Genomic DNA, 57,671 nt, shown 5'->3' on the forward strand with positions numbered 1-57,671 from the left:
GCGGGGTCGTGTTTTATGGAACCCTTGAGGGGTATATCAAGGCCGTGGACGCCGAAACGGGGAAAGAACTGTACCGCTTCAAAACCCCTTCAGGTATCGTCGGCAATATCATGACCTATGAATGGAATGGGCGCCAATATGTGGCGGTCCTGTCCGGAGTCGGAGGCTGGGCCGGAATCGGCCTCGCTGCGGGGTTGACGCAACCCCATGATGGCGCCGGAGCCGTTGGCGGGTATGCTGCCCTCAGCCAATACACCGCCCTTGGCGGACAAGTGACCGTCTTCGCCTTACCGAATTAGAGCATGTCGCGCGACATGTGATTCCACGGTACACGACAGTGTCTCGTGTTTTTTGGGCGATTGCCCAAACCCATTTGGGGGCAAATGCCCCCAAGCCCCCTTTTTTCTTTTACAAATAAAGCCACGGGATCTGGGGCCTTTCGGCCAATAAACCTCCGGGGTCTGGGGCCTTTCGGCCCCAGTGGGGGACGGGGCAAAGCCCCGTAACGGGAACGCCCTACAGCTCGCGTTCTTCCAACTCGCCCAACAAGGTCACCAATTGGTCCACCGTCTGTTGCAAGGTCGGGTTGACGGCCTCAGGCGGATTGAGGGTAACGCGAACCAGGTTTTCCGTCTCGTTGGGATCAGCCTTCAGGTCATACATCTCCCACTGATCCGCCGCCGCACCCGAGGGGTCGAAGTAACGGGTCAACTTGTACTGATGGGTCCGCACACAGCGCAGGTGGCAAGGCTGGACCACCGCACCCGGCGCCAGGGGCACACCCTGCTTCCGAACCGCCTCAACCGTCGCGGCGAAGGCTGCGTATTCCACGTCCGAATGCAGGTTGTGGGGATCCCGGGTCGTCGGCAGGGGAGCGCAGATCTCGTCATCGGTGATGAACAGCACGCCTTGCCGCTCTCCCCCATCGGGGTGGAAGACTGTGTCTGGCGCCCATTGCCCCCGGATCAAGGGCGCCAAGTCGATCCCCGGCAGGGGCGGTACGGGGCGATGGCGCGCCAGCGTTTGGGAGATTTTACTCCGTTCCTCCGGCCCAACACCGGCCAGACCGAGCACCGTCGGCAAGATATCGATGTGACTGGTGAGCGCATCAATCTGCCGGGGCACATCCGTCTCGGCCGATGGCGTCCCCGTCTCGTCCGCCATCAGGGGACGGGCATTGACCACCACGGGGACATGCAGGGATTCCTGATAGGCCGTATGCCACTTCTCAATCATCATCCCATGGGCGCCACCGTATTCCCCGTGGTCGGCCAGGAAAATCACGATGGTGTTTTCATCCAGCCCGGTCTCCTCAAGGGTCGTCAAGACAGCGTTCACATGGCGGTCGAGCACGGAATGGAGCCATCCATAGAGTTGAACGAACTGACGAACTCCCTGCTCTTTGTTCTCATCCTCCTGAAGCTGGAAGGGAATACAGTTCTCCAGTGCCAGCTTGATGGCCAATTCTGTGATGGCCTCGGGATCAGCCTCCGGCATTAATTTTTGCGCCATGCTCAATCCCTGCTTGGCCGCCAACCCCAGGGCTACCTTATAGGAGTAGTCGAACTGACAATCCGGCTTGCTGCTCAGGTCCTCATTCCAAGTGGGGGGCACATCCCCGCAGTTCTGGGGAAAGCCATCGGGGTTGAGGGGAATGGCCAGCGTTCCCCCCGTGGGAGAGGGGGTGCGCTGGCCCTCGTTGGGCACAGTCAGAGGTCCCATAATGGGCTGAGTCCCGATCCCGCTCCCCTCAGCGCCGGTACTGTCGCTGCCCGGAAGCGGCAGGGCCTGGGCAATCACCCCCGGATAGGTGGCAATGTCATGGGGATTGGTGAACGACGCCACGGCGAACCAGGGTTTTTCCTCGGCGGGATCGGGCGCGGGGGCCGTGGGATCCTCTTCCGACACCACAGCAGCGGCCCGGTTATAGTCCAGCCCCAAGGATTTCCGGCGCAGAAAAGCACAAGCAGAATCCGTGAAGCCCACGTCCCGGTAAATTCCCAGATTATTGGGCGAAGCCCCATGGGGTTCAGGATAGGAGGACTCCCAATCATCGAAACCGTATCGCTCCAAGGAGTGCTCCGGCGGATTGCTCACATGCCATTTGCCGAAGTAATGGGTGGTGTAGCCCGCTTCGCGCATCCAGGACCCCAGGGTGGGAATGCCATCGGCCGGAAGCCAGGGGAAGTTCCAGCTATCCCCGCTCTTGAACAGACCGTCGGTTTGGGTCACCCCGGTTCGAGTGCCATACTGCCCGGTGTAGATCGCCGCACGGCTGGGAATACAGGCGCTGGTCGCGATGGTGTGATTGCGCAGCACCGCAGCATTTTTGCGCAATTTCAAAAAACCAGGAAAGAACTGGGCATAGAAATTGGAGGCGGGATCAACATCTGTATCATCCCCCTGAAAGCCCAGGATCATCTTCAAGGGATCATCCAGCCCCCCCTGCGCCCCATAAGAAAACCGGGGAAACCGGTATTGGTCGCAGGTAATCAATAAAATATTTGGCCGCTTAGCCCCAGTTATCTCGTCCACCATTCCGCGCCTCACTCCCTACATCGTCTTACCTTCTCTCCTACAATCAAAGAGAATGCGATGAATAACTGCACCATCCATTAAGAGTGCACGATTCAGAACACCAGTCAAACTAGACATTACTTGGAAACACAATCAAATTTTTCTAGACACACTTCACAACCTTGAATGTCTGAAACACCCATTTTGAGAGGACAGAGTCCACGGGATGTCCCTATGACCCGAAGCCGAAGCCAAAGCCAAAGCCGGGAAAAAAACCGGTCCTTTGGCTCGCGGCCAGAGACGAAACCGAAGCCCAGTCCATCCAGCGCCCATCAATCCAAGAGAACCCTTAGAGAGAGAAATTAACTTTTAAGCCAACCTAATTTGATTTATCTCTTATTTAGTGCTTTTTTGACATTTATCAGTCTTTAGTTTTCACCTCAACCCAAAGGGAGGTTTCTCGTGAAAATCGGTCCTTGGTTAGGAAGTCTGATCGTACCTTTGGCCCTTTTAGGAGCCTGCGGAAAGGGAGGCCCACTGACCTCTTTCCAAACCGCAACCGACCAATGTCTCGCCCTGGGCAAAGGAAGCCTCTGTGGCACCCATGACGAGTCGGCTGGCGTCTACGCCTACAAGGGAATTCGCTACGCCACAGCAGACACTTGGCAAGCGCCCACCCTCGTCACCGAATATGCGAACCAAACCCCAGCGACGGACGACGGCGACATTTGTCCCCAGTTCAAAAAGGCAGACCTTGGCCTTAAAAAAACAAAAGCAGAACAGATTTTGGTGGGCAACCCCGATTGCCTGTTCCTGAACGTTTGGACCCAAAGCCCTCCCACTCCAGCCCCCGCCCCCACCAAACCGGTCATGGTTTTCATCCATGGCGGTGCTTTCGTATTCGGTTCGGGGTCGGATCCCACCTACGACGGCACCCATTTCGCGGCGGATCAGGATGTGGTTCTCGTCACCTTGAATTATCGCTTGGGCGCCCTGGGCTTCCCGCCATCTCCCAATGCTGATCAGCGGAACTTGGGCCTGAAGGATCAGGTCGCGGCCCTGCAGTGGGTCCAGCAGAACATCTCGGCCTTTGGGGGCGATCCCAGCCGTGTGACCATCTTTGGAGAAAGTGCAGGAGCCATGTCCGTCGGCTTTCATGTCTATTCCATGACCGCCAGCGACACCCTCTTCCAGGCTGCGATCATGGAAAGCAATCCGCTGGGATACATCTACCCCGACGAAACGAATTTACCGGACATGACTAAGCAATTCGCGGGCTGTCTGGACGGGAACTGCAAATCCACCTCCTCCTCTTGGCCGACCGTAGCGCCGGAGTGGTCAACCATCATGGAGGCGCAAGAAAGCTACTCAGGCTCCATTTCATCCCTAAACCGTCTGGCGGGTTTGGGTTTGTCCGGCGCCTTGCCCTTCACCCCTGCGGTGGATAAGGATTATGTAACCGACCAGCCCTTGACCGGCTTCACCTCCGGCTCCGGGAAAAAACCCATGCTGTTCGGTTTCAACCGTGATGAAGGCGTCCTTTTCGCAGGTTTATTCAGCACGCCCACCAATGTTCTCGGGTTTCTGGGCACTGCGTCTTACACGAAATTTGGCCTGAATTGTTCCGGTTTTCATAAGACGGTAGCCTATCCGGAGCGCAATGGATACTGGTGCCTGATGGGGAACTTGTTCGAGAACGCCAATGAAATTGACGGTTTCACGGACAAGAACGAGCAGCCCCCCTTCAGCCCGGCTACCGTCCAGACCTTCACCAACCTGGACGGATCCTATTCCGCCATGGCCAATGCCATCACCGCCTCGAGCTTCCTCTGCCCGAATATGAATGGCGCCTCGGCGACGGCGACAGTCCCCGCCTGGGCCTATGTGCTTGAGCAGAACATCCCGATGGCAACGCAACCCAATACCCCGGCATGCGACCCGGCGCAAGGTGCCACCGCCCCCTGTCACGAGGCCGAATTGCCCTTCGTCTTCAACAATTTCGATGGGCCCGTCTCGACCGAGGTGGAGACTTTGGCTAAAACCATGAACACCGCTTGGGCCAATTTCGCCAAAACCCCCTCGGCCCCCCCGTTATCCGGTAGCGGCTCACCGACTTGGCCCGCCTGGAGCACCACGCAATCCGAAGCCATGATGGCCTTTGGCCCGAACGGTGCTGTTACCGCAGGTGCATCTGACCCCTTATACAAAGAATCCTATTGCTCGCAATGGGCCAAAACCCCGCCGGTCTTAAAGGCCTCCCGGGCATTTTCTTTCGGGCAATAGCCCTGGGCCCCCGAGAAAAACAATGGGCCGGTTCGTAACAAACGAACCGGCCCAAAACAGGCACGACGGGGGGACGGACCAAAGGGTCCTATGTCGGCTTCCCATACAGCTGCTTCGCCCGCTTCTCGAAGGAGGAGACCATCAGCCGCACCGCCTCCCCGAACAGGGCTCCCATGATCTTCTGCAGGAAAACCGACTTGAACTCGAAATCCACATAAAAGTCGACAATCACCCCACCCTTGCCATCGGGCTCGAAGACCCAATGGTTGTTCAGATACTTAAAGGGCCCCTCCGCATAGGTGACGTTGATGCGTTCCTTGGGTTGGAACTCCACTCGGGAGGTAAATCGCTCCCGCACCATTTTGAATCCGATCACCAGATCCGACCACACGACATTGTCTTCCCGTTTTTTATTTCGGGCGGCAAGACACCAGGGCAGGAACTCGGGATAGCGTTCAATATCGGCCACCAAGTCGTACATCTGCTCGGGGGTATAGGGGAGCGCGCGCTTCTCGGCGTGTGTGGGCATGGCTCCGCTTACTCAGCTGCGGCATGGGCGGCGCGGCGCGCCTCCCGCAGGACTTCGAAATCCCGATCCGCATGGTGGGAGGAGCGGGTCAGCGGCGTCGAAGCCACCATCAGGAAGCCCTTGGATTTGGCAATCCGGGCATAGTCCTCGAACTCCTCCGGCGTTACGAAACGGTCCACGGCGACATGCTTCAAGGTTGGCTGCAAATACTGGCCAATGGTCATGAAATCCACGCCCGCACTGCGCATGTCATCCATGACCTGCAGAACCTCGTCCTTGGTCTCGCCCAGGCCGACCATAATGCCAGACTTGGTAAACAGGGTCGGATCAAGCTCCTTGACCCGCGCCAAAAGCTGCAAGGAGTGGAAATAACGCGCACCGGGCCGGATGGAGGTATAAAGCCGCGGCACGGTCTCCAGATTATGGTTGAACACGTCGGGACGGGCCTCAACCACGCGGGCCAGCGCGCTGTCGGGTCGGCCCCTAAAATCCGGAGTCAGCACTTCGACAGAGCATTCGGGGCGACGGGCACGCACCTTGGTGATGCACTGGTAGAACTGCTCGGCGCCTCCATCGGCCAGATCATCCCGGTCAACCGAGGTGATCACCACATGCTTCAGTTCCATCTGTTCGACGGACAGGGCCAAGTTATCGGGCTCGGCCGCGTCAACGGCTCCGGGCTTGCCCGTGCGCACGTTACAGAAGGCACAGGCCCGGGTGCAGATATCGCCCAGGATCATGAAGGTCGCGTGGCGGCGTTTCCAGCACTCTCCGATGTTCGGGCAAGCGGCCTCTTCGCAGACGGTGAACAGGTTCTTGGACCGCATGAGCTTGCGGACCTCGGCGGCCTCGCTAGAGACCGGGGCCTTCACACGGATCCAATCGGGTTTACGCGGAGACGGATTGTCCGGCTTCCGCGCCTTCTCGGGATGGCGGATGATCGGCCTATCACTCATCGATGTATCGCTCATGGTGCCCTTAATACTTCGACGGGATCCGGAAGGAAACCCCGGATCCCGCCTGTCTCTGGGATGCTACATTAGAAATGGATCGCCCGACCGTAAGCGTCAAGGACCGACTCGTGCATCATCTCCGACAGGGTCGGATGGGGGAAGACCACATGCATCAGGTCTTCCTCGGTGGTTTCCAGGGTCTTGGCAACCGTATAGCCCTGGATCAGCTCGGTCACTTCCGCGCCAATCATATGGGCCCCCAGAAGCTCGCCGGTCTTCTCGTCGAACACGGTCTTGATCATGCCCTCGGGCTCGCCCAAGGCAATCGCCTTGCCATTGCCGATGAAGGGGAAGCGCCCCACCTTCACCTTGTACCCCTGCTCCTTGGCCTTGGCTTCCGTCAAACCGACGCTGGCCACCTGGGGATTGCAGTAGGTGCAGCCCGGGATACGGCTCGTGTCAATCGCATGAACCGCCTTGCCTGCAATGAACTCGGCCACCATAACGCCCTCGTGGCTGGCCTTATGGGCAAGCCAGGGGGCACCGGTCAGATCGCCGATGGCAAAGACCCCGGGTTCACCGGTGCGACACATCTCGTCGGTGACGATATGGGTCCGGTCGACCTTCACCTTGGTCCCTTCGAGACCCAGGTTTTCCACATTGCCAACGATACCGACGGCCATGATCACCCGCTCGACGGTAACCTCTTCCGTCTTGCCCCCCTTCTCCAGGGTCACGGTCACACTATCGGCGTTCTTCTTGAGCCCCTTGACGTTGGTCCCGGCCTTGATCTTCAAGCCCTGCTTCTCGAAGGACTTATGGGCCATGGCACTGATTTCGGCGTCTTCCACCGGAAGGACACGGTCCATAACCTCGACCACGGTGACGTCGGTCCCGCATTCGTTGAAGAAGCTGGCGAACTCGATACCAATGGCGCCGGAGCCCACGACCAACAGGCTCTTGGGCACTGCCTGGGGAACCAGAGCGTGTTTATAATGCCAGATCAGCTTCCCATCCGGCTCCATGCCCGGCAGCACCCGGGGACGGGCGCCGGTGGCCAGGATGATGTTCTTGGCCGTAACATCCGTCGTTTTGCCATCCTTGGTCACAGCCAGCTTGCCGGAGCCATTCAGTTTGGCCTCTCCATCGATAAGAGTGACCTTATTCTTCTTTAGCAGGTGCCCCACACCGCCGGACAACTGCTTGGCCACACCCCGGGAGCGCTGGACAACGGCGTCCAGGTCCACTTCCGCCCCGGAGACCTTCAGGCCATAGGACTTGGCGTGTTTGATCGTGCGAAACACTTCGGCGCTGCGCAACAGGGCCTTGGTGGGAATGCAGCCCCAGTTAAGGCAGATGCCGCCCACATGCTCACGCTCGACGACGGCGACCTTCAGGCCCAACTGAGCGGCGCGGATGGCGGCGACATAGCCGCCCGGACCGGCGCCGACGACGACGACTTCAAAGGAATTATCGGCCATGGATTCGTTTCCCCGATTTTGACTGGCGCGTTTGTTTGAATGACGAAAGCAGCACGACCGGACCCGGCGCGAGGGCCGGGTCCGGTGCGGCGCCTTACAGCATCATCGCCATGGGATCCTGGATCAGCTTCTTGAAGGCAGCCATGAACTGGGCACCCACGGCACCGTCCACCACCCGGTGGTCGACGGACAGGGTACAGCTCATGACGGTCGCCACGGCCAGCGCACCATCCTTCACCACCGGACGCTGCTCCCCGGCCCCCACTGCCAGGATACAGCCCTGGGGCGGATTGATGATCGCCGCGAAATCGCGGATGCCAAACATACCGAGGTTGGAGATGGTGAAACCCCCGCCCTGGAACTCCTCGGGCTTCAGCTTGCCGTCGCGGGCCTTCTTGGCCAGCTCCTTCATCTCGTTAGAAATCGTCGCCAGGCCCTTCTGGTCGGCCTTGCGGATGATCGGAGTGATCAACCCGCCTTCGGTGGCCACCGCCACGGAAACATCCACGTCATCCCACAGAATGATTGCCTCGTCGGTCCAGGCGGCGTTGGCCGCAGGAACCTGCTTCAGGGCAAGCGCCACGGCCTTGATGACCAGATCGTTGACCGACAGCTTGTAGGACTGCCCCAAACCCTCGGCCCGGGCATTCAGGTCCTTACGCAGGGCCAGCAGGGCATCCAGCTCCACATCCACGGTCAAGTAGAAATGAGGGACGGTCTGCTTGGATTCCGTCAGACGCTTGGCGATGACCTTGCGCATGGTGGAGTTGGGCACGGCGGTATGGGGCGCGTCCGGCAGGGCCACGGGCTTGGCCGGAGCAGGCGCGGCGGCCGGAGCGGCTGCGGCGGCCGGAGCAGAAGTCGCCGCCGGAGCAGCCTTGCCGGTTCCGGCCTTCAGAGCCGCTTCGATGTCATGCTTGACGATCCGCCCCTTGGGGCCGGTGCCTGTGACGGCCTTCAGGTCCAGGCCTTCCTGCCCTGCCATGCGGCGGGCCAGGGGGCTGGCGAAGATCCGCTCGCCCGCCGACTTGGCGGGAGCGGCAGCGGGCGCCGGAGCCCCAGCCGACGGAGCAGGGGAAGACTCGGCCGCAGGCGCCGAAGCGGCCTCGGCCTTGGGGGCCGCAGCCCCACCGCCTGCCTGGAATCCGTCCAAGGCAGAAGCGTCTTCCCCTTCCTCCAGAACGATACCGATCAACTGATTGACCTTCACGCCAGCGGTCCCATCGGGGACGATAATCTTGCCGAGGACCCCCTCGTCAACGGCCTCGAACTCCATGGTGGCCTTGTCGGTTTCGATTTCGCAGATGACATCCCCGGCGGCGATGGCATCGCCCTCGGCCTTGAGCCATTTGGCGAGGGTGCCCTCCTCCATGGTCGGGGAGAGGGCAGGCATAAGAATTTCAACGGGCATTGGATGCGTTCCCTTTTCCCCGGATTATTTGTAGCAGACGCCTTTGGCGGCTTCGACGACCCCTTCCGGCGTGGGCAGGGCCAGCTTTTCCAGGTTGGCGGCATAGGGCATGGGAACATCCACGCCACAGACCCGAACCACTGGCGCGTCCAGCCAGTCGAAGGCCTGCTCCATGATGGTCATGCCGATTTCCGACCCGATACCCGCGAAGGGCCAGCCCTCCTCGACCGACACACAGCGGTTGGTCTTCTGGACAGAGCGAATGATCGTCGCCGTATCCAGGGGACGGATGGTGCGCAGGTTGATGACCTCGGCCTCGATCCCCTGTTCGGCCAGGGCAGCCGCAGCCTCCAGGGCGACGGCGACCATGCGGGAGAAGGCGACGATGGTCACGTCCGATCCGGCCCGCTCGATCTTGGCCTTGCCGATGGGCAGGATGAAGTCCGGATCATCGGGCACATCGAAGGTCTGCCCATAGAGCATCTCGTTTTCGAGGAAGACCACCGGGTTGGGATCTCGGATGGAGGCCTTCAACAGGCCTTTGGCATCCGCCGCAGACCAGGGGGAGACCACCTTCAGGCCCGGGCAATGGGCGTACCAGGACGCGTAGCACTGGCTATGCTGGGCGGCGACGCGCGAGGCCGCACCGTTGGCTCCCCGGAAGACGATGGGGCAGCCCATCTGACCGCCGGACATGTACAGTGTCTTGGCCGCAGAATTGAGAATATGGTCGATGGCCTGCATGGCGAAGTTGAAGGTCATGAACTCCACGATGGGGCGCAGACCGGAGAACGCGGCGCCGGTGGCCAGACCGGTAAAGCCCATCTCGGTGATCGGAGTATCAATCACCCGCTTCTCTCCGAACTCGTCGAGCAGCCCCTGGGAAACCTTGTAAGCCCCCTGATATTGGGCCACTTCCTCGCCCAGCAAGAAGACGTCGCCGTTGGCGCGCATTTCCTCGGCCATGGCATCGCGCAGAGCTTCGCGAACCGACAGCTTGGTGAAGGAGTCGTACTGCTTCTCCTCCTGCTGGCCCGCTTCGGCATCAGTCCCGGCTTGCAGGGGGCTATCCGAGGCGGCAGCGGCCCGGGCCGGTTCGGCTGGCTTGGCCGGTGCCGTGGCGGTGACGTCCTGGGAGGGGCCAGCCGCCGCATCCATACCGTCCATGGCGGAGGCGTCTTCCCCCTCCTCCAGCAGGACACCAATCAGGCTGTTCACGGCCACGTTCTCGGTGCCTTCGGGGACCACGATCTTGCCGAGGGTCCCTTCGTCGACGGCCTCGAATTCCATGGTGGCCTTATCGGTTTCAATCTCGCAAATCACATCGCCAGCGGCGATGGTGTCGCCCTCGGCCTTCAGCCAACGGGCCAGCTTTCCCTCGGTCATGGTGGGGGAAAGGGCAGGCATCAAAATCTGTACGGGCATGAGTCTTTTGCTCCGGAAAAGTCGAAGTGCGCTTACGCGTCGAGAAGGACGTCGGTGTACAGCTCGGCCGGTTCCGGCTCGGGGCTGTTCTGGGCGTACTCCGCCGCTTCGGTGACGGTGGCCTTGATCTCCTTGTCGATCTCCTTCAAGGCGGCCTCGTCCAGGATCCCGTCGGCGATCAGCTTTTGGCGCAGATGGTCGATGGGATCGCTTTCCGAACGCATCTTGCTCACTTCTTCCTTCGACCGGTATTTGGCCGGGTCGGACATGGAGTGACCGCGGTAGCGATAGGTTTTCAGTTCCAGAACCGCAGGACCCTCGCCGCAGCGGGCCTTGTCCACGGCTTCCTCGGCGTCGGTTTTGACGGCGATAACATCCATGCCGTTGATCGCCAATCCCGCGATACCAAAGGATTCACCACGCTTGTACAACTCCTTGGTGGCACTGGCGCGCTCCACCGAGGTTCCCATACCGTACTTGTTGTTCTCGATCACATAAACGACGGGCAGCTTCCACAGCGAGGCCATGTTGAAGCTCTCGTAGACCTGACCCTGGTTGATCGCACCATCCCCCAGGTAGACGAAGCAAACGCCATCGTCCTCGCGGTACTTATGGGCAAATCCCAGTCCTGTTCCCAACGGAACCTGGGCACCGACAATGCCGTGACCGCCGTAAAAACCCTTTTCCTTGCTGAACATATGCATGGACCCACCCTTACCCCGGGAGTATCCATCCCGGCGACCGGTCAATTCGGCCATCACGCCCTTGGGGTCCATGCCCGTGGCGAGCATATGCCCGTGGTCCCGGTAGCTGGTGATCACGCTATCGCCCGGTTTGGCCAGGGCCTGTAGCCCCACAACCACCGCTTCCTGCCCGATGTAGAGGTGACAGAACCCCCCAATCAGGCCCATGCCATACAACTGACCCGCCTTCTCCTCGAAGCGGCGAATCAAAAGCATGTCGCGGTAATAGGCTTTCAGGTCATCGGCGGTCGGCGCTGCGGCGCTTTTCGCCTTACGTCGAGTGGCTGCCATGTTTCCTCCCAATAGGTCTCTCGCGGAACCCCGTTGATCGGGGATGAAGATGATGCGCGATGAAGAGCGGTCATCGGCCCGAGCCCGCCCTTCATCCATGTAAACCTTATCGCGCCACTCGCCAGGGGAGGAAGCAATTCTTTCGGTAAGTATTTGTATTGCAATGCACAATTCTGTATTAACTAATACAAGGTTAATTGTATGATTTCACGGGGATTTCGCGCCTATTGACGGCAAATCGAACAGGGTCGCTCCGCATGCGCGCAAAAGACTTTTGCATTTGGCCCGGGTAATTCGGCCACCGGCTTTCCGCATTACGGATAAATCGAAAGGGGGTGGGGTGGGTAACACTCCACGAGCCTGCACGGCCCCAGGTACCCCCGCCTATTTCCCGTCCATTTGAGGTAGCAGAATCACCAGCTCGTCGGGCCGGATGCGGTTGAGCATCTTGCGGGCGCGTTCATCGAGCAGATCCGGATCCAGGCTGTCCGGAGACAGGCGATCGACCCGGGCCTGCAGCTCCTCTTGCTCCGCCTTGCGCAGGGCGAGAATATGCTTGGCCTCGGCGATTTCCGCATTGAGCTGCGCGAGGGAGAGGACCCCACGGGACCCCTGCACGGCATGGTACCCAAAATACCCCGCCGCCAGCAACCCGATGAGGGAGCCGAGGAAGCCGCGCATCCGTGTTTTATGGAAACCGTGAGACATCATTTGTCCATGGGATCATGCTGGAAAGGGCCGGTCAACAGGAGAGACAAACCCGGATTCTGTTTTTATTTACAATGCGATGCAAAGATGACTTTAGGTAGTTTGTCATGAAATACTTAAGGATAGATAAAGCTTTTTGGTTCCCGACAAGGGACTATCCCGGAACAAGGAAAAGGCTGCACCGCCCTCCCCTTCCCCACACCTTTCGCCGGTCGAAAAAAAGGACATAATCCCGCGCCCGGACGGCTCGACGGAAAACCCGACGCGATCTGGTGGCGACGGGCGGGAGGATCTGTCACAGTCCCGCCGACAAAGCAAGCTGGTGAGGGAAGGAGGCTCCCATGATTTTTGGCTATTGGGAGGAGAACGGTCGATTAAAGCGGGCTCCGGCGCCCCTGCACGAAACCGACCGCATCATCTGGTACGACCTGATCGCCCCCACGGCGCGGGAGGAAGCCCAGCTCGAATCCATCCTGAACATCGACGTCCCCACCCGCGAGGAAATGGAGGAAATCGAGATTTCCAGCCGCCTTTACCAGGAAGACGACGCGATCTTCATGACCGCGACCTTGCTGTCGGCGACGGATACGGACAATCCCCAGTCCTCTCCGGTGACCTTTGTCCTGACCAACGGCAAGCTCCTCACCATCCGGTACAGCGAGCCCAAGGCCTTTGAAGCTTTTCCCATGCGGGCGGAGAAAACGAACCTCGCTTGTTTCGGGGGCGAAAAAGTTCTACTGGCTCTTTTGGAAGCGATCGTGGACCGACTGGCCGACGTGATCGAGCGGGATGCCCGGGAGATCGACCGCCTGTCCCAGGAGATCTTCGCCCAGGACACCCCGCCGTCGAGCAAAGCCAAGGGGCCGACAGCCCGAAGCAAGGATTACCAAAAGATCCTCAAGACCATCGGCCGCAAGGGCGACCTGACCAGCGACATCCGCGAAAGCATGGTCAGCCTGCTGCGGCTGTTCGTCTACCTGGCCCAGGTCACGACGGAACGGAAGAGCACCAAGGACAGCCGGGCACGGGTCAAGACCTTGCAACGGGACGCCCAATCCCTGATCGACCACGCGACCTTTTTGTCGTCGAAGATCACCTTCCTGTTGGATGCGACCCTCGGCATGATCAACATCGAGCAGAACGCAATCATCAAGATCTTCTCGGTGGTCGCGGTGATTTTCCTGCCCCCCACCCTGGTGGCGAGCATCTACGGCATGAACTTCCAATTCATGCCGGAATTGGGCTGGCACATGGGCTATCCTCTGGCCTTGCTGATCATGTTGATCTCTGCAATCCTGCCCTATCGGTTGTTTAAGCGGTGGGGGTGGCTTTAGGGAGCGTTTGGCTTCGCCAGCGGGCTGCCGCCCGCAGCCGCTCGGGGGAGAACCCCCGAATCCCCCCTTTCTTCTTTGCGCATCTCCTCCCGTCGTCATCCGCGCGAGCCCGGTTTTCCTTCGTCGTCATCTCCGCAAACGCGGGAATCCAGAGGTAATGTCACTGTCGGTAGTAAAGTGCGCTTTGGTCGCGCCAACCGCCTCACTTCTCCGCATCGACCGCCCATTCAGGCAAGCGTTTGATGTCCTCCGGCTCCACCCCCATGACGCCAGGGCAATCCTCGGTGCGTCCCTCCCGAGCGTCGAGCAAACGACGCGAGAGGGCCGTCAAGTGGGCGGTGTCGAGGTGGGAGAGAGGGAGGTAGACGTAGGACATGGGTACGAACAAAGGGGCCGAAAACCGGTGCTTGATCAGCCCCTGGGCCACGTAGGGGGCGCTACTTTTGTCGCAGAAAAGGTCGGCCAGCAGAGTTGCCAATCCGTCTTGGAACCGGATATCGGAAACCATGGACAGGGTATGGAGCCACTCAGGGGAGGAGACGAAATCCGGGTCCGCCAGACGGCTCCCGAGCTCTTGGTAAAACGCCGATAGCCGGTCCCGTATCGCGGCATCCGAAACACCCTCCAGACTCCTTTGTTCCCAGTCAGCGATGTCCTCTTGGCTAGGATGGGTCCAAGAAACCTTAACCACACGGCCACAGGGTGACCTGTCCAACTGCGGTTGTCCAGTTACTCCCCATGCGGCGGATCCGTCCAATATGACGCAAGACAGTCTTGTGAGTACGAGAGACGCGCCCTGCAGGCTTGCACTGTTGAGTGATGCGCCCTGCAGCCTTGCACTGTTAAGTGACGCGCCCTGCAGGCTTGCACCGTTAAGTGACGCGCCCTGCATTTTTGCACCGATAAGAGACGCACCCTGCAGACTTGCGCGGTGAAGAGACGCACCCTGCAGACTTGCATCGTTGAGAGACGCGCCCTGCATTTTTGCACCGATAAGAGACGCGCCCTGCAGACTTGCATCGTTGAGAGACGCGCCCTGCAGGTCTGTTAAGCTGAAATACGCGCCCTGAAGGCTTGAGTCGTTGAGAGACGCGCCCTGCAGACTTGCACCGATGAGAGACGCGCTCTGGAGTCTTGCGTCGTTGAGAGATGCGCCCTGTAGGCTTGCATATGTGAGAAACGCGCCCCGCAGGTTCGCGCCGTCCAAGTTGACTTCCCGGAGATCGGACGACTCCAAATGCGCTCCTCTGAAATCCCGCCCCGGCAGGGACAGGGGCCTGTCGGGCGTGGCCAAGGCCTCTTCCGACGGGCTGTTCTCCCGACGCCCCCGGATTTTGTCCAGGCGGTCCAGGTCGATCAGGTCCCGGCGATCGGCGAGATGGAGCACACGCCAGAAGGGGAGAAACCGCGCGATCTCATTTGGACTCCCATCTTCACCCACCCCTCTTCCACCAAAGAGAGCTATTTTGACTGATGCGAAATCGCTGTCCTGGTCCCGAACCCAATCGTCGACTTGGGGTCCACCGTCCATGCCCTCTCCCGGAAAGGTCGCCAGGAAAAGGGAGAAGGCTGCGATAGGAACCCAATAAAGGGACAGGGATTTAAGAAAAGTCCATTTCGTCGGCCATTGATCCGACCGAATCGCGGGCCAGAACAGGCAAAGCAGGAGCACATCCAGCAGCAGCAGGACCCGATGGACCCAGGTGATGGGAGCGCTGTGGTAGGCCAGGAATTGCAACTGGAAGACCAGAAGCAGAACGACCGGCGCGAGCAGCAGGGTGATGACCGTGACCAGCCAGAGGAAGACGCCGCCCCAGCCCTTGTTTTCCTCCGGCCCGGCGCCGATCAGCAGCACAAGGGCATAGGTCGTCAAACCCAGGCGCTCCCGCCGACTGGCCACCGCATCCAGTGCCGCCTGACCCATCGCCCAATTGAAGGCATGGACCCGATGTCCCAGAGAACGGAGTTGTTGCAGCAGGTAGAAATGGTTGATCAGAAAGAACAGAGGCGCAACGACGAAAAAGGCCTGAAGCGGCAGGTCCACGTTCATCACCGGCAAGGAGATCGGGGTTTCCAGGAACAGGTCCCTGTGGGTGACGCCGATCACCGCCAGCGTCAGATAGGCCGTCAGGGCCAAGTACCCCAGCCAGAGGCCCCGCACCCGCGAGGCAGCCTCGTTGACCGCGATCCGATAGGGCTCTACGGAAAACGCAAGGGGACGGACCACGGGGGGGCGAGGTGTGCTCGTCATGGTGCGGGGGTCATGGTGTGGAGATCGGAGCTGGACGATCAGTGGTCGGGCGGGGCAGACTTCCCCTCCACTCTGCATCAGAGGCACATGCAACGCAATACGGGTGGACGCGAGTAGCGCCCCTCACGTCATCGATGGGGTGAGATGGGGTGCCAAGCTTTTGGCTTTCGGCCGATCTTCCCTCGTCGCGGCCTGGGGTAGGGTGAAAAAGAACTGACTTCCTTCTCCCGGCGTACTTTTCACCCAAACGCGCCCGCCGTAATGCTCCACGATCTTCTTGCAGACGGACAGACCCACACCCGTCCCGCCGCCATATTCATCCCGGCCATGGAGCCTTTGGAAGAGCCGGAAAATGCGCCCGGCGCCGTATTGCTCCAGGTCCATGCCGATACCATTGTCGCTGATGCAGAACTCCCAGCGATCGCCCTGCAATGCACAGGTGATGTTGATTTCCGGAGACCGGTCGGGCGCGCGATACTTCAGGGCATTGGTGATCAAATTCAGAAACAGGCGTTCAACCTCGCCCCGGCAGGCATAAACCCGGGGCATGCCATGACAGCGGGTGACACGCGCACCCTCCTCCTCAAGCTGCCGCCTTAATTGGCCCAAAACGGTGTCAACCACCTTTGCCACCGAGAGGTCAATGCGAGGGTTGGCACTGCGGCCAATCCGAGAATACTCGACAAGATCGCGGATCAGCCTGTCCATGCGGGTGGCCCCCTTGTGGACGAACTCCAGATAGTCCTTCTGGTCAGGGGTCAGGTCCTCGCCCAGGCTGCGCTTGAGCAAGGTGGAAAAGCTCGTCACCGTCCGCAACGGTTCACGCAGATCGTGGGAAGCCACATAGGCGAAGGATTCCAAATCCTCGTTGGACTGCCGCAACTCCTCGTTCGTCTCTCTGAGGGTGTCCTCGATCTGCTTGCGTTCCGTGATATCGCGGGACAAGCCGAGCACGCCAATGATCCGTCCCTCTTCATCGAGCATCGGTGTCTTGACGGTTTCAACCAAAACCCGACGTCCCGTGTCGGCAAAGGTCAGCCATTCCTCGTTTATCTGGGGCCTACCCGCCGCCATGGCCTGCCTGTCGTGGCGCCGGAAGAATTCCGCTGTATCCGGATCAATGAAGGCAAAATCATCCTTCCCCAGAAGCTCCGCCTCCCTTTTGTTATAGAGCCGCTCGAACACCGGATTGCAGGCCAGATACCGGCCAGCCGCATCCTTGAGAAACACCAAATCGGGTATGCTGGCGAAAATCTGCCGCTTCAGCCGCTCGCTGGCCCTCAGGGCGGCTTCGATCTGCTTCAGGTCCGTCACATCCTGAATGGTGCCAAACATTTCAAGGGGATTGCCCGTCTCGTCACGGTGCAAATGCCCCTTGCCGTGAACCCATTTCACCTTGCCTGTCATCTGATCGATGATCCGATAGAGCTTATCGAACCTCTCCCCTCCCGCCAGAACACGGTCTTTCAAATAGGCCTGCATCTCCCCTTGATCATCGGGATGAACCAGCGAGAGCCATCCCGCGACCGAATGATCAAAGTTTGGCCCAATTCCAAACATTGTCTCCAGCACATCAGATCCGCACCAGCTATCCTGGACGATATCGTAAACATAATGGCCAACCTTGGCGATTTCCTGGGCTTCCCGATGCTGCACCAGGAGCGTCTCCAACTGCCTGGACTTCTCCGCCAATTGCTGTTCGTTGGTAACCCGCTCCCCAATATCCATAATGAAGGCAAAGACGGTCCCACCATCAATTGGAGAGTATTTAACAGCGACTTCCACAGGCCAAACCGTCCCATCAGCGCGTCGATGTCGGGAGCGAAACAGAATAGCCCCTTCCGCCTTGGCCCTGTCGACAATGGTTTGAGCCTCGTGTTGGTCCTGATTCACTTCCAGGAGAGCCGCCGACATGCCGATCAACGCCTCTCGGGCATATCCAGACATAGTGGCATAGGTCGTGTTCGCGTCGACAATACGGGAATTCAGGTTCACCGCCAAAAAGCCCAGACCTGGGACATCCATAGCGTCCCGGTAGCGGGCCAAGTCTTCCAGACTCCGCCGCTCCCGTTGCTTCCGGTCGGAGACATCCCGGACCATCCCGCAGATCAGATCTCCCCCTTCCTGCAGGAAAAGAGCAAAGGAGATTTCCACCGGATAGGTCACGCCATCGCTGCGAAGCTGCGTGGTTTCCAGCAAGACCTCGCCATCCCGCCGCACCGTATCAAGCAGAACAGCCCAACGCTCTGGCCCCATTTCCGGGACAAAATCAGCCAGGTGAAGACCAACAAGTCCCTCGTACCGATAGCCGAGCGCCTGAAGTGCTGCTGGATTGACATCCACCACCCGGGCGGTCACGTCAAGCCAATAGACTTCCATGGAGGTCTTGCTTAGGGCGAAGAGCGCCATATCCGAGGACAGCATGGAACACCCTTATCTTCTCGAAGGAGCGATCACCAGCTTAGCCCCAAAACGTCGCAAAAAAAAGAATTGACCCTCAAAATATATTGCTCTCAGGCAAAACGCATCCGTTTCAATTCAGGAAAATCCCTTGATTGACAATAGCATATGATTTTGGAAACCATCATCAAAAATGCGATTACTTGAATTTCTCTAATGAACACAATGGATAATTTCGCCCAAGGGATCACTTGCTTATTTTTTGAGCAGATGCTTATCACCCTTGTGCATATTTCTCTTTAAAGGCCGTCAAATCCGCGCCGACACGGCGTCCCCTCGGCAGAACATTTCGCAAAAATGGTGCACACAAGGGCACTGCGAGGACTTGGCATGGATTTTGATTGATAACCGAGCAGAAAACTAGGGTTCCGACTGAAGAAAGACCTTCGGTGTCTGGTCCGAGAGTTTTCATCCGATGCCCCCACCCACAAAACGCATCGGACACACGGAGGGATAAAAGCCCGGGAGGCCAAATACGCGATCGGTCGCGTCGGCTCTCCTGTCGTCCGCCCGGTTGCCGCCCGTCAACCAGCATGGAAGTGGACGACAGCATGATCATCAAGACCAGCCTGAACGCCATTCTGTTCGCCGGAGCGCTCGCGGGAGCCTGCGCCGTCCCCGCCCTGGCGGAGGAAAAATCCAGTTTCAAGGTGGCTTGGTCCATCTACGCGGGCTGGATGCCCTGGGGTTATATGTCCGACAGCGGCATCATGGACAAATGGGCCAAAAAATACGGCATCGACGTCCAGATCATCCAGGTTAATGACTACATCGAGTCCATCAACCAATACGCTGCGGATGCCGTCGACGGCGTCTCAGCCACCAATATGGACACCCTATCCATCCCTGCGGGCGGCGGCCTGGACACCACAGCGCTCATTGTCGGCGATTTCTCCAACGGCAATGACGCCATTCTTGTAAAAGGTGACGGGGATCTGGCCTCGCTGAAAGGCAAGCCCGTCAATCTGGTGGAGCTCTCCGTCTCCCATTATCTGTTGGCACGCGCCCTAGACAGTGTCGGTCTCACCGAGCGGGATTTGACGGTCATCAACACCTCCGACGCCGACATGGTCGCGGCCTTCTCCACGCCGGACGTTGAAGCGGTCGTGACCTGGAACCCGCTGGTCTCCACCATCATGGAAACGCCCGGTGTCAGCAAGATCTATGACAGCTCGAAAATCCCCGGCGAGATCATCGATCTCATGGTCGTCAACACCGAGACCCTGGCCGACAACCCGGCCTTCGGCAAGGCTTTGACAGGCGCTTGGTATGAAACCATGGCCCTGATGTCCTCGGACACGCCCGAGGGCGTCGCTGCCCGCACGGCCATGGCCCAAGCCTCCGGTACCGACTTGGCCGGATACGAGGCCCAACTGGACGCCACAGCCATGTTTTACGATCCAGCCAAGGCTGTGGCTTTCACCGAAAGCCCAGAATTGAAGACCACCATGGGCTATGTGGCCACCTTCCTGTTCGATCACGGCATCCTGGGCGAAGGCGCACCCAATGCGGACTACATCGGCGTGGCCTATCCGGACGGTTCGACAACAGGCGATCCGAACAACGTAAAGTTCCGCTACGACACCACCTACATGGGCATGGCCGCCGAGGGGAAGCTTTAGCCGCTCCCCGCCTGTCCGCCCCCCTCTCCAGACGTCCCCGACCTCCCGCCCATCAGGAGTGCCGTTGCCATGCGTTTGATCAACCGTAAGCCCTCCCGATCCTTGGCCGTTGTTCTGGCCCTTCTGCCTTTCCTCGCCCTGCTGCTGGCCTATATGGCCGGGTCGGCGGCGCGACTGGCGGACAATCCCGCAGACAAGCTGTTGCCAGCCCTCACCAAGGTCGCAGAGTCTGCGGTTCGGCTGGCGACGGAAGAGGACAAGCGCTCCGGAGCCGTGCTCCTTTGGGCGGACACGGGGGCCAGTCTGGCCCGCCTGGGGATGGGGATGGGTCTCTCCATCGCCCTGGGCTTGGTGGTGGGCATGCTCACAGGGCTTCTGCCCCATGCCCGGGCGGGTCTGGCTCCCTTCGTTGCCATCCTCTCCCTCATCCCCCCCCTGGCGATCCTGCCCATCCTGCTGATCGTCTTTGGCCTGGGAGAACTGTCCAAGGTCGCCCTGATTGTCGTGGGCATCACGCCTTTCCTGATCCGCGACATGTCCCAAAGAGCCATGGAGGTCCCGCCCGAACAATTGGTGAAGGCCCAGACCCTGGGAGCCTCCTCCTGGGTTCTGGCGGTTCGGGTGGTCCTGCCCCAGGTCCTGCCGCGCCTGATCCAGGCCACTCGGCTAGCCCTGGGACCGGCTTGGCTGTTCCTCATCGCCGCCGAAGCCATCGCGGCCACCGAGGGCTTGGGGTACCGGATCTTCCTGGTTCGGCGCTACCTCGCCATGGATGTGATCCTGCCTTACGTTATCTGGATCACCCTCCTCGCCTTCTGCCTCGACTGGGGCTTGCGGACATTGTCGCGCAAGGCCTTCCCCTGGTCGCTCACCGAGCCGGGGGGAGATGCACCATGAGCGTCAGCAAAAGTTACGTCACCGTGCGAAACGTCTTCCAGGCCTACCAGGGCCGCCCCATCCTGGAACGGGTCAATCTGGACGTGGCGGAAGGAGCCTTCGTCTCCATTGTCGGAGCTTCGGGCTGTGGCAAATCCACCTTCTTGCGCCTTCTTCTCGCCCAGGAACGCCCGACCCATGGAGAGATCCGTGTCGCCGGGGCACCGCCTGCGGTGGAGCCTGGACGGGATCGGGGCGTGGTCTTCCAACGGTACAGCGTCTTCCCCCATATGACCGTTCGAAACAACCTGATTGCCGCCGAAGAGTTCTCCGGCGTCACCTTGGGGGAGCGCCTTCTGGGTCGCTTGCGGGGGGCTCCGCGACGGGCCGCAGCCGAACGGGCCGACGCCGTTCTCCACCGTATTGGCCTGGGACACATGGCCGAAGCCTATCCCGCAGCTCTCTCCGGCGGCATGCAGCAACGTTTGGCCATCGCCCAAGCCTTGATGGCCAAGCCCCGGATCCTCCTGCTCGACGAACCTTTCGGTGCCCTGGATCCGGGCACACGGCTGTCCATGCACGACTTTGTCAGCGACCTACGCGCCGAAACCAACCTGACCATCTTCATGGTCACCCATGACCTTGCAGAGGGCTTCAAATTGGGAGACCGGGTCCTGGTCTTCGACAAACCCCGGTGGGACCCCCACGACCCCCAAGCCTATGGGGCCACCATCACCTATGACTTCGACGCCCGAAATGGCGGGGTTCCCTACCAAGCCCTTGGTTTGACGGACCACACGACCGCCCCTCCCGAACTGTTGCATCAATAAGCCCAACAGCCTCCTGGGGCGGTGGTCCGCGTGATCCGCGCCCCTCCCCAGGCCCTGAACGAGGAGACCATCCATGCTACCATCCCTGTCCCTTGGACATCGTGCCAAGTCCACCCCCCAGACCGCACAAGTGCGTCTTCTGCGCGAAAAGCGGTTCCACCATCCCGACCTGTCCCACCTACAGGGCTGGAAGTCCATGCGCGCCGAGGCCGACCTGCCTGGCACCGCCTGGGAGAAGGAGCGTCAATGGGCGCTCCGCATGGGCCTGACCGGCGCCGACAGCATCGAGGATAAGACCATCCCCACCTTTGCCCGCGGGGAGTTGCCCCATTACGCGGGCATCAACACCTTTCTGAAGGCCCCCTACGCCGAAGACGCGACCGAGGTCGGCCAATACGATGCTACGATCCTGGGCGCCCCCTTCGACGGCGGCACGACCTACCGTCCCGGCACGCGTTTTGGACCGCAGGGCGTGCGCAAGATCAGCGCGCTCTACACGCCCTATAACTACGAAATGAGCGTCGACCTGCGCGAACAGATGACCCTGTGTGACGCGGGAGACATCTTTACCATCCCGGCGAACCTGGAAAAGACCTTCGACCAGATCAGCCGAGCCTGCTCCCATGTGTTCTCCTCCGGCTCCATGCCGGTGATCATCGGCGGCGACCATTCCATCGGCTTCCCCACGGTGCGCGGCATCGCCGAATGCACATCGAAGCGCATCGGCATCGTCCATTTCGACCGTCATGCCGATATCCAGGAGAAAGACCTGGACGAGCGCATGCACACCACCCCCTGGTTCCACGCCACCAACCTGCCCAATGTGAGCCCGACAAACCTGGTGCAGATCGGTATCGGCGGCTGGCAGGTCCCGCGCGAGGCCGTCGCGGTGGCACGGGAGCGGAACACCAACATCATCACCCTGTCCGACGTGGAACGGATGGGCATCGACAAGACCGCTGAACTGGCGCTCGAACTGGCATGGAAGGACGTGGACATGGTCTACCTGTCCTTCGACATCGATTGCATCGATTGCGGCTTCGTCCCCGGTACCGGCTGGCCAGAACCCGGCGGCTTCCTGCCCCGCGAAGTCCTTTCTCTGGTGTCCAAGATCGCCGCAGAAGGGTTGTGCGGCATGGAACTGGTGGAAGTCTCCCCGCCCTACGACACCTCCGACATCACCGCCCTGATGGGAACACGGGTCATTGTTGACGTGCTGGGGACCATGGTGGCCAACGGGGTGATGGGCAAACACAAGGGCCATATCGACAAGCCCGTGACGATTCCCCATGGGGACTTCTCCGGCAAGCGATGGGGGAACCAATGAGTCGGATCCAAATGTCTGTCCACAGGCACGATGGCGACCACGACCACGACCACGGACCTGTCCATGTCCATGTCCATGGACAGGATCACGGGCACTCCCATGATCATGGGCACCCCCATCACGGGCCGGGGGCCGGACATAACCGGAACGCAGCGCCGCCAATGCACCTGCATTCTCACATGGAGCCGGAAGACGAGGCGGAGGAGCTGCGGCTCCTCACCTCCCAGTTCATTGACGGCTTTCGCAGTGCCAAAGACAAGGCGGCCTATCTGCGCCTCGCCGGTGTTCCCCTAGAGATCGCAGACGACGCAGGAGGCCCTCCGCTCAAGCTGGTGGATCTGTCCCTGAAAACGGAATGGCAAGTGGGCACGGCAAGCCCTTCGTTTGGCAGCCGTGAGCTCTCCTACCTCCCCTTTCCCGGTGCCATGATCCAGGAGAGAGAGAACTTCCACTTCATCTACGTCTCCCTCGACCGCCGGGTGGATCGTGACCTCCGACTCTTCATACGAGAGCGAATGGCAGAAGGTTAGACTGCTCCGAGATCAAGCTCGGCCATTTTTGGCCCAACTTGATCTCCAAGGCACCCTAAAATCTATATATACTCAGTGTCCTTGAAAATCCGGAAACCCTGCTTCGCAGGTGCTGGGCTCTGCCCAGACCCGCAAAGGCTCACCGACCCTTTGATCCCATTGGTAAAAAAGCGAATGGGGGTCCGGGGCCTCAGGCCCCGGTGGGGGGCGGGGCAAAGCCCCGCATTTTTCGGTTTTTCAAGGAGACAGAGTATAACGAGACTGGAACGGGCTTTCAGCCCGAGGGTGAACGACCAACGAACCAGAGAAAGCCAGAAGATGACCGAACTGCCCCAAACGATTTCGACGAACCAACTCGTTATCCGGACCATCGCGATGCCAGCAGACACCAACCCAGCGGGCGATATTTTCGGAGGCTGGCTGATGGCCCAGATGGATTTGGCTGCGGGCAACATGGCTGCCCAGGTGGCACGGGGCCGGTCGGCGACCGTCGCGGCGGAAGCAATGTCTTTCCTCCGCCCGGTCAAGGTCGGAGACGAGGTCTCGATGTACGCCAGCCTGCTCTCGACGGGCAGAACCTCCATGCGGATCTACGTCGAGGCTTGGCGCCGGGACCGCTATGCGGTGGACCGCGAGAAAGTGACCCACGCCACCTTTACCTTCGTGGCCATCGACGAAGAGGGAAATTCACGCGCCCTGCCCTCAAAAGAGAAGACCTAATACCAAAGTGCGGTGAGTTTGACTCACCGCACTTTGGAAGCGGCCCCCTTGAAAGAGGCCAAGTGGCCGCCGCGCCTTCTGGCGCGGTAAAGCCTGCGTGGCACTTGGGGCGTAGCGGCGCCACAGGCGCCACCGCCAGAAAAGTGGCGTGGGTCCAACCCGCGATGCTTGGTATAAAGGGCTGTGGGGAAGCCCCGCCTCCCCACCGGAGATCCGGGGGAGCTCAGGTGTGATCGACGATCGACACCCGTTCCCGTCACCCCGGCATTATGCGGCGATGGTCCGGATCCGATCCCGTTCATCGGCCAACAAATCGAGCAGGCCGGATGCCCCTTCCTCTTCAAGCACCTTATGGATGGCCGCACGGCCATGGCTTTGAAAGACCGCGTCGATGTCACTGGCGGCCCGCCAGAAGGCCTTGTGCTTGGCCACACTGATCCGACGGTCGATCACCGCCTCGATCACGCAGGGGCCATCGCCTCCGGATGCGTCCTCGAGAGCCTCCTCGAAGCCGTCCAAATCGGTGGGACTCCAGTGACGCCACCCAGCGGCCCGCGCCGCCAAACCAATGTCCATTGTCGAAGGTGCAAGAAAGTCCTCATATTCGGGGATACCCGCCGTCGGGAGGTAATCAAAGATTGCTCCTCCGCCATTGTTGAGCACCACCAGAGTGACGTTCATCCCTTGGGCCAATTGCAGACTGCCTATGTCATGGGCAAAAGCCGTGTCGCCGATCATCGCCAAGGTCGGCTTGCCCGGTTGGGCCGCAGCGATCCCCAGAAGGGTCGCGATCGATCCATCGATACCGTTCGTCCCGCGGTTCGCGAGCAAGCGGAACGATTTGGACACCGTGCCCGAGAAGCTGTCGAAATCCCGGATGCTCATGGAATTGCCCGAAAACAAGATGCTATCCGGCGTCACCGCTTCAACCAAATGCCGAACGATGGGTGCTTCCCACAGGCTGTCCTCGCTGGAGGCCCCGACCAACTGGTCAATGTATCCCTCAGCGGCCACGAAGGCCGCCAGCCAATCTGCAGGGGCCGCTTTGACTTGGCCCCTTGCTGTAATTCCCCGACAGAAGGATGCCGGATCGGAGCGCAGAAGGCGTGTCACGCGCAACAGGGGGTCCGCCCAGCGGACACTCGGATCAACCACGATATAATCTGTGGCCCGGGTCTCCTCCAACCAGCTCAAGACCGGTTTCGCCGTAGGAGGACCGCCAAAACTGATAACCCAATCCGGTTGGAACGCACCGGCGAATTCCCTCGACCGCAGGAATGAATCGGCCCGAGAAAAGACATGCACATCCTCAGGCACACCAAATCGCAGGTTGCTCAGTGGGTCTGTAATAATCGGGCAGCCGGTCGCCCGAGCCAAATCATGGACAGCCCCGGGGAAGTCCGCATTGTCGATTTCTGTCGCACCACAGACGATCACGCCACGCCGTCCAGAGATCGTCCCGGCAACATCCAAGATGTCCTCAAGCGCCGGACGGATCAGCGACCGGGTGGTGGCCGGGGGCACGGTGACGACTGGTTTGGTGCGGGTCTTGGGCACCAGGGGATCCCGAAAGGGCATGTTGAGATGAACCGGCCCCGGCGACGGCCACAGGCTCTGTTCATAGATCCGCGAGGCCAGCGGCGGCAGGGATCCGATACTTCCGTCGGGCAAAGGAAGATGGTGGGATGCCCGGGTGTGGGGACCGAACACACGGACCTGATCGATGGCTTGGGCCGAACACCGGTCCTGATTCTCCGGCGCGCGATCCGCAGTCAGCAGGATCAACGGCGTCATACCGGCCGAAGCCTCCATGACCGCCGGATACCAATGGCCAACAGCCGACCCGGAAGTGCAAATGAGAATCACAGGCTTTCGAGTTGCCCGGGCCAGTCCCAGTGCATGAAACGCAGCGGAACGTTCATCAATGACGACTCGTGTTGTCAGATCCGCGTTTGCCCGGCAAGCCAAGGCCAAGGGAGCCATTTGGGCGCCCGGAGACATGACCGCATGCGCCACCCCATTTGCAACCAGAGAGTCGATCAGAACGGCGGCCCAGCGGAAGTTCAATTCCGCGTCGGCTTGGACAAGACCGCGAAAGGTTGTGTTATCCACTTCAGCGCGGATGGAGGGGAAAGAGGAACAATCGACGTCATGAACCGGCGTCAAACCAAAAGCATCCTTTCCCGAGGACTTGATGTCGCCCACAGCATTAACTCCAGTTTTTAGTAAAGAGCTGACTTTTTGAGCGATTCGGATAAGGCAGAGCACCCTGTTAAGATCCAATTCGCCATATGACTGTTTTCCGCAGTCCACTGCGTAAAATCAATAGGATTTAAACCAAAGAATAATATATCGGAAAAAATACCGTATTCCGCGTATGGTCGCCTGACAGATTGTTTCGGATTCGTTCTTTGTTCCGCCTTCACAGGCTATCTCAACGTGGAAGATGGAGTCGCGAGTTTTGATGTGAATTTGTGCTGGAGTCGCAACAAAATGGCACAGCTCAAGAATTTTTTCCTCCCCTTGCACCGGTATCCAGCCGATCACCCAGGAAACAACTAACCACTTTTAGACTCCTAGAGTTCCCGCGCAAATTTCGACCCCGCGCCCCAACCCTCCCAATATCGGATCCATCCCAGAGTACCACACAGCACCAATGGCAACCTCAAGCGGCGGAAATCTGCAATTGTGGTAAGAATATTATGGGAGTACCAAGTCGGTTGTACACTCACATCGTCCATACGTGGGAGGCGAAATTGAAGCGCTTTTTTTATATGCTCACTGCTGTTGCCATGGCTTTTGCCACAACGCAGGCAAATGCAACCGAAACACTTAAGATAGGCCACGTACTACCAAAAGGCTCGCAATTCAGCGAAGCCATCAAGGTCATGAACGAAGAATTGGCCAAGCGGACCAATGGGGCCTACCAACTGGAAGAATACCCCGCCAGTGCCCTGGGATCGGGAGCCGCCGTTCTTGACGCAGTGCGCCTTGGAACCGTTGATATGGTCATGTCCTCCTCTGGTGGGGCCCTGTCGACCTTCAATCCCAAGGTTGGCATCCTCGATCTGATGATGTTGTTCCGGGGACCGGCCCATGCCGACGCCGTCCTTGACGGTCCCATCGGTCAGAACTTGCTGGAAACCTTCAAGGATCAAGACACCGTCGGCCTCGCGTGGGGGGAAAACGGGTTCCGTCAGCTCACAAACTCCGTTCACCCGGTCAAAGAGCCGGCCGACCTCAAAGGTCTCAAAATCCGCCTGACCGCGAGCGAGATCTACAAGGCCGCCTTCTCGACCCTGGGCGCTGAGACATTTTCCCTTCCGTTCTCCCAGCTTTACCCTGCCCTGCAGAGCGGCAAGGCCGATGGCCAGGAAAACCCCGTCACCACCATCGTCGGATCGAACCTCCAAGAGGTTCAAAAGTACATTACCCTGTCCAACCACACCTATGCCCCGGCAGTCATTCTGATTAACAAAGATCTGTTTGATGAATTTCCCGCCGAAGTACAGGAAGCCTTCGTGACCTCTGCCAAAATCGGCGGCCAAGCCTCAAGGGACTTTGTGCGGAAGCGCGATATCGAGGGGCTAGAGGTTCTGAAAAAATCTGGGATCGAGATCGTTTCGCCGGAAGAATTCGACCGCACAGCATTCGAAGAGGCCCTGAAGCCTTTCTATGACACCTATGCCAAGCAGTTCGGCATGGAGAACATCGAAGCGATTCGGAACGTCAAGTAAGGCCACCCAAACGTTTTCGCAAACAGAGAAGGTGCGAAGCCCGCGTTTCCTGCGAGCTTCGCACCTTCGCCACCGAGTGCTGGTCCAAGTCGCCTGGTAGAAAGTACGTACCATGAACGATACCGCTCTTTTTCGAGGCAATTTTTCACGCCTCAAGGTTCGCCAAAAAATCTCCCTCGGTTTCGTGGTTGTTCTTCTTCTGATCGCCGTGCTAGGCGTCCAATTCGTCCGATCCGTCGGTACCATTGACGAGCACCTGAATCGGGTCATGTCAACGGGACGGGAGGCCATGGAAACGGCACGGCTTGCACAGCGAAGCGAGCGCCTTGACCGCATTGTCCTGAATTACATCGTACTTAAGACCGAAAATTCCCTGGCAGATGCCCAAAAGGAGTTGAGCGACTTCGAAGCGTCCCTGAGCAAGCTCGGCCAACTGTCCGCCGAGGACCAGGCCGGAGCCGACGTGGAGAAGCAACTCGCCATCATTCGACAGGCCGCAGAAACCTACCGGTCGGCATTCGAGCAAATTGTAACCGCTGTCAACACCAGACTAGACGGCCAAAAACAAACCGACCTTGCCGGAACGCAACTCAATACCACGATCATGGCTGTCGTCAGTCTCGCCTTATCCAAGGAAGAGGGCCCAGTCCAGGACGACGCCTTGCGTTTGCTTCAGGCCCTGCAGGCCAGCCGTATGGCAACCGCTCGGTATCTCACCACATCAGATCCCAACGAGGCCACAACGGCGACCAATGAACTGAGCCGTGCCAGGGACATCATCGCCAAACTCACCCCCGCTGCCACCAATCGCCGCGTGAAAAAATTCATCGCTTCAATGGCACCTGGAATGGAGAGTTTTTCCAAGGGACTGAAGGCCGTCACCGAGGGCAACCAAACACTCCAAGGGGCCCAATCCGCCAGTCGGCGGGCCCTCGACGCCCTCATGGCGGCCGTGGAGACCGTCGTCCACACCTTCGGCAGTGCGCAGAAGGGCGCCCAATCCGAGGCCCGGACCGTGGTTGATGATGGTCAAACCCAAGCGATCGTCACACCCGCTTTGGGTATCGCCTTAGGGATCATTTTCGCTTTTTTAATTGGTCGATCCATCGCCCGTCCCGTCCGCGCTCTCACCCAAGCCATGGTGACCTTGGCCGAAGGAGACACAGGGCAAGCCATTCCAGCCACTGAGCGCCGCGATGAAATCGGCGACATGGCCCGTGCGGTTCAAGTCTTCAAGGACAATGCCATCGAAGTGGAACGCTTGCGGACCGCGCATGAGCAAGCGCGGGAGCGGGCCGAAGCAGACAAGCGCAAGGCCATGAACGATCTGGCCCAAAACTTCGAAAACACCGTCATGGATGTGGTGCATAGCGTGGTCCGGGAAGCTGAGGCTGTCCAAGGCAACGCCCAAACTGTTGACAACATTTCCATAAAGACCCGCGAGCACGCCACCCAAGGAGCCGCAGCAACCGAGGAGGCCAGCGTCAACGTCAACTTGGTGGCCGCAGCCGTCGAACAGTTAACCGGCTCAGTCGCCAGCATCAGTTCCCAGGTCGCGGAGTCCACCACAATCGCCGGTTCAGCGGTTGCCGAAGCGCAACAAACGGATCACTTGGTCATTAGTCTGACCGAAGCTGCCACACGCATCGGGGATGTCGTTCACCTCATTCACAACATTGCGTCCCAAACCAACCTGCTTGCTCTCAACGCCACCATTGAGGCCGCCCGCGCCGGGGATGCGGGCAAGGGATTCGCCATTGTCGCCAACGAGGTGAAGACCTTGGCCAATCAGACATCATCGGCGACCGAAGAGATCGGCGTTCAAGTGGAAGCCATCCAATCCGCGACCCAAAACGCGGTCGGCGCAATCCGGCATATCGCGGACACCATCCGCCGCATGAACGATATCGCCGGGGAAATTTCCTCCGCCATGGAAGAACAGTTCGAAGCAACCCGGGAGATTGGCCAAAGCCTGCAACAGGCGGCTGTCGGAACCTCCGACGTGGCCCGTACCATCACCGATGTCATGCATCAGGTGACGGAGTCAGGAAGTGCCGCAGACAGCTTGTTGGGCAGTGCCGCGACTCTCTCCCAACAAACCAGCATTCTTCGACACGAAGTGAATGCCTTTACCGGGCGCATTCGATCTGCCTGACCCCTTTCCTGGGCCACAACCCGGGTATTCACGCCCATCACAGAAAAAAGGATGGAAATAATGCCTTCATTCACAGCCAGATTGCGTCCGAGGCTCGTCCTCGCGGGGGCCGTCATGCTGCTTTCCGCCTGTGCCGCAACCGAGCCCCCAGAAACGGAACCTGCGAGCATAAGCAGTGTCATCCTGCTCAAAACATCGACGCATGGAGATGGAGTCCCGCTTGTCTATCCCACGGGAACGCCCTTGATCACCTCTCGGATCACGACCTTCCCGCCCCACTCCAAAACCTCTGTCCATCGCCATCTGGTTCCCTTGTACGCGTATATTCTAGAGGGGGAATTGACCATTCAGCCGGAAGGGGAACCACCCCGTATTTTCAAGAAAGGGGATGCTTTCATGGAGACAACGGGGTGGCATTACGGGGAGAACAAGACGGATAAGCCGCTTAAACTCCTCGCCGTTTATGCGGGTGAAGTGGGTGTTCCCCTGGCCGTCCGCAAGGACGCTCCCTCCCCCGACGGCGAATCCACCCCAAAGACAGGAGCTTACTAGAGTAAGCCGAGATCAAGTTGGGTCGCTTTGCGACCAAACTTGATCTCGAAGATACTCTAAAACCTATAGAACGAGAGTGAAACTTGGCCAGCTTGTGCCAAGCTGGCCAAGACTTATAGTACACGACAGGGAAAGGCCGTCACGGGGCTTTGCCTGTCGTGTACCGCTGGGGCCGAAAGGCCGCAAACTATGATCTTTGGCCAAAAGGCCCCAGACCCCGTGCTCTTATTGATAAAAGAGAAATGGGGGTTTGGGGGCATTGGCCCCCAAATGGGCTTGGGCTATCGCCCAAAAAAGACGAGACACTGGCGTGTACCCTGGGCGACCATACAGGCAGTGAAAACTTGGGCACTCCGCCTCTTTGAGATCCCGACTTAGAGAGCCTTCGAGATCAAGTTGGGCCAAAAAATGGCCCAACTTGATCTCGGAGCACTCTAGCAACCTTGAGCTTTCTTCATCGGCATAGCCGAGGCGGTCGGCAAATGGATGCCACATTCGGTCTTGCCCTTACCGGCCCAACGTCCCGAGCGAAAGTCCGATGAATTGGCGGCCCGATCGGTGCAAGGCATGCAGCCAACGGACAAAAAACCGTCTTCCCACAGGGGGTGTCTCGGCAGATCATGGACGGCATGGTAGGCCTCAACCTCCTCCGCGCCCCAGCGGGCGAGTGGAGTCACCTTGACCATATAGCCGTCAGCTTCGGCGATGGGCAGGGCCTCCCGGCCTTCCCCGTGATGGCCCTTACGACCATTAATCCAGCAGTCGAACTCCTCAAGCGCTTTGCGCAAGGGCAGCACCTTGCGGAGGTAACAACAGCGGTCCGGGTCATGGGAGAACAGCATCATGTCCGGATCTTCCCGGGCAATCTCCTTCTCCGGACCCAGAGTACGCACATCCGTCAACCCCAGGCGCTCCACCATCTTGTCCCGGTGGCGCAGGGTTTCGCCGAACAGGCGCCCGGTGTCCATGAACAGCACAGGAGTAGAGGCATCAATGTTGGCCACCATGTGCAACAGCACCGCTGCTTCGGTTCCGAAGGAGGAGACCAGAGCCGTGCGGCCTTTATACGCCCGGGTCAACACATCCTCCAGGATCGCTTCAGCCGTACTGGAGACATGGCGCCCAACCAGATAATCAATCGCCTGGGAAACGTCGACTTCCGCCGTCATGCCACAATCTCCTTCTCAATGCCGGTGGAACAGCGCTCGGCTTCCGTCTTGGCGACGATGGAGCGGCGCTCGGCCCAAATAGCGGGACGACCATCCCCGGCGTGCTGATACACATGCCGGAAGCGAGACAAGGCCGCATTCACAGCCTCTTCCGTCAAGGTGTCCTTCGGATCAATTGCGTCGAAACCGCAACGGACCATCAGCGGCACTTGGTCGATTTTAACATCTCCCAAGGCGCGCAATTCTCCGCCAAAACCGTGGCGCTCCCGCAGTAAACGGGCGCTGGAATAGGCCCGGCCATCGGTAAAAGCAGGAAAGGCCAGGCCGATAACCGGCAACCGCGCCATATCCTCGGCGAGGGTGGGGCCCCAGTCCTCGGGGCTCTCATCACTCGCCAGCCAGACCCCCACGGACAATCCCGCATCAATCAAACCCAACCGCTCCTCAAGCCAACGGGATAGGGGGACAAGCACCGTCACCCCGTTGTCGGGATAGGGGGTTGGAAAGGCATCTTCCGCACCGAGAACGGGAAAGACTTCGGCCTCTCGGACCGGAAAATCAAGCCGAAGTGGGGCCATGGAGCGCCTCCTTGAACGGGGTAATGCCAACGCGGCGGAAGGTGTCAATGAACGTTTCGGACCCCTCGCGGAGCTCCATATAGGCCTCGACCACGGTTTCCACCGCGTCGACGATGCCTTCGGCAGAAAAGCCCCGCCCGGTCTGCTGTGCCACCGCAGCGCGTTCGTCTGCGGCGCCACCCAAAACCAACTGGTAGGCCTCGTCCCCGGCCTTCTCAAGACCCAGAATGCCAATATTGCCCGCGTGGTGGTGCCCGCAGGCATTGATGCAGCCGCTGATGTTCAAGGTGACCGGACCAATATCTTGAATCCGTGTCATGTCCTTGAACCGGGCGCTGATCTCCTGAGCGATGGGAATGGACCGGGCCGTCGCAAGCGCGCAGTAGTCCAGGCCCGGGCAGGCAATGATGTCGCCCATATGACCCACGTTCGGCGTCTCCAGCCCGACGGCCTGAAGGGCCAACCACAAGGCATGGAGCTGGTCCTGGCGCACATGGGGTAACAGCAGGTTCTGTTCGTGGGTCACCCGCAGAATGCCTTGGGAATACCGGTCCACCAAGTCCGCAACGGCCTCCATTTCGTCTGTGGTGGCATCTCCGGGGATGCCACCAACGGGCTTCAGAGAAATGGTGACACCCGCATAGCCTTCCACCTTATGGGCATGGACGTTGGCGTTCAGCCAGGCGTCAAAGGCCGGATCCTGGGCGCGCAGGTCGGCGACCTCCTGCGCTGTCCCGGTGGAAACCGGAGCATAGTCCAAGGGCGCGAAGTAATCGGTGATCCGCGCAACTTCCTCGGCGGGAACGTCCACGGTGGTCCGCTCCATGGCTTCCCACTCGGCATCGACCTTGGCCCGGAAAGCCTCCACGCCGAGCGCGTCCATGAGAATCTTGATGCGGGCCTTGTACTTGTTGTCCCGGCGTCCCTGCATGTTGTAGGTCCGCAGGATGGCCTCCAGGTAGGACAATAGATGTTCCTTGCGCAGGTCATCGCGTAACAGGCGTCCAACACGTGGGGTACGGCCCATGCCGCCGCCCACATAGACCTTGAAACCGATCTCACCAGAGCCATCCGGCAGAGGGGCCAGTTCCAAGCCAACATCATGGAACTGAACCGCTGCCCGATCCTTGGTAGCACCCGTGATCGCTATCTTAAACTTGCGCGGCAGGAAGGTGAATTCCGGGTGGAAGGTGGACCACTGGCGGATCAGTTCCGCCCAGGGGCGGGGGTCTTCATATTCATCCGCTGCGACACCGGCCAGCGGGTCGCAGGTGGTGTTACGGATGCAGTTTCCACTGGTCTGAATGGCATGCAGACCCACTTCGGCCAATTCCTCCAACACCTTGGGCATGTCGGACAGGGCGATCCAGTTATACTGGATGTTCTGGCGGGTGGTGAAATGCCCATAGCCCTTGTCATAATCCTTGGCGATGCGGGCCATGCGCCGGAGCTGGTTGGCAGACAGCTCGCCATAAGGCACCGCAACCCGCAGCATATAAGCGTGAAGTTGCAAATAGACGCCGTTCATCAGCCGCAGGGGCTTGAACGAGTCTTCGTCGATCTCGCCGGACAGGCGGCGGGCCACCTGGTCCGAGAACTCCCGCGTGCGGTCAGCAACAATGGCGGCGTCGAATTCGTCGTAGCGATACATGGTTCAGTGTGCCTTCGCAGAAGGAGACGTCTTGTAGAGAACCGTTGGCCCTTCGGCTCGAATGCGGTCGCGGATATGGGCGGGCGCACCATCGCTCACTTCGTGGCTGTACACCCCGACCACACCGGAAACTTCATCGGCCTTGGCCAGGACCAGTTCGTCCTCAAGGGACTCGCCGGAAAGCACCAGGGCATCCGAGAAAGCTTCGCTCCAGGTGCATTCGCCACACCGATAGACCACAACCCCATCGGTCAGACGGTTGGCGGAAATGACATGAAGCGCGGGGACAGTCTTTTTGCTCATGGTTGGTTACCCTTGACGCACATAGAAAGGATCGGCGCCCGGTTGGGATCGCCCAGAGGAAAGGTCTGCGGCCCCAAAGGGCACGGGAAAGGACATGTCAGTCCAGGAAGGTTGGGCCGCGCGCGCCGGGCGGTGGGCCGGTATCCGCCCGGCGGCGCGCGCCACCTCGCCCACTAGAAGCAGGCCAGGGGCTTTGGGGTCCCGGTCGCGCAGGTCGGCAACCAGGGACGGCAAGTCAATAAGGGAACCCTGGGCAACGCGTTGGTTCGCGCCTCCCACGTCCATGGCCACAGCCACGGGAGTCTCCGGGGAGAGCCCACCGGAGATCAGGCCAGAAGCGGCCTCCCGCGCCCGGCCCAGGGCCATGTACAAGGCAAGCGTTCCGCCGGTCCGCGCGAGGGCGGACCAGTCGTGCCGCCCCTGATCTCCGGATCGGTCCCCCCGAAGATGGGCCGTGGCCAAGGTTACGGACTGGGCGTGGTCCCGATCAGTCAGCGGGATTCCCATGGTCGCGGCGGCGGCTGAAGCTGCCGTGATGCCCGGGACAATGGCCCAGGGCGTACCCGCTGCGTCCAAGGCTGCGATTTCTTCGGACAAGCGACCAAAGATAGCAGGGTCCCCCCCCTTCAGGCGGACGACCACCCGGCCTCCCTTGGCCTCCCGGACCATCAGGGCACAGATAGCATCCTGATCCATGGAGGGTCGGCCTGCCCGCTTGCCGACGGAAATCCGATTTGCGTCCCGGCGGGCCAGATCCAGCACCCCCTCGCCCACCAAATCGTCATGGATGATCACATCGGCTTCCTGAAGGAGGCGTTGGGCCTTGAGTGTCAGCAGCTCGGGATCACCGGGACCGGCCCCCACAAGATGCACGACGCCCGGATCATTGGCCTCCTCGGCCAGTCCCCGAGTCCCATTTAGAAGACGAAGCGCCAAAGAGCGAGCCCTCGGCGTATCCCCGGCAAGAACCGCGCGGGCCGGTTCTCCATCCATAAACCGCTCCCAGAAGCGGCGGCGGGTGCCCCCATCGGGCAGAGCGCGGGCCACGGCCTCGCGGAAGCCTTCGGCCAAGGTCGCCAAGGCGCCCAGACGACTGGGGAGCAAGCGGTCGATGGCCGCACGTACCCGACGCGCCAGGACCGGCGAGGCCCCCCCTGTTCCGATGGCAACCACCACCGCCCCCCGATCGACAATGGCCGGAGTCAAAAAGTCGCAAAGCTCCGGCCTGTCGACCACATTGACCAGCACACCCCGGCGCCGAGCCTCGGCCGCTACGGCCACATCCAATTCGGTCGAACCGGTGGCCACATAAGCCAAACGAGCCCCCTCCAAATCGACAGGCCGATAGGCGTGGCCCGGCAAGATCGGCTGGTTAAGAGAGGGATCCGCCTCCCATGTCACACCTTCCCCGTCCGGGGCCAGAATGGTCACCCGGGCACCGGCCTTCAGGGCAAGACGGGCCTTGGCCAAGGCCGCAGATGTCGCACCAACGACCACGACCCGGGATTCCGTCAAGGGTAGAAAGATGGGAAAACTGTCCACGCTCGATCCTCCTGGGGAGCACGCGGCGACAAGCACACGTTCGCTCCGGTTATCCTGATTTTTACAGTTCTGGAGTGGATGTCAAGATTTTTATAACACTATTTGTATGTGTTGTTTTTTTAAATAACAGTATATTTATGTTATTTCTCTACTAGGGGTATACACCTACTTGAAGTTTAGCGCGATGACACTGATAAATCACACTTCACCCATCAAGGGAAAAAGGCCTCACCATACAAGGCCTGGGTTTCCTTGACTCATCGGGAAATCCGGAGAGACCCCCTCCCTGGATAGAGCAAAGTCTGGATACTGGCCATGCCTCGCTGGAAACAAAACGACCTGAACTCCGACACACTTTTCCAAAGAAAGCGAAACACGGTAATCCGAGAAGCTGCCAAGACATTCAGTTCGAAAGGATACCACGGAACGTCCTTGGACGAAGTGGCCCGCGTGCTGGGCGTCACCAAGGCTGCGCTCTATTATTACATTCCCAGCAAGCGCGACATTCTTTACGAATGCCTGGTCATCGCCGAAAATATTGGGACAACAGCCCTGGAAAAGGCCCAATCAGAGAGCCCCTCAGGCCTGGGACGCATAACCACCTTCGTCCAAAGCTATGCGAACCAAGCCATGGAAGAAATGGGGGTCTGCCTGCTGATCACAGATCTGGCCGATCTAGAGGAGGACTGCCGCCTCAACATCTCCGCACGACGCGCCGCCCTGCTGCGAGGGCTCATGGATTTCATCGAAGAAGGGCGCAAACAGGGGAATATCAGCCCAAAGTTGACGCGGATATTTCAGCGCACTTCATCCTCAATGCCCTGAACACCCTGCCCCGCTGGGGCAAGACCGTTGCGGAGCAGCGTTCCCTGGATCACATCATTGAGGATATTACGATCCTCATTTCCTCTGGCATGTCCCCATCCGTGAACACCCAGTAATGGCGGTAGGCAAAAAAAGGGGCCGTGGTTGCCCACGGCCCAAGTTTAGGGAGGAAACGTCCAAGAAAGACAGCATAACTGCACGAAGTGCATGGACCGTCATGCTGCGATGCACAATATCGCTGAATCGAAGCCCCTTGTAAAGAGGTTTTTTCGCGCCGCACCATATTTGCGCCCCAGCCGCCCCTCTCACGCCCCAACTGCCAGAGGTCTCGCAGGCCCATCTGTTTAAAGCTCAACCCGAAATAACTCTCATTTTTTCAATAATTTATACCAAGCAGCGCGGGTTGAAACCCAGGCCGCTTTTCTTGCGTTCAAACGCCAGGCGGGCTTTTACGCGCCATAAGGCGCGGCGGCCACTTGGCCGCTTCCAAGGTGCGCTGAGGCAAACTCACCGCACCTGGGTATTAGTCATTATTCCCGCGCATGCAGGAATCCAGGGTAGGCACAGGCAACGGAGGCAAAACCCGCAACGCCAGAGCGCTTGAGCACCGACACCAAAATCAACCCTGGATGCCCGTTTTCACGGACATGACGGAAACCATTGAATTCACGGCATGAATTTTGGGTTGATCTCGAAGGCACTCAAAAAAAACAAGATAAAACACAGCCCCCTCCCCAAAAGGCATCGACTAGGCGATATAGCGAATAGATGAAGCCCGCCGTATGATTCGTGACATTTCTGCGGCAACCCTATCATTTTTTATCCACAAAGCTGGCAATCACTGGCAAAATGTCTAGAGGCTGAAAGGAACCATCCTAAAAGGTGGCATTATATGGACGCGTCCAAAATGATCTGGGAAAATGGTAACTTCATCCAATACTGAGAATATGATCGAAAGAAATTTGCGGAAAGGCGGATGAACGGCGTGAACGTGAATGGCACGAACAAGGAAAACGCATATCTGTGCGGCGATATGCGGCTGATAGGTAAAGAATGTCACTGATCAAATGGTCCGATAAAATGAGCGTTGGAAACGCTGCGCTGGACAAAGACCATCAAACGCTCCTTAAAATTCTCAATCAATTCCATGCTGTGGTTCGAGGCCGAATCGGGCGCGAGGTCATTCCCGGACTTTTCGAGGAATTAGCCCATTACACCGAATACCATTTCGGCATGGAAGAACGTCTCATGCGCATGTGTGCCTATGAAGGCCTCGAGCAGCATAAAGTCTTGCACGATGGCCTGAAACGGCGTGTCCAAAACTTCAAGGACCGCCACTCCAAGGATCCTGACAGTTTTCCCGTTTTGGAAATGTTCGACTTTCTATCCGATTGGATGATGCGTCACATTCTCCGCGAAGACATGAAGATCGCAGAAGCCATACAGAATGCCAAAAACAGGTCCCAAAAAAGCTCCAACTCATGATCAATGGGGCGGCAGCTTCACCAAAGTGCACCAAAACTGCTCGATACCCCGAACCACATCAATGAATTGGTCAAAATCAACCGGCTTGACGATATAGCAATTCGCATGCAGATCGTAGCTTTTCGTAATATCTGCCTCGGCCTGAGAGGTGGTCAGGACAATCACAGGAATACGCTTTAAATCCGCATCCTCTTTTAACTCGGCCAATACCTCCCTGCCATCCTTCCGGGGCAAGTTGAGGTCCAAAAGAATCAGGTCCGGCTGCGGAACCGACGTATACAGAGGCTCACGCCGCAAAAAGGCCATCGCCTCAATCCCATCTTGCACCACATGCAGATTAATGGGCAGCCCCCCCTCCTTGAAGGCTTCGGACGCGAGACGAGCATCACCCGGGTTGTCCTCGACCAACAATATATCCATGACCCACAAATTCCTTTCGTTTCCCCGACCATCGAAAGCCCGATACGTCGTCCAGTAGGGATGCAGGGTATCGGCCCTTGGAATTATAAGGGCTCTGCGCCGAGATCCGCGAAGACAAAACGATTTTTGCCCGCTCGTTTTGCCTTGTACATGGCCTCGTCGGCCGCATGCAACAAATGCTCTGGGCCCATGCCGTCCTTAGGACAAGTCGCAACACCGACGCTTGCGGAAAGCAAGAGCGTCCCACACTCCATTTCATAGGGCTGAGACAGGGCATCCACCACCTTAATCGCCACCGCCTCAGCGTCATGGGGCTGATTAACCTCACTCAACACCACGGTAAATTCATCCCCGCCAAGACGGGCCACTTCGTCAGAGACGCGCACCGCCCGCCGCAACCGCAAGGCAACTTCCTTCAGGACCAGATCACCGACATCATGGCCTTGATTGTCGTTCACATCCTTGAACCCATCCAAATCGACAAACAACAAACTCAACTGCCGACCATACCGGCGATTGCGCTCGATTCCGGAAGCCAAAAGCTTCAGGAACAGGGGGCGATTGGGCAAACCCGTCAGGGAATCGGTGGTGGCCTGCCGGATCAATTCATCCTCTGCCCGACGCCGGAAGGTGACATCGGAAAAGATCACCACATAGCCAACAGCTTGCCCCAACCCATCTCGCACCACGTTGATCCGAATCCATTCAGGACGAATTTGTCCATCGCGACGCCGGTTCCAAATCTCCCCCTCCCAGCTCCCCTCTTCCTTCAAGCGGGCCCACAGCGCATCATAGAAGTCTTGATCATGGACATTGGGCAGCAGGAAATGGGCAGACTTTCCCTCCACTTCCCCAGCGGCACACCCCATGACTTCCAGATAGGCAGGGTTGACCCGGGAGACCACACCTCGGGTATCCATGACCAACATACCCGTATCCGTATTGTTGAAAGCGGCCTCAGATAACAGCAATTGGCGGCGGGTTCTCTGACGTTCAATAGCGTGAAGAATGGAGCGGCGAATCAACTCCCCGTCCCCCTTTCCCTTCACGAGATAATCCTGGGCACCCCGCTGAACGGCCTGAACCGCCACGGAAAAATCATCCAGACCTGACATCACCACCACCGGCGTCTCATCTACAGCGGCAATGAGACGCTCCAGGGTGGACAATCCCTGGCTATCAGGAAGGAAAAGATCAAGCAGGACCACACCAAAGGCCCGTTCCCCCAAGGCCTCCATGGCACCCGCGAGGTCCGACCGCACGACGACCCGGAAATGCACATCTGTTTGCTCAGAAAGATTAATCTCAATCAACCGACTGTCGCCAGGATTGTCCTCCACCACAAGAACGTCTATCGGCCGTTCAAACAGCATTTCCCGACTATGCCCTTCCCCAATTCAGAGGAACCGCCCCTTTCGGCCACAGCCCTCCTCGCCCCTCTCCCAATAGGACCACACCATAGTCCGCTTCCAACGGAGGGTCCACAATCTCTGATCACCTGAAAACAAAAACCGCATCCGAAACAATCTCGAGTAAAATCAAATAAAACTTACCGAGCAACAATACAAAAATCTTCTTTAACCTGCATTACTTTGAGAAATAATTTCACAATATTGACAAAAAACTTCAGAAACATCAAATGTCGTGAAGATCACAGGAAACATGTTGCGATGCGCCGTATCATTTCCTACCTTTAAGAAGGTGGTGGCATTGGCATGAATACGGGAATGGCGCTCAAGCCTGCGCCCATTTAACTTAGTGGTTGGACGTTTCCTTTAGATAGAGGACGTTTCCTTTGGATAGAGCACGTGTTCCGGGATCCACGACAGCTCAACAGCCCCTCCTTTTTCGGGCGCCGACCGGCCATCTGTGCTCCCCCCAATCCGACTCCCCCTTCAAAAAAAGACACGAGGTTTGAACGGACGATATGTGTGGACTTAGCGGCGAGATTCGATTTGATGGAACAATGGCGGATACGCGGGCAGTCGCGGCCATGGTGGACGCCATGGTTCCCCGGGGTCCCGACAGCGGTGGTGTCTGGTCCCAAGGGTCCGCGGCCTTCGGTCACCGTCGCTTAAAAATCATCGACCTGTCCGAGACGGCCCAACAACCGATGGTTGATTCAACCTTGGGACTGACCATCGCCTTTAACGGCTGCATCTATAATTATAAGGAGCTGCGCACCGAACTAGAGGGCAAGGGGTATCGGTTCTTTTCCCAGGGCGACACGGAAGTGATCCTGAAGGCCTATCACCACTGGGGTCCAGATTGCGTGCGCCAGTTCCACGGCATGTTCGCCTTCGCCATTCGGGAGCGGGATTCGGGCCGCACCGTCCTCGCCCGAGACCGGCTGGGGATCAAACCGCTCTACATTTCGGAGCGTCCGGGACGTCTGCGCTTTGCCTCCTCCCTGCCCGCCTTACTGGCCGCAGGAGACCTGGACACGAGCATCGATCCTGAAGCCCTGCACCACTATATGAGCTTCCACGCCGTGGTCCCGGCGCCCCTGACCATCCTGCGCGGGATCCGCAAGATCCCCCCCGCCACGGTCACGGTCATCGAAGCCGATGGCAGCCGCAAGAGCGAAACCTATTGGACCCTGTCGGTGAACCCCATAGCCGAGGACAAGGCCATTTCCGCCGAAGAGTGGGAAGAGCGGGTGATGGGCGCCCTGCGCACTGCGGTGAAGCGCCGTCTGGTGGCGGATGTTCCCGTGGGCGTGTTGCTCTCGGGCGGCCTGGACTCCAGCCTCATCACCGGACTGCTGGCGGAAGCCGGGCAGACCGGCCTCAAGACCTTCTCGGTCGGCTTCGAGGCAGCAGGCGGAGAGAAAGGCGATGAGTTCCAATATTCGGACATCGTGGCCAAGCATTACGGCACAGATCACCACCAGATCTTCGTCCCCTCGGACAAATTGCTTGAAACCCTACCGCGCACGTTCCAAGCCATGAACGAACCCATGGTGTCCTACGATAACGTGGGATTCTTCCTGCTGTCCCAGGAAGTCTCCAAACATGTTAAAGTGGTGCAAAGTGGCCAGGGAGCCGACGAAGTCTTCGGCGGGTACCATTGGTATCCCCCCCTGCTGAACAGCATGGATCCGGTCGCAGACTACGCCAAGGTCTTCTTCGACCGCTCCCATGCGGAGATGGCCGACGTGCTGGAGCCGGGCATGCTCGGCCAAGACGCCAGCTTGGCCTTCGTCGCCAACCACTTCGGCCAACCGGGTGCCGACCGCGCCGTGGATAAGGCCCTGCGCCTGGACACCACGGTCATGCTGGTGGACGACCCCGTCAAACGGGTAGACAGCATGACCATGGCCTGGGGACTGGAAGCCCGGGTGCCCTTCCTGGATCACGACCTGGTGGAGCTGGCCGGTCATGTCCCGGCAGAATTGAAACTGGCCGACGGCGGCAAAGGCGTGCTCAAAAGCGGTGCCCGCAAGATCATTCCTAACGCGGTGATCGACCGACCCAAGGGATACTTCCCCGTCCCCGCCCTGAAGTACATCGAAGGTCCCTATCTGGAGATGGTCCGCGATACCATGGATTCGGCCAAAGCGCGGAACCGGGGCATTTTCAAACGGGACTACGTGGAGATGCTGATGGATGCTCCAAAAGACCACATCACGCCCCTTAGGGGCTCCAAGCTGTGGCAAGTGGCCATGCTGGAACTCTGGCTCCAAACCCACGGAGTGTGAGCCCATGACTGTGAAACCCGAGGCCAGTTCCAATCACGACGCCCCCAACAAGGGCAGGCAAGATACGGGCACCCAGGATTCGGACGATTCAACCTTTACCGAAGCCTATATGCGCATGGCGTCCTTGAAAAATTGGGGGCGTGCTCCGGAGAAAACCAGGGATGCCCTGACGGACAACACCATCCTGGACTGTGGCTGGGGGCGTTTGGTCTTCGGCCAAACCTTTTCGGACAGCCGCCAACTGGCCGATGTCCTGCGCGAGGAATTGCCGGGACGCCGGGACATCGCCATTTACCTGCGTGACCCCCATGTGGTCCTGTCCCTCGCCCCACAGGAGCTATTCCTGGATCCCAGCCACACCTTCCGGCTTTGGTTCAAGGACTACACCCCAAGGCAGGACAAGCTCCCGAGTCCTCTGATCCGCCGGATCGAAAGCCTGTCCGATACCGAATGCGCCGACCGCATCTACCGGTCGCGCCATATGGTCCCCCCTTACGAGGGTTTCATCTGGCGGAATCGGGACAGTTCCGTCCTGACCTATCTGGTGGCGGAGGATCATCGTACCGGCGCCGTTGTCGGCGTTGTCACCGGCGTGGACCACAAGCATGCCATCAATGATCCGGACAACGGCTCCAGCCTTTGGGCCCTGGCAGTCGATCCCCAATGCCAGGTGCCCGGCGTGGGGGAAGCCCTGGTTCGGAAACTGGCAGAACTGTTCAAAGCGCGGGGCCGGGACTTCATGGACCTCTCGGTGATGCACGACAACGAACAGGCCATCGCCCTTTATGAAAAACTCGGGTTCAAGCAAATCCCGGTCTTCGCCCTGAAAAACAAGAATAGCATCAATGAAAAGCTCTTCGTCGGACCGGTCTATGACGATGCGCTCAATCCCTACGCCAAGATCATCGTCAACGAAGCCCGGCGCCGGGGTATCCAGGTAGAGGTAGTCGACCAGGAAGGGAGCTATTTTACGCTCAGCTTTGGGGGGCGGGCCATCACTTGCCGGGAAAGCCTGTCCGAACTGACCAGCGCGGTTGCCATGAGCCGCTGTGATGACAAGGCCGTCACCCGCCGCCTTCTCGAAAAGGCTGGGCTGTCCGTCCCCGACCAGATATCGGTGACTGACAATGCCCGCGCCCAAGCCTTCCTCGCCACCCACGGCAGCGTGGTGGTCAAGCCTGCCCGGGGCGAGCAGGGCAAAGGGATCAGCGTCGACGTCACAGGGCCTGAGGAACTGGCCCGGGCCATCGACGCCGCGCGACCCTATTGCGATCACGTGATCCTGGAACAATTCGTCAAAGGCGACGACCTCCGCATTATCGTCATTGATTTCAAGGTGGTCGCCGCAGCGGTGCGGAGGCCTCCCCATGTGACCGGCGACGGCAAGCACACTGTTCGTGAATTGATCGAGAAGCTCAGTCGGCGCCGCGCCGCAGCCACGGGGGGAGAAAGCACCATTCCCATGGATGGGGAAACCGAACGGGTGGTCCGCCTTGCCGGGTACGAGATGGACGGTCTTCTGCCGACGGGCGAGACGCTGGCCGTGCGCAAAACGGCCAACCTTCACACCGGCGGAACCATCCACGATGTGACGGATCGTTTGCACCGGGCCTTGGTGGACGCAGCCGTGCGTGCCGCCCAGGTGCTGGACATCCCCGTGGTCGGCTTGGACTTCCTGGTGCCTGCGATAACCGGCCCCGACCACGTGATCATCGAGGCCAACGAACGCCCGGGGTTAGCCAACCATGAACCCCAGCCCACGGCGGAGCGGTTCATCGACCTGCTCTTCCCCCAAACCCGTCTGGCGCCCCCGACGGACCATCGCACGGATTCCAATTAATGCTCCACTTTTCCCATGGTGACCGGGAAAAGGCCCATTGGGGGGTTAAGCCAATGGAATAAAGAGGCTAAAGTACCGGGAATGGCCCACACCAATGGGCCTTGCATATTCCCTCCAGACCTAAAGGACATATTCTGTGCCCCGCGTTCCCGTCGATAAGGACTACATCCAAGCCGTTCTCAAACGCCTCCTGGAAACGCCCTCGCCGTCAGGTCTGACGGACGCGGTGGTCCATGTGGTCTGCGAGGAATTGGAGAGCCTGGGCATTGCTTTCGAGATCACCCGGCGGGGCGCCATCCGCGCCAATATCCCTGGTATCCGCTACAGCCCTGACCGAGCGATCATCAGCCATCTGGACACCTTGGGCTGCATGGTGAAAAACCTGAAAGACAATGGCCGCCTGGAAATTGTCCCCATCGGCTTCTGGTCCGCCCGTATGGCCGAGGGCGCCCGGGTGACGGTCTATTCCGATGGACCGCGCATGTTCCGGGGCTCAGTCCTGCCCCTTAAGGCCTCGGGGCACGTCTATAACAAGGAAATCGACACCCAGGAGGTCTCCTGGAGCAACGTGGAAGTCCGCCTGGATGAAATCGTCCACACCAAAGCCGATCTGATCAATCTGGGGCTCAACGTCGGCGACCATATTTCTGTCGACCCCACCCCCGAATTCTCGGAAAGTGGCTTCATCGTCTCCCGACACCTGGACGACAAGGCCGGCGTCGCCGCTGCCCTTGCCGCAGCCAAAGCGGTCAATGAAAGCGACGTCCGCATCCCGGTGGATTGCCACTTGCTCTTCACCATTTCCGAAGAAGTCGGCGTCGGCGCCTCGCACATCCTACATGGAGATGTGGCGGAAATGGTCTCCATCGACAACGGCACCATTGCACCGGGCCAGAACACCAGTGAATTCGGCGTGACCATTGCCATGCAGGATTCCAGCGGTCCCTTCGACTGGCATCTGACCCACAAGCTGATCGACATGTGCCGCGCCCATGGGATCGAGCACAGCCGGGACGTCTTCCGCTATTATCGCTCCGACGCGGCCAGCGCGCTTGAGGCCGGAAACGACATCCGTACTTCGCTGATCTGCTTCGCCTGCGACGGCTCTCATGGCTATGAGCGGACCCACATCCGCTCCCTGGAAGCACTGGCGGAGCTTCTGGCCCTCTACATGCAATCCGACCCCCTGTTCAAGCGGGACTCCAAGGCAATGGGCCCCATCAGCGACTTCCCAGACCCGCAGTTGCAGGGTGGGGCGGAATAGCCCCCCCTTGTCGGCTTCGGTGCTGGTCCCACACGACCTTCACCGCGCCGACCTCTTTCTGTCGATGACCCTTCAATCGAAACAGCGGCCAAAGCAAACGAGGCTCCAAGAGACACTGTCGTGCAGTTTGTCCAGCCACAACCGCCTGGGGCCTTTCGGCCCCTGCCTGGCCAAAGAGGGGGGGGACGGGGCAAAGCCCCGAGACGACGAAGGAGTTTTTCCGCACCCTGTTAGGGCTTTTTGCGTAAAAGTAGCCACTGGTTTTGCGCAAGATGCTCTCCACATCTCCTCCCGTCCCCCTCCTTGGATCTCCCCATGGCTTTCGACCTCACCCGCTATCTCACCCGCATCGGTTTGACCGAGGCGCCGCCCCCGACAGTGGAGGGATTGGCCCGCCTGCACTGGGCGCAAATGACGACCCTGCCCTTCGAGAACATCGACCCCCTGACCGGTGTCCTGCCCGGCCTGACAAACGAATCCCTTGACAGCAAGCTGATCCAAGGCGGTCGGGGAGGCTACTGTGTGGAGCTCAACGGCCTGTTGGCCCAGGCCTTGCCCCTGCTTGGCTTTCAGTCCCGGTCCGTGCTGGCCCGGGTTCGCCTGGGCGCAGCGCAAGGGGGCTGGCGGTCCCATTATGCCCATCTGGTAACCCAAGACGACCAGGATTGGATCATCGACACGGGATTCGGCGGGGATACCTACCAAGCGCCCCTCAGCCTTTCAACCCCCGGAGAGCAAGTCCTTGGTGACGGAATTTTCCGCCAAAGACCCGATCCCGAGACGGGCGAGACCGTAATCGAACGGAAGAAGCCCGATGGAAGCTGGTTTTCCCTCTATAGCTTCGACCGCATTGTGGTTACCCCGCCGGATGTCGACGCCGTAAACATCTTGTCCACCCATCCCGCCAGCCGGATGTTTCCGCATCACCTGATGGTCGCCATAGCCATACCGGGAGGACGACTGACTCTCCTGGATCGCACCCACAAGCGGGTCATCGACGGTCAGGAAGAAAGCCGAGAGGTAACCTCGGCGGAAGACTTGGGCGCGCTACTCACCGGCCCCTTCCGCTTGACCCTGGACGACGGCTTGATCGGCGCGGTCTGGGAGCGGGTTCTGGCCGCGCCTCCCCTCCCACCGCGATAGGGGATTCCCCCTAATTCTCGCGGTGTCACGGACGCATTTCACAAAATGTTGACCAAAAAATCCGGGGAACGATTGGCGATCTCCGGATTTAATCCCCAAATGGCACTCAAGTAGAAGGGTGATAGGGGAGGAATCCAGACCATGAGCACCGCGATCCAGACCGGGTCCAATACCCGGGCGGACATAGATCTCTTAGGCCGCCGCCTCACCGACACCCGCCGAAGAACTGAAGCGCTCGCCGCTCCCCTCTCGCCCGAAGATCAGGTGGTTCAGTCCATCACGGACTGTAGCCCGACAAAATGGCATTTGGCCCATGTGTCCTGGTTCTTCGAAACCTTCCTGCTCACCCCATCTCTTCCCGGCTACACCCCCTTCGACCCGCTCTACGCCATACTTTTCAATTCCTATTACGTGGGCGCCGGTCCCCGCCATCCCCGTCCCCAACGGGGCATGTTGACCCGCCCGCCCCTGTCCGATGTCATGGCCTACCGCGCCCATGTGGACGCTGGCATGGCAACACTTCTTTCCACCGCAGACGAAAAGACCCGGACTGCCATTGCCCCCTTGGTCGAACTCGGCATCAACCACGAGCAGCAACACCAAGAATTGCTGCTCATGGATATCCTGAACCTCTTTTCCCTGAACCCCTGTCAGCCCGCCTATGCCCCCGGCGATGGAACGTCATCGGCACCTGCCGCCCCCTTCCGCTGGATCGAGTATCCGGGCGGCATCCATGCCATCGGCCACGACGGGGCGGGATTTGCCTTCGACAACGAAGGCCCCCGCCATGACGTCCTCCTCCGGCCCTACCAACTGGGATCCCGCCCGGTCACCAATGGGGAATGGATGGCCTTCATCACAGATGGCGGATACAGCGAGGCGTCCCATTGGCTGTCCGACGGCTTCGCTACAGTCCAGGCAGAGGGCTGGGAGGCACCGCTTTACTGGGAAAAGGTGAATGGGATCTGGCATTCCCTCACCCTGCGCGGTTTCCACCCAGTGGATCCCCATGCTCCGGTGGACCACGTCAGCTATTACGAGGCCGATGCCTTTGCCCGGTGGAGCGGTAACCGGCTGCCGACGGAAGCGGAATGGGAAGTCGCTGCGACCGACCTGATCCCGGAGGGGAACACCCTGGGGTCTGGCGCCTTAGATACCCAAGCCTTGCGCCCTCGCTCTGCCCCTGCAACCGACCGGGACGAGCCCATCCAAATGTTCGGCGATGTCTGGGAGTGGACCGCCAGCCCCTACGGCGCCTATCCGGGCTTCCGCCCGCCAGAAGGCACCGTAGGCGAGTACAACGGGAAATTCATGGCCAATCAGATGGTCTTACGTGGCGGATGCTGTGCCACGCCAGAGGGGCATTCCCGCGCCACCTACCGCAATTTCTTCTATCCACACCAACGTTGGGCCTTCTCGGGCCTGCGTCTGGCAAGGGACGTTTAACCATGACCAATACCGCCACCCAAATCCGCCCGCCCGAAGCTCAGACCGGCCAGGATGAGTTCGCCCAGGCGGTCCTGGACGGCCTGCAGAGCACCCCAAAAGCCATTCCCTCCAAATTCTTCTATGACACCAAGGGATCCCATCTGTTCGAGCAGATTTGCGAATTGGAGGAGTATTATCCCACCCGCGTTGAACTGGGGATCCTTGAGGCTCACGCGCCGGATATCGCTGCCATCGCCGGGCCGGATACCACCCTGGTCGAATTCGGCAGCGGTGCCGGAGTCAAGGTTCGCTTGCTCCTGGATGCCCTGGATGCCCCGCGGGCCTATGTGCCCATCGACATCTCCCGCGACCACCTGCTGGCCTCAAGCGCCCAACTCAACGCCGACTATCCGGACCTGAGCATCCTGCCCGTCCATGCCGATTTCGCCACGCCCTTTGACATGCCGCGCATGGCCTCATCGAACGTGGTTGGTTTCTTCCCGGGCTCCACCATTGGCAATCTCACGGCGGGAGAAGCCGAAGACTTTCTCCATTCGGCGGCCGAGACCCTGGGCAAAGGCGCGGGCATGGTCATCGGCGTCGACCTGATCAAGGACCGCGATGTGCTCCGCGCCGCCTACGACGACCGAAAAGGGGTGACCGCAGCCTTCAATCTGAACTTGCTGGAGCGTATCAACCGGGACCTGAACGGGACCTTCGACCTGAGCCACTTCACCCACAAGGCCCTGTTCAACGAGACTGAGTCCCGCATCGAAATGCATATCGAGGCCACCCAGGCCCAGACCGTGACCGTGGCGGGGCGCCCCATCTCCTTCGAGAAAGGAGAACGGATCCACACGGAAAATTCCCACAAATACACGGTGCCCGGCTTCTCGGCCCTGGCGGGTCGAGCGGGGTGGTCCCTGCGCGCCGTTTGGACCGACGAGAACGACTGGTTTGCCGTCCTTTACCTACAACGCCTCGATGGGTGATGGAAGCACGGCTGTCAGGCCCTTGGAAACGGACCTGATTGGGGGCGTGGAGCATCGGACCATGGAGATCGTTCCCAACCGGAACACTTGGCCAACCTTGGCCTCGAAGGCACTCTAAAACTAATAGCACGAGAGTGAAACGGGGCCAGCGTGACTCAAGCTGATCCGGTTTCACTCTAACCATTTGATCTAACAGCCTATCACTGTCGGGGCCGAGACCGGGGTCTTTGGGCTGGACGCTTCGCTCCAGGCCGTACTTTGGCAGAGGTGCTCCGGCGGATTTGACGGCGCTTCACGGTCTTCCGCGCCCCCACGTTCACCACGATGATCAAAAACACGATGATGATGCTGTAGGCAATCGTCCGCGCAGTATCCAAATCCATGAACAGCCCTTTCCCCCTCTTTCCGACGTCCTTTTTTGCCACAACACGATGGCCGATGACAGACCCTGAAACCAAAAGAGGGAATCCGTAATTCCGCAAGGAAGACAATCCGGTCGGATCGTCCTATAAGACAGGTAGTATGCCGTTGATACAGACCGTTATTCCGAATCACGTGCCGCCCCACGGAGCATCCTCCCTTGCCCTTTAAGATCACCCCCCGCCTGTTGCTCACCCTATTGATCGGAGCCCTGGGCGGACTGGTGTTTTCCTGGCTCAAGCTGCCGCTCGCCTGGATGATCGGCTCCATGTTGTTCACCACCATCGCCGCCCTCTCGGAAGTGCGGCTGGAGGCGCCCCGCCAAATGCGCCTGGCCGTCGTCCCCATTCTGGGAGTCCTGCTCGGTGCCGCCTTCACCCCTCAGACGCTCTCACACATCCACGAATGGGGGTGGACTATTGCCGCCCTCTTTCTCTATGGAGCGGTGGTCACCGGCACGGTCTCCCTGATCTTGAACCGTCTTTTCGGCTATGACGGTCGCACCGCGTTCCTGGGCGCCGCACCGGGAGGCATCAACGACCTGATCCTGCTGGCCCAGCAATACCATGCCAACGACCGGGCCGTTTCGCTGATGCATGCCATCCGCATCCTGGTGGCAGTGATGACCATCCCCCTCTATTTCCGCTTCGTCTATGGAATCACCACCTCAGGCGGTGGCCCGAACTATACGCCCTTGGATGCCCTGTCACTCATCGATGCCCTGATGCTCGCGGCCTGTGCCCTTCTGGGCTACTGGCTCGGCAAGGTTTTAAAGCTCCCCGCATACGCCATTTTCGGCCCGATGATCCTCTCCGCAGGCCTCCATTTTGGCGGTTTTACTGCGGCCAAACCGCCAACGGTACTCATTCAGGCGGCCCAGGTGATTATCGGCGCCACCATCGGCTGTCGCTTCCTGGGTGTATCCCTGTCGATCATGTTCCGTGACATGCTTATCGCCGCAGCCTCCGGTCTCGCCATGGTGGGTCTGGCCGTGGGCTTTGCCGCAATCCTCGCTCCCATCACAGGGTTCGGTGTGGGCGAGATCGTTCTGGCTTTTTCCCCTGGCGGCCTCATGGAAATGGGCTTGATCAGCATCGCCATGGGGTTCGACCCGGCCTTCGTCTCGGCCCACCACTTGGCGCGCATCGTCATGGTGATCGTCTTTGCGCCGCTGGTTTTCAAACTGATCGTCTTGAAGCGGAGTGGTAGCGAGACGCCCGACGATCAGATCCGATAGCACATCCAGGCGTAATAGGTATCTTGGCCGATCTTCGTATCAACGGCGATATCCTCTTGGGCGTGGATCAGAAAGCCCGCCCGGGTCAGGAGTTGATTCCACATGCGCTTGCCAAACACGCTGAAGTGGTTTGGGTTTTTCTCATGGCCGATGGCCGTGTCCGGGGCCGGAACCTCCATGTAGAACAGGCCGCCAGAGCGCAGCACCCGGGCAGATTCCACCAGGGTGACAAAGGGGGCAATGGTATGTTCGATGGCATGGCGGCACCACACCAGATCAAAGGTCTCGTCCCCGAAATCCAGGAAGGTGATGTCGCTTTCCACCACGCTATATCCCTTTGATCGACAGACCTCCACATCACTACCCAGGGTCACGCCAACCGGTTCCATTCCCAGGTCCGCAAAATGACCAAGAGCCGTTCCATCGCCGCATCCCACGTCCAGAACCCGCCGTCCCCCATCGGGACCGAGTATGCCGACGAGCTGCCGCGCCATATTCGCCATATGCTGAATGGTTCCCTGGGTTGTGATCTCTGGATAGACGGATTGAGCGGCTACCCCCATGACCCGCTCGAACCGCGCGAACCGACTTTCCGCGTCACCCATCACGCCATCCCTCATAAAATACGGTCTTTTTCCTGCATTGGAGTCTACCCAAGGGAAGGCTCTCCGGCTATGGGGAAACACGCCCAGCCGTCCCGGATCGCGTCCCCCGCCCCAAGGGGCCGGTTCAGCCTTTCTCAGCAAAGAGGACCCGTCGGGCTTTGAGCCCCCATACGTCACCTCTTAGCCGCCTCCTCCCCTTGCTCGGCCTGGAACATCTTGGATAGGGCCTCAAAGGTTCTGTCGATGTGCAGTTCCGACAGACGACAGGCTTCTTCAGCGTCCCGGTTCAGGGCTGCCTCTTTAATGGCTAAATGCTCGTTATGGACATCACGGTTCACCGCACGGCCAGCCAGGGCAATACGCCGGTAGCGTTCGGTCTGCTGGTACAAGATATCGATGAAATGGTTCAGCCATCGGGACTGGGCAGCGGCGATCAGCGCTGCGTGGAAAGCACGATTGCGCTCCTCCCATTCCCCGGACAGAGAGGCGCGGTCTTGGGACTTAAATTGCTCCTCCACCTTCGACAGCCGGTGGAAACTGGCGACCACTCCGGCTTCCCAGTCGTCATCACCGTTTTCGATGGATTCCCTCAGAGCCTCCAGCTCCAGAAGCTTGCGCACCCGGGTCCCATCCTCGAAGTCACTCAATGAGATGGGCGCCACACGGAAGCCCCTCTGGCCCTCCGCCGTGACCAAGGCTTCGCCGACCAAAAGGGTCAAGGCCTCGCGGAGGGTGCTCGCGCCGACCTTATAGGTGTCCTTTAACGCCTCTACCCGGAGACGTTCGCCGGGCGTCAAAGCGCCTCGCAGAATGTCCTGGCGCATCGCCTCATAGGCGAATTCCACCAAGGTGCGCGCTCCCCGCCTCGGATCTTCCGAGGCGGCCCCCGGCGCCGTTGTGACGGTTTCCCGCATCGACTGAGTCAGCCTCTGATATCGGTCCAAGTGGCGCCTTTTTGTTCACCCAAACCTTGGCCCATGCCCAAAAATAGCCTTTTACCATCCTTCGCCCCTGTTTGCCATGGAGAAGGATCGAGACATGACGTTTCCAAAAAGATCTGCAAAAAATAGAAATCTCGAGATTTTGTTTGACAGCGGAGCACCTGGGGTGATTTCGTTAGGTCCAGGCGATATCCGATTCCTCCCGGGCAATCTGGCGGTGAGGGAGGTGGATCAACCCAAGGGAGGATCCCATGACGGTGGCAGCAGGCAATTCTCCGGAACCAGCGGCGAATGGCGAGGCCAGTGGATCTGTCCCCGGTCCGCATTCGCCTCTGGTTCGGATCCTCGGAACCCGGTTGGGACGCTTCATCGAGTTTGAATTTTCCGTCGATCGAGATCTGTCGGTGGAACTCGTCTTGCCCGTTGTGGCCTTCGAGGAATTTCGCGTCGCCCAGGGGGCGAAGCTGATCGTCGAGGATGGGGAGGCGGCCCGTCTTCTGGGCCGTCCTGGTCTCTATAAATCTCCGTCGGACTGGGAGGATAGCAACCGGTCGTGACCTTCGGGGTCTTATTCCAAGGCGTTTAGGAACCGCCTTCGGGCGCTGTTTCACTAAAGCTCACCGCCGGAGAAATTGGCGGGAAGCCACCTGAAAGAAGAGGTCGGAACAATGCGACCCAACATTGACAGGGAGATCAAACGTGACCGTTGAATTGAGGACCATGTCGCTGGAACCAAGGCGACACACCTTCGGACATATCGCCCGACGCAAGGGGGCCGACGTTCCGGCTTCACGCTACGAGGAAGGGACCCTGGACCTCCAGGCCACCGACAATTTCCATTACAAGCCCCTCTGGGAGCCCGAATATTGGGTCTATGACACCCGCAAGACGGCGGTGGTCATGGCGGATTGGTACGACCTCAAGGATCCCCGCCAGTACTACTATGCGACCTATAATATCGCCCGTGCCAATATGCAGCAGGCGGTGGAACGGACCTTCTCCTTCGTCGAGAAGCGGGCGATGCTGGATGGTCTGGATGCCGATTGGCGGGAAAAGGTCATCGATACGCTGCTGCCCATGCGCCATGTGGCCTGGGGCGCCAACATGAACATGACCAACATCTGCGACCGGGGCTATGGCACGGCAGTGACCGCGCCCTGCCAGTTCTCGGCGATGGACCACCTGGGTATGGCCCAAATCATCAGCCGGATCGGCTTGGCCCTGGATGGCAATTCCGGCGAAACCCTGGACGCCGCCAAGGCTGCCTGGATGGACTCCCCCCATTGGCAGGATATGCGCCGTCTGGTCGAGGACTCCCTGGTGCTGAAAGACTGGTTCGAACAGTACGTGGCCCAGGCCTTGGTGATCGATGGGGTCACTCATGCCTTTGCCTATGACGTCATGGATTCCGCTGGGCAGTCGAAGGGAGGGGCGCCAATCTCGATGATGACCGAGTTCATGGTCGAATGGCGAGCCGAGCAGAACCGTTGGGTGGATGCGGTCATCAAGACCGCTGCGGCGGAAAGCGATGCCAACCGGACCCTGATCTCCGGCTGGGCCAAAAACTGGTTGTCCCGGGCCATTGAGGCGGTCAAGCCGCTCTGCACGCATGTGGTGGGTGATTCCTCTGCCGCTTCTTCCATCGAAGCCGAGCTCTCCGCCCGCTTCGCCAAACTTGGGCTGGCCTTCTAGGGCAGCGATAAGGAGAGACGACCCATGGTTCAGATCGCTTCGATTACCTTTCAGAACACCGATGAGGCCCGCCCCATTATTGACGCCGTGAAGGCGGACAATCCGGGCATTCGCGTTATGGACATGCCCGGTGCGGTGAAGCTCGACCGGGACGACAGCATCGTCATCCGCAGGGCCTCCGTCGAGGAGCGGATCGGGCGGGACTGGGATCCCCAGGAGTTGCACTTGGTGCTGGTCTCCATGGCCGGCAATGTCGACGAAGACGACGATACCTTCACCCTATCCTGGTCCCACGCTTAATCGCCTGTCGAGACACCAGGACAACAAGTAAAAAAGAATGCACAGGGAAATCACGAAATGGCAGCCAAGAAACTGGGGTTGAAGCAACGCTATGCGCTTATGACCCGCGGCCTGGATTGGGAAACCACCTATCAGCCGATGGACGAGGTTTTCCCCTACGACAAGTTCGAGGGCATCAAGATCACCGACTGGTCCAAGTGGGAGGACCCCTTCCGCCTGACCATGGACAATTACTGGAAGTTTCAGGCGGAGAAGGAGCGCAAGCTTTATGCCGTTCTGGACAGCTTCGCCCAGAACAACGGGCAAATGGGTGTCTCCGACGCCAAATACATCAACGCGATCAAGCTGTTTCTGACCGGCGTCAGTCCCCTGGAATACCAGGCTCACCGAGGCTTCGCCCATGCAGGTCGGCACCTGCGCGGGGTTGGCCCCCGGGTCGCGGCGCAGATGCAGTCCCTGGACGAACTGCGTCATGTGCAGACCCAGATCCACACCATCAGCCAGTACAACAAATACTTCGACGGGTTTGCCGAATTCCGGCACATGCATGACCGGGTCTGGTACCTGTCCGTGCCCAAGTCGTTCTTTGACGATGCCCGCTCGGCCGGTCCCTTCGAGTATATGGTCGCCATCGGCTTCGCCTTCGAATACGTGCTGACCAATCTGTTGTTCGTGCCCTTCATGTCCGGCGCCGCTTACAACGGAGATATGGCCACTGTGACCTTCGGCTTTTCGGCCCAGTCCGATGAAAGCCGCCACATGACACTCGGCATTGAGGTCATCAAGTTTCTACTGGAACAACATCCCGACAACCTGCCCATCGTTCAGAAATGGGTGGATAAATGGTTCTGGCGTGGTCACCGCGTCCTTGGCCTGGTGGCCATGATGATGGATTACATGCTGCCCAAGAAGGTGATGTCCTGGAAGGAAGCCTGGGAAATCTATTTCACCGAAGCCGGTGGCGCCCTGTTCCAGGACCTGGAACGCTACGGTCTGCGGGTTCCCAAATACGCCGATGTCGCCACCGCCGAAGCAGAGCATATCTCCCACCAGAACTGGTCGATCTTCTACCAGTACACCCATGCTGCGGGCTTCCACACCTGGCTGCCCAGCGACGAGGAAATGGATTGGCTGTCGGAGAAGTATCCCAACACCTTCGATCAGTACTACCGGCCGCGCTACGAGATGTGGCGGGAGATGGAGAAAGACGGAAAGCGCTTCTACAACAATGGGCTGCCGCAACTTTGCACCACCTGTCAAATTCCCATGGGCTATACCGAGCCCGGGGATCCGACGACCATCGCGTTCCGTTCGTCGGAGTACAAGGGCGACCGGTACCACTTCTGCTCCGACGGCTGTAAGGACATCTTCGACCACGAGCCCGAGAAGTTCTCGCAGTCCTGGCTGCCGGTGCACCAAATTTTCCAGGGCAATTGCGGCGGGGCCACCGTCCCGGACGTTCTGGCCTGGTACAACATGAACATTGGCGCCGACAACATGGACCAGGCCGGATCTCCGGACCAAAAGGTCTGGGACGCCTGGAAAGCCAAGCAAGAGAAGGTCGCGGGATAGGCCGCACACGACGGGGGGCACGCCAAACCTTCGGCCCCCCGTCGTGCGCTGATCTCTCCAAAAAATGCGATCCGTCACAGGGAGATACTACTATGGGTGTCGTCAGTCTCACGCCTGACTACGAACAGCATATCGAGATCCGGGACCGCCTGGAGGCCTTCCACGGCAATCAGATTGTCTACCTTCATTGGGAAGAGCATCTGTCCTTTTGTTCGGCCATCTGCTTTCCGTTGCCGCCGGACATGCCCTTCGGGACCATGGTCGAGACCGTCCTGAAACCCCAATACGCTGCCCATCCCGACTTCGACAAGATCGATTGGGCTGCGGTGAAATGGACCGTCGATAACGCCGAAGTCACTCCGGATATGGTGGCATCCCTGACCGACAACGGGGTGGGCCACAAGTCCCTGATCCGTTTCTGGACCCCGGGGCTGCATGGCTACAAATCCGTCGGAACCTGCTAACGCGCTTTGGAAACAGGACGGAGTTCGATCCGTCCTGGAAAGCGCTTGGGAGGGCGCAAATGACCCATATGCTGACCATAGAACCCACCGGGGACGAAATCGAGGTCGAGGAAGGCCAGACAATCCTCGACGCGGCTTTGCGCGCCGGTGTCTGGCTGCCCCACGCCTGTGGCCATGGCCTGTGCGGAACCTGCAAGGTTGAGGTACTCGACGGCGAGGTGAGCCACGGCGCGGCCTCGGACTTCGCGCTAATGGATTTCGAGCGGCAGGAGGGCAAGACCCTCTGCTGCACCGCGACCCTGGACTCTGACGTCACCATCGAAGCGGAAATCGACGAGGAGCCCGACGCGCGCGTGATTCCCGTTCGGGATTTTACCGCCACCATCGCACGCTTGGACGACCTGACCCATGACGTGAAGGGGGTGGTCTTGGCCCTGGACAACCCCATCGATTTCCAGGCGGGGCAGTACATTAACCTGACGATTCCCGGGGTGAAGGGCGCGCGGGCCTTCTCTATCGCCAACCCACCCGGCGCCAACCCACCCGGCGCCAACCCACCCAGCGCCAACCCACCCAGCGCCAACACCGTGGTGGAGCTCCATGTGCGTCTGGTGCCTGGCGGCGCCGCGACACCGGTGATTCATTCGGATTTAAAGGTAGGAGATCGCCTGACTTTCTCGGGTCCCTATGGGCGCTTCTTTGTCCGCAAATCCCAACCCGGCCCCCTGCTGTTCATGGCCGGAGGCACGGGCCTGTCCAGCCCCCGGTCCATGATCCTGGAGCTCTTGGCCGAGGGCTGTACAGAGGCGATCACCCTGATCCATGGGGTGCGGACTCAAGCTGACCTCTATGGCCAAGAGGAAATGGAGGCTCTGGCTGCGGCCCATGGGAGTTTCACCTATGTGCCCGCCCTGTCCGACGAACCGGCCGACAGCGGATGGCAGGGTGCCCGGGGCTTTGTCCATGACGTGGCCCAATCCCTGACCGGAGGCCTGTTCGCGGGACACAAGGCCTATCTTTGCGGTCCACCGCCGATGGTCGAGGCTTGCATCCGGACCCTGATGAAGGGCCGCCTGTTTGAACAGGACATCTTCACCGAGAAGTTCCTGACGGCCAAGGACGCCGAGGAAAAACCCCGCAGCCCCGTTTTCCGGAGGCTGTGACATGGAAAGGACCAATCAACCCTGCGCATCCGCGCCCACCAGTCTGCTGGCCGCCATCCGTCAGGGGGCCGGTCTCCGCCATAGGGTGCGCGTTCTGGGAGGAGGCGATTTCCTCTGCGGAGACAGGGAACGTCTGCTCATCGCCATGGAACGGACCGGTGCCGGTGGAGTCCTGGTGGGCTGCCGCCGGGGGGGCTGTGGT

At 59.5% G+C, this 57,671-nt stretch carries 48 protein-coding genes and 1 riboswitch (2 of these 49 only partly in view); of the genes, 28 read left to right on the top strand and 20 right to left on the bottom strand.

Annotated features, from left to right (window positions below; all coding sequences use genetic code 11):
* Positions 1–299, top strand: the 3' portion of a protein-coding gene (locus ACLIRY_RS04260) for a methanol/ethanol family PQQ-dependent dehydrogenase (RefSeq protein WP_413204096.1). 1,537 nt of this gene lie to the left of the window's left edge; only the last 299 of its 1,836 coding nucleotides appear in the window; the start codon falls outside the window, past its left edge; its stop codon occupies positions 297–299.
* Positions 300–516: 217 nt separating this feature from the next.
* On the opposite strand, the gene ACLIRY_RS04265 is transcribed toward ACLIRY_RS04260, so the two are convergent.
* Positions 517–2,538 carry a sulfatase-like hydrolase/transferase gene (locus ACLIRY_RS04265; RefSeq protein WP_413204097.1) on the bottom strand — a complete coding sequence of 674 codons (2,022 nt, stop codon included), beginning with the start codon at positions 2,536–2,538 and terminating at the stop codon, positions 517–519.
* A gap of 441 nt (positions 2,539–2,979) precedes the next feature.
* Here ACLIRY_RS04265 and ACLIRY_RS04270 point away from each other — a divergent pair, with 441 nt between their 5' ends.
* Positions 2,980–4,800, top strand: coding sequence for a carboxylesterase family protein (locus tag ACLIRY_RS04270; protein WP_413204098.1), 1,821 nt, complete (start codon positions 2,980–2,982; stop codon positions 4,798–4,800).
* An 88-nt stretch (positions 4,801–4,888) separates the two neighbouring features.
* On the opposite strand, the gene ACLIRY_RS04275 is transcribed toward ACLIRY_RS04270, so the two are convergent.
* From ACLIRY_RS04275 to ACLIRY_RS04305, 7 genes are all read right to left on the bottom strand, one after another.
* Positions 4,889–5,329: a type II toxin-antitoxin system RatA family toxin gene (locus ACLIRY_RS04275; protein WP_413204099.1), complete on the bottom strand. Its 441-nt coding sequence runs from the start codon at positions 5,327–5,329 to the stop codon at positions 4,889–4,891.
* Between the two features lie 8 nt (positions 5,330–5,337).
* Positions 5,338–6,285 carry a lipoyl synthase gene (gene lipA, locus ACLIRY_RS04280; protein ID WP_413204193.1) on the bottom strand — a complete coding sequence of 316 codons (948 nt, stop codon included), beginning with the start codon at positions 6,283–6,285 and terminating at the stop codon, positions 5,338–5,340.
* Positions 6,286–6,368: 83 nt separating this feature from the next.
* Positions 6,369–7,763, bottom strand: a complete 1,395-nt coding sequence (gene lpdA / locus ACLIRY_RS04285; RefSeq protein WP_413204100.1) for a dihydrolipoyl dehydrogenase — start codon at positions 7,761–7,763, stop codon at positions 6,369–6,371.
* 94 nt (positions 7,764–7,857) lie between these two features.
* The gene (locus tag ACLIRY_RS04290; protein ID WP_413204101.1) at positions 7,858–9,174 is read right to left on the bottom strand and encodes a pyruvate dehydrogenase complex dihydrolipoamide acetyltransferase; all 1,317 of its coding nucleotides are present in this window, start codon (positions 9,172–9,174) and stop codon (positions 7,858–7,860) included.
* A gap of 24 nt (positions 9,175–9,198) precedes the next feature.
* Positions 9,199–10,599 (bottom strand): pyruvate dehydrogenase complex E1 component subunit beta, encoded by a 1,401-nt coding sequence (locus ACLIRY_RS04295; protein ID WP_413204102.1) that lies wholly within the window; start codon positions 10,597–10,599, stop codon positions 9,199–9,201.
* Between the two features lie 32 nt (positions 10,600–10,631).
* Positions 10,632–11,633, bottom strand: a complete 1,002-nt coding sequence (gene pdhA, locus ACLIRY_RS04300; RefSeq protein WP_413204103.1) for a pyruvate dehydrogenase (acetyl-transferring) E1 component subunit alpha — start codon at positions 11,631–11,633, stop codon at positions 10,632–10,634.
* 384 nt (positions 11,634–12,017) lie between these two features.
* Positions 12,018–12,341 (bottom strand): FtsB family cell division protein, encoded by a 324-nt coding sequence (locus tag ACLIRY_RS04305; RefSeq protein WP_413204104.1) that lies wholly within the window; start codon positions 12,339–12,341, stop codon positions 12,018–12,020.
* 341 nt (positions 12,342–12,682) lie between these two features.
* On the opposite strand from ACLIRY_RS04305, the gene corA reads away from it, so the two are divergent.
* Positions 12,683–13,675, top strand: a complete 993-nt coding sequence (corA, locus tag ACLIRY_RS04310; protein WP_413204105.1) for a magnesium/cobalt transporter CorA — start codon at positions 12,683–12,685, stop codon at positions 13,673–13,675.
* Positions 13,676–13,877: 202 nt separating this feature from the next.
* On the opposite strand, the gene ACLIRY_RS04315 is transcribed toward corA, so the two are convergent.
* Both ACLIRY_RS04315 and ACLIRY_RS04320 read right to left on the bottom strand, forming a co-directional pair.
* Positions 13,878–15,926, bottom strand: coding sequence for a pentapeptide repeat-containing protein (locus tag ACLIRY_RS04315; RefSeq protein ID WP_413204106.1), 2,049 nt, complete (start codon positions 15,924–15,926; stop codon positions 13,878–13,880).
* A gap of 123 nt (positions 15,927–16,049) precedes the next feature.
* A complete protein-coding gene (locus ACLIRY_RS04320) occupies positions 16,050–18,350 on the bottom strand; it encodes a PAS domain S-box protein (RefSeq protein WP_413204107.1) in 2,301 nt (766 codons plus the stop codon).
* 385 nt (positions 18,351–18,735) lie between these two features.
* Positions 18,736–18,856: riboswitch (guanidine-I (ykkC/yxkD leader) on the top strand.
* An 81-nt stretch (positions 18,857–18,937) separates the two neighbouring features.
* On the opposite strand from ACLIRY_RS04320, the gene ACLIRY_RS04325 reads away from it, so the two are divergent.
* From ACLIRY_RS04325 to ACLIRY_RS04350, 6 genes are all read left to right on the top strand, one after another.
* A complete protein-coding gene (locus tag ACLIRY_RS04325) occupies positions 18,938–20,008 on the top strand; it encodes a putative urea ABC transporter substrate-binding protein (RefSeq protein WP_413204108.1) in 1,071 nt (356 codons plus the stop codon).
* Positions 20,009–20,077: 69 nt separating this feature from the next.
* Entirely contained in the window at positions 20,078–20,905 is an 828-nt protein-coding gene (locus tag ACLIRY_RS04330) for an ABC transporter permease (protein WP_413204109.1), read from the top strand.
* Positions 20,902–21,714, top strand: coding sequence for an ATP-binding cassette domain-containing protein (locus ACLIRY_RS04335; protein WP_413204110.1), 813 nt, complete (start codon positions 20,902–20,904; stop codon positions 21,712–21,714). The genes ACLIRY_RS04330 and ACLIRY_RS04335 overlap by 4 nt, the downstream gene beginning before the upstream one ends.
* Positions 21,715–21,787: 73 nt before the next feature.
* Positions 21,788–23,041 carry an agmatinase family protein gene (locus ACLIRY_RS04340; RefSeq protein WP_413204111.1) on the top strand — a complete coding sequence of 418 codons (1,254 nt, stop codon included), beginning with the start codon at positions 21,788–21,790 and terminating at the stop codon, positions 23,039–23,041.
* 161 nt (positions 23,042–23,202) lie between these two features.
* Positions 23,203–23,571, top strand: a complete 369-nt coding sequence (locus ACLIRY_RS04345; protein WP_413204112.1) for a hypothetical protein — start codon at positions 23,203–23,205, stop codon at positions 23,569–23,571.
* 318 nt (positions 23,572–23,889) lie between these two features.
* Positions 23,890–24,291, top strand: coding sequence for an acyl-CoA thioesterase (locus ACLIRY_RS04350; protein WP_413204113.1), 402 nt, complete (start codon positions 23,890–23,892; stop codon positions 24,289–24,291).
* A gap of 267 nt (positions 24,292–24,558) precedes the next feature.
* On the opposite strand, the gene menD is transcribed toward ACLIRY_RS04350, so the two are convergent.
* A complete protein-coding gene (gene menD / locus ACLIRY_RS04355; protein WP_413204114.1) occupies positions 24,559–26,496 on the bottom strand; it encodes a 2-succinyl-5-enolpyruvyl-6-hydroxy-3-cyclohexene-1-carboxylic-acid synthase in 1,938 nt (645 codons plus the stop codon).
* A 587-nt stretch (positions 26,497–27,083) separates the two neighbouring features.
* On the opposite strand from menD, the gene ACLIRY_RS04360 reads away from it, so the two are divergent.
* The 3 genes from ACLIRY_RS04360 (at position 27,084) to ACLIRY_RS04370 (ending at position 30,735) form a co-directional block, all read left to right on the top strand.
* On the top strand, positions 27,084–28,028 hold the full coding sequence (locus ACLIRY_RS04360; RefSeq protein WP_413204194.1) for a DctP family TRAP transporter solute-binding subunit: 945 nt from the start codon (positions 27,084–27,086) through the stop codon (positions 28,026–28,028).
* 112 nt (positions 28,029–28,140) lie between these two features.
* The gene (locus ACLIRY_RS04365) at positions 28,141–30,183 is read left to right on the top strand and encodes a methyl-accepting chemotaxis protein (RefSeq protein WP_413204115.1); all 2,043 of its coding nucleotides are present in this window, start codon (positions 28,141–28,143) and stop codon (positions 30,181–30,183) included.
* Between the two features lie 60 nt (positions 30,184–30,243).
* Complete coding sequence (locus ACLIRY_RS04370) at positions 30,244–30,735, top strand: cupin domain-containing protein (RefSeq protein ID WP_413204116.1); 492 nt, start codon at positions 30,244–30,246, stop codon at positions 30,733–30,735.
* A 434-nt stretch (positions 30,736–31,169) separates the two neighbouring features.
* On the opposite strand, the gene ACLIRY_RS04375 is transcribed toward ACLIRY_RS04370, so the two are convergent.
* From ACLIRY_RS04375 to cysG, 5 genes are read right to left on the bottom strand one after another with little or no spacing between them, the layout of a single operon-like run.
* Entirely contained in the window at positions 31,170–31,904 is a 735-nt protein-coding gene (locus tag ACLIRY_RS04375; protein WP_413204117.1) for a phosphoadenylyl-sulfate reductase, read from the bottom strand.
* Positions 31,901–32,482 (bottom strand): DUF934 domain-containing protein, encoded by a 582-nt coding sequence (locus ACLIRY_RS04380; RefSeq protein ID WP_413204118.1) that lies wholly within the window; start codon positions 32,480–32,482, stop codon positions 31,901–31,903. The genes ACLIRY_RS04375 and ACLIRY_RS04380 overlap by 4 nt, the downstream gene beginning before the upstream one ends.
* Positions 32,463–34,133: a nitrite/sulfite reductase gene (locus ACLIRY_RS04385; RefSeq protein ID WP_413204119.1), complete on the bottom strand. Its 1,671-nt coding sequence runs from the start codon at positions 34,131–34,133 to the stop codon at positions 32,463–32,465. The genes ACLIRY_RS04380 and ACLIRY_RS04385 overlap by 20 nt, the downstream gene beginning before the upstream one ends.
* A 3-nt stretch (positions 34,134–34,136) precedes the next feature.
* Entirely contained in the window at positions 34,137–34,436 is a 300-nt protein-coding gene (locus ACLIRY_RS04390; protein ID WP_413204120.1) for a DUF2849 domain-containing protein, read from the bottom strand.
* Between the two features lie 6 nt (positions 34,437–34,442).
* Entirely contained in the window at positions 34,443–35,978 is a 1,536-nt protein-coding gene (gene cysG, locus ACLIRY_RS04395) for a siroheme synthase CysG (protein WP_413204121.1), read from the bottom strand.
* A gap of 315 nt (positions 35,979–36,293) precedes the next feature.
* On the opposite strand from cysG, the gene ACLIRY_RS04400 reads away from it, so the two are divergent.
* Positions 36,294–36,803 (top strand): TetR/AcrR family transcriptional regulator, encoded by a 510-nt coding sequence (locus ACLIRY_RS04400; RefSeq protein ID WP_413204122.1) that lies wholly within the window; start codon positions 36,294–36,296, stop codon positions 36,801–36,803.
* A gap of 1,053 nt (positions 36,804–37,856) precedes the next feature.
* Positions 37,857–38,288, top strand: coding sequence for a bacteriohemerythrin (locus ACLIRY_RS04405; RefSeq protein ID WP_413204123.1), 432 nt, complete (start codon positions 37,857–37,859; stop codon positions 38,286–38,288).
* Here the strand turns inward: ACLIRY_RS04405 and ACLIRY_RS04410 are convergent, their stop codons facing one another.
* Positions 38,289–38,708, bottom strand: a complete 420-nt coding sequence (locus ACLIRY_RS04410) for a response regulator (RefSeq protein ID WP_413204124.1) — start codon at positions 38,706–38,708, stop codon at positions 38,289–38,291. It lies immediately after the preceding gene.
* Positions 38,709–38,791: 83 nt separating this feature from the next.
* Positions 38,792–40,081: a diguanylate cyclase domain-containing protein gene (locus tag ACLIRY_RS04415; RefSeq protein WP_413204125.1), complete on the bottom strand. Its 1,290-nt coding sequence runs from the start codon at positions 40,079–40,081 to the stop codon at positions 38,792–38,794.
* Between the two features lie 554 nt (positions 40,082–40,635).
* On the opposite strand from ACLIRY_RS04415, the gene ACLIRY_RS04420 reads away from it, so the two are divergent.
* The 7 genes from ACLIRY_RS04420 (at position 40,636) to ACLIRY_RS04450 (ending at position 50,732) form a co-directional block, all read left to right on the top strand.
* Entirely contained in the window at positions 40,636–42,408 is a 1,773-nt protein-coding gene (locus ACLIRY_RS04420) for an N-acetylglutaminylglutamine amidotransferase (RefSeq protein WP_413204126.1), read from the top strand.
* A gap of 4 nt (positions 42,409–42,412) precedes the next feature.
* On the top strand, positions 42,413–44,248 hold the full coding sequence (gene ngg / locus ACLIRY_RS04425) for an N-acetylglutaminylglutamine synthetase (RefSeq protein WP_413204127.1): 1,836 nt from the start codon (positions 42,413–42,415) through the stop codon (positions 44,246–44,248).
* 136 nt (positions 44,249–44,384) lie between these two features.
* Positions 44,385–45,512 carry an osmoprotectant NAGGN system M42 family peptidase gene (locus tag ACLIRY_RS04430; RefSeq protein ID WP_413204128.1) on the top strand — a complete coding sequence of 376 codons (1,128 nt, stop codon included), beginning with the start codon at positions 44,385–44,387 and terminating at the stop codon, positions 45,510–45,512.
* 315 nt (positions 45,513–45,827) lie between these two features.
* Positions 45,828–46,655: an arylamine N-acetyltransferase family protein gene (locus tag ACLIRY_RS04435; protein WP_413204129.1), complete on the top strand. Its 828-nt coding sequence runs from the start codon at positions 45,828–45,830 to the stop codon at positions 46,653–46,655.
* Positions 46,656–46,796: 141 nt separating this feature from the next.
* Positions 46,797–48,101: an ergothioneine biosynthesis protein EgtB gene (gene egtB / locus ACLIRY_RS04440; RefSeq protein ID WP_413204130.1), complete on the top strand. Its 1,305-nt coding sequence runs from the start codon at positions 46,797–46,799 to the stop codon at positions 48,099–48,101.
* A gap of 2 nt (positions 48,102–48,103) precedes the next feature.
* Complete coding sequence (gene egtD / locus ACLIRY_RS04445) at positions 48,104–49,075, top strand: L-histidine N(alpha)-methyltransferase (RefSeq protein WP_413204131.1); 972 nt, start codon at positions 48,104–48,106, stop codon at positions 49,073–49,075.
* A gap of 580 nt (positions 49,076–49,655) precedes the next feature.
* Positions 49,656–50,732 carry an AbrB family transcriptional regulator gene (locus ACLIRY_RS04450; RefSeq protein ID WP_413204132.1) on the top strand — a complete coding sequence of 359 codons (1,077 nt, stop codon included), beginning with the start codon at positions 49,656–49,658 and terminating at the stop codon, positions 50,730–50,732.
* Here the strand turns inward: ACLIRY_RS04450 and ACLIRY_RS04455 are convergent.
* Positions 50,720–51,337 (bottom strand): class I SAM-dependent methyltransferase, encoded by a 618-nt coding sequence (locus ACLIRY_RS04455; protein ID WP_413204133.1) that lies wholly within the window; start codon positions 51,335–51,337, stop codon positions 50,720–50,722. The genes ACLIRY_RS04450 and ACLIRY_RS04455 overlap by 13 nt on opposite strands.
* A 173-nt stretch (positions 51,338–51,510) precedes the next feature.
* A complete protein-coding gene (locus ACLIRY_RS04460) occupies positions 51,511–52,251 on the bottom strand; it encodes a GntR family transcriptional regulator (protein ID WP_413204134.1) in 741 nt (246 codons plus the stop codon).
* 278 nt (positions 52,252–52,529) lie between these two features.
* Between ACLIRY_RS04460 and ACLIRY_RS04465 the strand changes: the two genes are divergently transcribed.
* The 7 genes from ACLIRY_RS04465 to ACLIRY_RS04495 all read left to right on the top strand — a co-directional run.
* A complete protein-coding gene (locus ACLIRY_RS04465; protein WP_413204135.1) occupies positions 52,530–52,835 on the top strand; it encodes a phenol hydroxylase subunit in 306 nt (101 codons plus the stop codon).
* 142 nt (positions 52,836–52,977) lie between these two features.
* Positions 52,978–53,970, top strand: a complete 993-nt coding sequence (locus ACLIRY_RS04470; protein ID WP_413204136.1) for an aromatic/alkene monooxygenase hydroxylase subunit beta — start codon at positions 52,978–52,980, stop codon at positions 53,968–53,970.
* Positions 53,971–53,994: 24 nt separating this feature from the next.
* A complete protein-coding gene (locus ACLIRY_RS04475; protein WP_413204137.1) occupies positions 53,995–54,270 on the top strand; it encodes an MmoB/DmpM family protein in 276 nt (91 codons plus the stop codon).
* A 57-nt stretch (positions 54,271–54,327) separates the two neighbouring features.
* Positions 54,328–55,842: an aromatic/alkene/methane monooxygenase hydroxylase/oxygenase subunit alpha gene (locus ACLIRY_RS04480; protein ID WP_413204138.1), complete on the top strand. Its 1,515-nt coding sequence runs from the start codon at positions 54,328–54,330 to the stop codon at positions 55,840–55,842.
* A gap of 92 nt (positions 55,843–55,934) precedes the next feature.
* On the top strand, positions 55,935–56,306 hold the full coding sequence (locus ACLIRY_RS04485) for a phenol hydroxylase subunit P4 (protein WP_413204139.1): 372 nt from the start codon (positions 55,935–55,937) through the stop codon (positions 56,304–56,306).
* Between the two features lie 59 nt (positions 56,307–56,365).
* Positions 56,366–57,469 carry an NADH:ubiquinone reductase (Na(+)-transporting) subunit F gene (locus ACLIRY_RS04490; RefSeq protein WP_413204140.1) on the top strand — a complete coding sequence of 368 codons (1,104 nt, stop codon included), beginning with the start codon at positions 56,366–56,368 and terminating at the stop codon, positions 57,467–57,469.
* A 1-nt stretch (position 57,470) separates the two neighbouring features.
* Positions 57,471–57,671, top strand: the beginning of a protein-coding gene (locus tag ACLIRY_RS04495) for a 2Fe-2S iron-sulfur cluster-binding protein (RefSeq protein WP_413204141.1). It continues 231 nt past the right edge of the window; the window shows 201 of its 432 coding nt (coding positions 1–201); it begins with the start codon at positions 57,471–57,473; the stop codon falls past the right edge of the window.

It is taken from the genome of Rhodospirillum sp. A1_3_36, from assembly GCF_047263945.1.
In the GTDB taxonomy this organism is placed as follows: domain Bacteria; phylum Pseudomonadota; class Alphaproteobacteria; order Rhodospirillales; family Rhodospirillaceae; genus Rhodospirillum.

Bases quoted from the DNA above. Each gene is read 5' to 3' on its own strand.
- ACLIRY_RS04480 (WP_413204138.1), top strand. From the start codon at position 54,328: ATGGCAGCCAAGAAACTGGGGTTGAAGCAACGCTATGCGCTTATGACC.
- ACLIRY_RS04335 (WP_413204110.1), top strand. From the start codon at position 20,902: ATGAGCGTCAGCAAAAGTTACGTCACCGTGCGAAACGTCTTCCAGGCC.
- egtD (WP_413204131.1), top strand. From the start codon at position 48,104: ATGACCAATACCGCCACCCAAATCCGCCCGCCCGAAGCTCAGACCGGC.
- ngg (WP_413204127.1), top strand. From the start codon at position 42,413: ATGACTGTGAAACCCGAGGCCAGTTCCAATCACGACGCCCCCAACAAG.
- ACLIRY_RS04320 (WP_413204107.1), bottom strand. From the start codon at position 18,350: ATGCTGTCCTCGGATATGGCGCTCTTCGCCCTAAGCAAGACCTCCATG.
- ACLIRY_RS04315 (WP_413204106.1), bottom strand. From the start codon at position 15,926: ATGACGAGCACACCTCGCCCCCCCGTGGTCCGTCCCCTTGCGTTTTCC.
- ACLIRY_RS04350 (WP_413204113.1), top strand. From the start codon at position 23,890: ATGACCGAACTGCCCCAAACGATTTCGACGAACCAACTCGTTATCCGG.
- ACLIRY_RS04385 (WP_413204119.1), bottom strand. From the start codon at position 34,133: ATGTATCGCTACGACGAATTCGACGCCGCCATTGTTGCTGACCGCACG.
- ACLIRY_RS04265 (WP_413204097.1), bottom strand. From the start codon at position 2,538: ATGGTGGACGAGATAACTGGGGCTAAGCGGCCAAATATTTTATTGATT.
- lipA (WP_413204193.1), bottom strand. From the start codon at position 6,285: ATGAGTGATAGGCCGATCATCCGCCATCCCGAGAAGGCGCGGAAGCCG.
- ACLIRY_RS04490 (WP_413204140.1), top strand. From the start codon at position 56,366: ATGACCCATATGCTGACCATAGAACCCACCGGGGACGAAATCGAGGTC.
- ACLIRY_RS04455 (WP_413204133.1), bottom strand. From the start codon at position 51,337: ATGGGTGACGCGGAAAGTCGGTTCGCGCGGTTCGAGCGGGTCATGGGG.
- ACLIRY_RS04465 (WP_413204135.1), top strand. From the start codon at position 52,530: ATGACGGTGGCAGCAGGCAATTCTCCGGAACCAGCGGCGAATGGCGAG.
- ACLIRY_RS04410 (WP_413204124.1), bottom strand. From the start codon at position 38,708: ATGGATATATTGTTGGTCGAGGACAACCCGGGTGATGCTCGTCTCGCG.
- ACLIRY_RS04305 (WP_413204104.1), bottom strand. From the start codon at position 12,341: ATGTCTCACGGTTTCCATAAAACACGGATGCGCGGCTTCCTCGGCTCC.
- ACLIRY_RS04345 (WP_413204112.1), top strand. From the start codon at position 23,203: ATGCACCTGCATTCTCACATGGAGCCGGAAGACGAGGCGGAGGAGCTG.
- ACLIRY_RS04415 (WP_413204125.1), bottom strand. From the start codon at position 40,081: ATGCTGTTTGAACGGCCGATAGACGTTCTTGTGGTGGAGGACAATCCT.
- egtB (WP_413204130.1), top strand. From the start codon at position 46,797: ATGAGCACCGCGATCCAGACCGGGTCCAATACCCGGGCGGACATAGAT.
- ACLIRY_RS04420 (WP_413204126.1), top strand. From the start codon at position 40,636: ATGTGTGGACTTAGCGGCGAGATTCGATTTGATGGAACAATGGCGGAT.
- ACLIRY_RS04325 (WP_413204108.1), top strand. From the start codon at position 18,938: ATGATCATCAAGACCAGCCTGAACGCCATTCTGTTCGCCGGAGCGCTC.
- ACLIRY_RS04275 (WP_413204099.1), bottom strand. From the start codon at position 5,329: ATGCCCACACACGCCGAGAAGCGCGCGCTCCCCTATACCCCCGAGCAG.
- ACLIRY_RS04435 (WP_413204129.1), top strand. From the start codon at position 45,828: ATGGCTTTCGACCTCACCCGCTATCTCACCCGCATCGGTTTGACCGAG.
- lpdA (WP_413204100.1), bottom strand. From the start codon at position 7,763: ATGGCCGATAATTCCTTTGAAGTCGTCGTCGTCGGCGCCGGTCCGGGC.
- corA (WP_413204105.1), top strand. From the start codon at position 12,683: ATGATTTTTGGCTATTGGGAGGAGAACGGTCGATTAAAGCGGGCTCCG.
- ACLIRY_RS04340 (WP_413204111.1), top strand. From the start codon at position 21,788: ATGCTACCATCCCTGTCCCTTGGACATCGTGCCAAGTCCACCCCCCAG.
- ACLIRY_RS04390 (WP_413204120.1), bottom strand. From the start codon at position 34,436: ATGAGCAAAAAGACTGTCCCCGCGCTTCATGTCATTTCCGCCAACCGT.
- ACLIRY_RS04380 (WP_413204118.1), bottom strand. From the start codon at position 32,482: ATGGCCCCACTTCGGCTTGATTTTCCGGTCCGAGAGGCCGAAGTCTTT.
- ACLIRY_RS04485 (WP_413204139.1), top strand. From the start codon at position 55,935: ATGGGTGTCGTCAGTCTCACGCCTGACTACGAACAGCATATCGAGATC.
- ACLIRY_RS04370 (WP_413204116.1), top strand. From the start codon at position 30,244: ATGCCTTCATTCACAGCCAGATTGCGTCCGAGGCTCGTCCTCGCGGGG.
- ACLIRY_RS04295 (WP_413204102.1), bottom strand. From the start codon at position 10,599: ATGCCCGTACAGATTTTGATGCCTGCCCTTTCCCCCACCATGACCGAG.
- ACLIRY_RS04330 (WP_413204109.1), top strand. From the start codon at position 20,078: ATGCGTTTGATCAACCGTAAGCCCTCCCGATCCTTGGCCGTTGTTCTG.
- ACLIRY_RS04405 (WP_413204123.1), top strand. From the start codon at position 37,857: ATGTCACTGATCAAATGGTCCGATAAAATGAGCGTTGGAAACGCTGCG.
- ACLIRY_RS04475 (WP_413204137.1), top strand. From the start codon at position 53,995: ATGGTTCAGATCGCTTCGATTACCTTTCAGAACACCGATGAGGCCCGC.
- ACLIRY_RS04365 (WP_413204115.1), top strand. From the start codon at position 28,141: ATGAACGATACCGCTCTTTTTCGAGGCAATTTTTCACGCCTCAAGGTT.
- ACLIRY_RS04360 (WP_413204194.1), top strand. From the start codon at position 27,084: ATGGCTTTTGCCACAACGCAGGCAAATGCAACCGAAACACTTAAGATA.
- ACLIRY_RS04375 (WP_413204117.1), bottom strand. From the start codon at position 31,904: ATGACGGCGGAAGTCGACGTTTCCCAGGCGATTGATTATCTGGTTGGG.
- ACLIRY_RS04400 (WP_413204122.1), top strand. From the start codon at position 36,294: ATGCCTCGCTGGAAACAAAACGACCTGAACTCCGACACACTTTTCCAA.
- ACLIRY_RS04290 (WP_413204101.1), bottom strand. From the start codon at position 9,174: ATGCCCGTTGAAATTCTTATGCCTGCCCTCTCCCCGACCATGGAGGAG.
- pdhA (WP_413204103.1), bottom strand. From the start codon at position 11,633: ATGGCAGCCACTCGACGTAAGGCGAAAAGCGCCGCAGCGCCGACCGCC.
- ACLIRY_RS04460 (WP_413204134.1), bottom strand. From the start codon at position 52,251: ATGCGGGAAACCGTCACAACGGCGCCGGGGGCCGCCTCGGAAGATCCG.